The sequence below is a fragment of the Pseudidiomarina sp. CB1 genome, from assembly GCF_024752025.1.
GTDB lineage: Bacteria > Pseudomonadota > Gammaproteobacteria > Enterobacterales > Alteromonadaceae > Pseudidiomarina.
Genome location: NZ_JANTPU010000001.1, coordinates 575,118 through 632,788, shown reverse-complemented (window position 1 = coordinate 632,788; position 57,671 = coordinate 575,118). Strand labels below are relative to the sequence as shown.

The following is a 57,671-nucleotide window of genomic DNA, read 5'->3' as shown; positions in this document are numbered from 1 at the left end:
TGGTTAAAAAGCAGTGGCAGGAAGAGGTGACGGCGGAAACGGAGTTACTATTGATGTATGCCAGTCGAGCCCAATTGGTTCACAATGTTATTCGCCCAGCGCTGGCAGAGGGAAAATGGGTGATTGCCGATAGGCATGACTTATCGTCACGTGCCTATCAAGGTGGAGGGCGCCAGTTAGGCGATACCAAGCTGCAAACATTAAAGAAACTCGTGCTTGGCGACTTTGTCCCAGATTTAACCTTATTACTCGATTTAGATCCTGAAATTGGCCTTGAGCGAGCCCGAGCCCGTGGCGAACTTGATCGGATTGAACAAGAAGCAATGGCATTTTTCCAGCGCACGCGTGAACGCTATTTAGAAATCGCTCGGCAGGAACGCGGTATTAAGGTTATTGCCGCCGATCAACCGATGGCGGAAGTGCATCAGGCACTTATTAATGCACTCGAAGCAGAGCTATTCGCACACGGAAGGGGATAAGTCGTGAGTTTGCCTTGGTTACGGGAAAACTGGCAGCAAGTGTTGCGGGAACGACAGCAAGGTAAGCTTGCCCACGCTTATTGTGTGCCTTGGCAAGTTGATCTTGGCAGCGCTTTATTCGTTGCCGAATGGATCAAGTTATTGCTCTGCAGTCAGCCAGAAAAACGTGCGTGCGGTGAATGCAAGAGCTGTTTACTGCACAAAGCCGGAAATCATCCAGATTATTATTCAGTTGCGAGTCAGGATGGTCGTGCCATTAGTGTCGATCAAGTTCGTGAACTGCTTGGCAAGTTACACAACACGCCCAATCAGGCGGGAGCAAAAGTCGTGTGGTTACAGGATGCTGAAAAACTCACGGTGACTGCTGCCAATGCCTTGTTAAAGACGTTAGAAGAACCCACCCGCGATACCTATTTTATTGTTACGCCTGAGCGGACTGAAAGGTTATTACCCACATTGCGTAGTCGTATGCAACTGTTACGCATGAACACGCCATCCGTGGAAGCTATTCAACAGTGGTTGGCACAGCAACTAGGACGTATTCTAACGGAAGAGGAAATGGCAGCTTGTCAGCGTTACCGGCAACGGCCGTTGGCGCTCATCGAGTGGGTCAGAAGCGGTGATTATCCGCGCGATTATGTTGCTGAATTAAGCGCGGCTTTGCTTGCGAATGAGTCGTTACCAACATTAGCCAAAGCGGATTGGCAGGATTGGTTATTGGCAACGGAGCAATGGTTGCAAGAACTCATGCGCGTGCAGCAGGGCGCTGCACAAACACAATTACTTATGCCAAGCAAACAAACTGAGCTTCAACAATTTCTTCGTAACAGGAATTATAACGTGACAGATTTAAGTTCTTGGTTACAATTATGTTATGGTATACGACAGCAAACCAATGAACAGAGCGGCCTCAATGGGCCTCTATTATTACAAGAACTCTGGATGAGGTGGCTCTAGCCATGGCTGCGAAGCGAATTCACTTAAAATCAGAAGAACAGTTACGTCGCTTATACATGCCCTTCATCAAAGGTGGGGCATTATTCGTTGCAACCGATGACCCTTATGCGATTGGTGACGAGATGGCGTTGTTGGTACAATTACCTGGTGATTCAGAGGAGACTCTGGTGAAGGGGAAGGTTGTATGGCTAGCGCCATTGCGCCCTGGACGCGCCGATCAACGCGGTGTCGGGGTGCAGTTCACTGATGACAAGTCGCACTTACGCAATCGTATTGAGACCTTGCTAGGTCACCTTGGTGAGTCGAGCGCGCCAACAGCAACCATGTAAAGTAGCACAACACAACGTTAAGGGGTCGCTGTGTTTATCGATTCACACTGTCATCTCGACAAATTAAAACTCGATGAATTCGATGGTTCCATCGAACACGTTATTGCCAATGCTAAACAAGCTGGGGTTCAGCAGATGTTATGCATTGGCGTCACACTAGAAGATTTTCCAAGCATGCGGGATCTTGTTGCACCTTATCCAGAGGTGGCAATTTCCTGTGGCGTGCATCCGCTGTACATTGGCAAACATGCACTGGTCAAAGAACAACTTTCTCAGCATGTTCGTGATGAACGTGTGGTTGCCGTGGGTGAAACAGGTCTTGATTATTTTTACGATCCAGACAGTAAGCAAGTGCAACAAGAAAGTTTTGCTTACCACATCGAGCTTGCCAACGAGGTCGATAAACCGCTCATTATACATACACGAGATGCGCGCGAAGATACGCTCGGGTTATTACGCGATGGACATGCCGAGGTGTGCGGCGGAGTGTTGCATTGTTTCACTGAGTCGTATGAGATGGCACGCCAAGCCATTGATGATCTTGATTTTTATATCTCGATATCGGGGATCGCTAGTTTTCGCAATGCCAGCGAGCTACGGGACGTGGTAAAAAAATTGCCGCTCGATAGGTTATTGATTGAAACCGATAGTCCTTGGTTAGCGCCGGTTCCGCATCGTGGCAAGCAGAATCAACCCGCTTATGTCGCGGACGTAGCCAAATGTGTCGCCGATATAAAGGGCGTAACTTTGGCTGAAGTCGCCGAAACCACCACGCGTAATTTCTTCCAACTTTTTAAGCGTGTTGAGCCGTATCAGCGCTGATTTCAAAAAATTGTGCAAAGATCACAAAAAAATTTAGCAAATCTTTTTTTGTTGTCTACACTGAAACTTACCTTCAAATTTTATCGAGTTAGCGCACGGCTCAATCCCTTGAGCCATTCCCCTAGGCTCGGGACTCTTAATTGGTCCCGAGCGTTTTTTTATTTACCGCAGCTACTATGCATGTAACCGCAGGAGGAACGCTATGGGATCCACCTTTGATCAAAATGATCGTCCCGATTATGACGCCGAAATTCAAAGCCTTGCCGATTACGTTTTACAGGAAACCATTGATAGTGATGTAGCGTGGCAGACCGCGCGGTATTGCTTGATGGACACTATTGGCTGTGGCTTGCTGGCACTGCGCTACCCCGAGTGCACCAAACATTTAGGACCGCTAGTGCCTGGAACTCAGGTTCCGCATGGTGCTCGAGTCCCTGGAACATCATTTGTATTGGATCCGGTGAAAGCGGCCTGGGACATTGGTTGCTGTGTACGCTGGCTCGATTATAACGACACTTGGTTGGCCGCTGAATGGGGGCATCCTTCGGATAATCTGGGCGCAATACTGGCGCTCTGTGATTTTATTTCGCAGCAAAGAGTCGCAAGTGGACAGTCACCATTGACCATGAAAACGGTGCTTGAAGCAATGATCAAAGCCCATGAAATTCAAGGCATACTCGCACTTGAAAATAGCTTCAATCGCGTTGGGCTCGATCACGTGGTACTGGTTAAAGTTGCATCTACTGCGGTGGCGACGTGGTTACTTGGCGGTAACCGTGAACAGATGCTCGCAGCGATCTCACATGCGTGGGTTGATGGGCAGGCGTTACGAACCTATCGCCATGCGCCGAATGCAGGTTCAAGAAAATCTTGGGCAGCGGGGGATGCGACGAGCCGTGGTGTGCGTTTAGCTGATATAGCCATGCGTGGAGAAATGGGTATACCGGGTGCACTATCAGCTGAGCAATGGGGTTTCTACGCTGTTGCTTTTAATAAAACAAACAAAGATCAACAATTAAAACCTACTGATAAGTGGTGCTTTAGTGTGCCACAGCGCTATAGCAGCTATGTTATGGAGAACATTCTATTTAAGTTGTCTTTCCCTGCTGAATTTCATGCACAAACCGCCTGTGAAGCCGCAATAACACTGCATCCTCAGATTAAAGATCGATTTGATGAAATAGAAAAAATAGTCATCACCACACACGAATCGGCGATTCGTATTATTTCCAAGCAAGGTAAGTTAGCAAATCCTGCCGACCGTGATCATTGCTTGCAATATATGGTCGCTGTTCCACTACTCTTTGGTGAGCTTAACGCAGATCATTATGAAGACAGTTTCCATGCGGCGCACCCAGAAATAGATAAGTTGCGTGAAAAGATGGAAGTTGTAGAAAATAAGTCCTATAGCGAAGACTATCTGGATCGAAATAAACGGTCGATTGCGAATGCTTTACAGGTATTTTTTACCGATGGCAGCAGTACCGAGCAAATTGAAGTACATTATCCGATCGGCCACCGGCAACGTCGCGAAGAGGCGATACCCGTCCTAGAACAGAAGTTCGTGAATAATCTCGTCACGCGTTTCCCGTCTCACCGCGTAACAAAAATAGAGAAGTTATGCGCGGATCACGAGCGTTTTTGCCAAACGCCCGTGCACGACTTTATGCAATTGTTGGTGATTTAGGTTTAACCACGCCAAATCACTAATAAAATAAGAATAGGGCAGATGAACTTTACATACCATGGCCAGATCTTCCAGAACCAAGATTTCTGGATTTCTGGCGATCCTTCTTGCAATGCTTTTAGCAAGTAATTCTGGCGCAGCACCCAAGTGAGTAACAGCCCGAACGTTAAGCCTAAAAGTGGCTGCATGTAGACGGTGGTAAAGGTGATCACCAAGCCGAAAAGCACGTTAAAGTTATAAATGATCAGCGCCGACACAGCACCAATACTCAACCCGACAATCCATGCCATTTGTGAACGTGGTTGCCCAGTTTCTTCACGTAACGCATTCACTGGTGCCTCAAGCATTGAAATGGATGAGGTGATAGCAGCGATGACCATTAATGCAAAAAAGGCAAAGGCCACCCATAACCCGGCACTGCCCATTGAATCAAACATGGCTGGCAACACGGTGAAGACCAGCGTGTCCGATGACAATAAGGCGCCAGCGTCGTCGTAAATAACAACGCCGAGTTCCTGCGCGGCGAACATTGCTGGCAAAATCAATAAACCGGCTAAGAAAGCAACCGTGGTGTCTAACCCAGCAACCCAACCTGCGGTTTTTGGTAAGTTTTCTTGTTTAGATAAGTAGGCACCATAGGTCATCATACAGGCTGCACCAATGGACAATGAAAAGAACGCTTGACCCATTGCGCGAATGACCAGGTTCGGCTCGAAAACCCGTGAAAAATCGGGCGTAAGGTACATTTTTAAGCCATCGGTGGCGCCAGGTAACGTCATGATGTAGATGACCATGGCAATGAGCAACACAAATAATAGCGGCATCAACCGACTCGACCAGCGCTCAATACCGTCAGTCACTCCAGAGCGAACCACATGAATGGTCAGGAGTAAAAACAATCCCATCATAATGAGATTACGTTCCACACTAAATGCAGTTAACCATTCGGCAACTTGCGGAAAACCTGCTAGCTCAGCCAAAGGGGCGAACATGAACGCGAGCAGCCAACCAGAAACGATGGCGTAGAAGCTTAAAATCAATGACAATACCATTAATGCGACAATGCCGGTAAACGCGCCAAAGAAGCGCCAACCTTTGCGTTCACTAAGATTACGTAGGGCCTCGACTGGGTTTTGTTGGCGTAGACGACCTATGGTGAGTTCAGCCACCAACATAGGGTAGGCTAAAGCTAAGATCATAACTAAATAGACCAGCAAAAATGCGCCGCCACCATTGCTGGCAGCTTGCGTAGGAAACCCCCAAATGTTGCCAACACCAACAGCTGATCCAGCCGCCGCTAAAATAAAACCGATACGTGAAGAAAATGCAGGTGAGGTTGCAGCCATAATTGATTCTTATCGTTGTTGTTCTGAAATTAGTCGTAAAAGCATAACGAAATTACGCTGAAAGTTCACCGCGCAGATCAGTCTGTAAACAGCGCTCAAGTTCTGCCTGCGGGAGCTTTTGTGAAAGTAAGTAATGCAGCTTTGTTAATGCGGCCTCAATGGTCATATCATAACCGCTAATGACCCCGATTTCAGCTAATGCATTACCTGTAGCATAGCCCTCCATGTTCACCTTGCCTTTGAAACACTGTGTGCAATTTAGCACCGTGACGCCAGCCTGAACGCCGCGTTCGAGGCTTTCGAGTAGGGCGCGATTTTGCGGAGCATTACCAACTCCGTAACTTTGCATAATCAAAGCCTTCACGGGTTGTTGCAGTAAGTGATCGAATAAAACAGGAGAAATACCGGGGTAAAGCGTTAATACGCCAATTGCTTGTGGCGTTACTGGCGCAACCCGCAGAGGTGTTGTATCTAAGGGCTTAACGGTGCCAGCTTTGACACTGATTTGAATACCAGCCTCTAATAATGGACGAAAATTTGGTGATTCAAAGGCATTGAAGCCATTGGCATCAGCTTTGGTGGCACGGTTACCTCGGTATAAGCGGTTATTGAAGAATAAGCCAACTTCGTGGATCGGGTAATTCGCCGCAATGTAGAGCGCATTTAACAGGTTGGTTTGGCCGTCAGATCGTAGTTCCGCGAGCGGAATTTGTGAACCGGTAATGATGACGGGCTTGCCAAGATTCTCAAACATAAACGACAGTGCCGACGCAGTGTATGCCATGGTGTCGGTACCGTGCAGGATAACAAAGCCGTCATAAGCAGCGTAATTGTTCTGAATATCGTCAGCGATACGCTGCCAGTCTTCTGGCGACATATCTGATGAATCCATCAAGGGTTGATATTCATGAATGTCAAAGTGGGGCATCTCGGCACGGAAAAATTCCGGCATTTTATTGACGCATGCGGTTAAGAAACCTGGCGCAGGAACATAGCCCTGCGCCGATTTTTGCATACCGATAGTGCCGCCTGTGTAGGCCACATAAATACGCTTGCGTTGTTGTGTCATAACCAAATAAAACCCAATATCGAGGTGCTAGGGCATTGGGCAGAGTTCACACAACAAATAAACCCCTTCTGGGTCATTGAACTTGGATACCATCTGCACTTCGCGCCAAACACCTTGCAGCTGTTGTTTAATCGGGTCGATGGTACGTGTAGTCGGGGAAGCTGGCAAGAAAACTTCGGCCTGACCAAAGAAGTCGCGCAGGAAACGTTCGCGTGCACTCAGTTCCGGTTCAACGGTAACGACATCGTAGTTGCTAAGCCCTGCCAGCTCTGCAGCAGCGTTTAACGCAGCGTCCAAGTCGCCAAGATTATCCACCAATCCAAGTTCTTGGGCTTTGGCGCCGGTCCATACACGGCCCTGGGCGACCGCATGAACCTGGTCATAGGTCATGCCGCGGCTGTCGGCAACCATAGTGACAAAGTCGCGATAAAACTTCTCGATCGAGCTTTGCACGACTACTTTGGCTTCGTCTGGAAGTGGACGAGTTATATCCATCACTGGCATTTCAGTAGTGTGGTAGCCATCATTGTAGACGCCAATATGCGCGAGTGAATCTTCGATGGTGAAGAACATACCGAATACCCCGATCGAGCCGGTGATGGTTGTCGGAGTGGCCCAAATCTGATCCGCACTCGCTGCAATCCAGTAACCGCCCGAGGCAGCGACTGAAGACATTGAAGCAATCACCGGAATCCCAGCTTCTTGCAACTCCAAAACTTCTTGACGAATGACTTCTGAAGCAAAACCGCTCCCGCCGGGACTGTCGATTCGCAATACGACGGCTTTGGTATTGTCGTTCAATCGTGCCCGACGTAACAATTCAGCAGTGCTGTCGCCACCAACGCTGCCAGGTTTCTGGAAGCCGTCGACAATAACACCACGGGCGACGACAACAGCGATTTCATCGGTAGCCGAATCTTCGTCGCCGGCGAGTTCAAGTTGCATCGCTTTTGCGTCAAGATAATTATGGTGGTTGATGCGACGCCAGCTTTTCTCATCATCGTCAAGACCGGTAAGGTTGATCATTTGCGTACGGAACGCTTCACGTGTCATTAACTGATCAACAAGTCCCCCCTCGAGAGCTACTAGGGCCATATCTTGGTTATTTTCAGCCAACATCGCTTGGAAGTCATCAATCGTGCCGCTTAGCAGACGTGGATCAATGTCACGTTGCTGTTCAACACGGGTGACGAAGGTTTGCCATAGCGCATCATAAAGTTGCGCATTCGCTTCGCGTGCTTGCTCGGACATATCATTGCGAGTGTAGGGTTCGACCGCTGATTTATAGGCGCCAACCTTAAATACATGGGTACTGACTTTTAGCTTCTCGAGCAGGTCTTTGAAGTACAAGCGGTAGCCGCCCATCCCTTCGAACATCATTGCGCCAAGCGGATTTAAATAGATGCCGTCACCGTGTGCCGCCAAAAAATATTGTGACTGCGTGTAATAATCACCATAACTGTAAACTGGTTTGCCAGATTCACGGAAACGCAGCAACGCATCGGCAACTTGCTGCATTTTATTTAAACCGCCACCCGCAAAGTTACGCAAATCAAGGTAAATGCCGCTAATGCGTTTATCATTCGCCGCGCGCTCAATGCTGTCGACAACGTCTCTCAATAATGTTTCGGGTGGGGTGCTAGGCGAACCTAGTGCGTCATTGAAGAAACGATCCATAGGATCAACCCAAGTTTCTTCTTCAACTAGTACTCCTTCGAGCTGTACAACTAAGACACCGTTGTCAGGTACCATAACTGGCTCGTCATCAGCGATTAAAATCGCAACAGCCAAGAAGAGAAGAAGAAAAAAGATGACATTTAAAAGAACCTTTCGGATACCATTAATCAGACCGAAAAGTTTCTTAAAGACGTTAGCGATACCACTCATGTGTCAGCACCTTTGCGAGTTCGTAATTTAGTTAATGATGAAGAATACTGAACATTTATGAAATAAACTAGCCTGACAATGTAACAGAGCATGATCCTTTGCTAAGCTAGCGACATGCTTCACTTAAAGGATAGATAACACGACCATGCAGGCGCTTGAACTCTTAACAACCCGTTCGTCCATGCCACGTCTCATCGAGCCTGGCCCCAATCCAGAGCAATTTGAGATCATGCAAAAAGCTGCTGCGCGAGCACCTGATCACATGGCATTGATGCCTTATCAATTTGTGGTGTTTCAGGGCGAACGCCGCCAACATTTGGGAGGTATCTTTCAAGCAGCCGCACAAGCCAAAGGCCTAAGCGAAGAGGCTTGTGTGCAAGCGAGTCAATTACCGTTGCGGGCACCTATGGTTATCGCCTGCTTACTTGACTATCAGGTGCATGAAAAGGTACCACGGGATGAACAGTTCGCCAGTGCAGCGTGTGCGACATTACTTATGCAGCAGGCTGCTTTTGCGCAGGGACTTGGTGCCATTTGGAGAACCGGTTGGTTCGCCGAGGATGCTTCGGTAGCAACTGCGTTGGGAGCCAAGTCTGAGGATGCAATCGTGGGATTTCTTTATGTTGGTACGCCAGCCGTGCCAACGCCAATTAAACCGGAAAAAGCCATCGCTGATAAATTCAGCGATGGCTGACGCATTAAAACTCGAGGTTTTTCGGTGCGCGTGGGAATGGGATCACATCGCGAATATTGGTCATTCCGGTGACGTAAGTGACGAGGCGTTCGAAGCCCAGACCAAAACCGGCATGAGGAACGGTGCCGTAACGCCGTAGGTCACGGTACCAACCATAATGTTCAACGGGCAGTCCCATTTCTTCCATGCGTGTATCAAGTTTGTCTAAACGCTCTTCACGGGCGCTACCACCAATGATTTCGCCAATGCCAGGGGCTAAGATATCCATTGCAGCAACGGTCTTGCCATCGTCATTCTGACGCATGTAGAAGGCCTTGATGTCTTTTGGGTAGTTCTTCAAGACGATAGGCGCGCCGACATGTTCTTCGGCTAGGTAACGTTCGTGTTCCGATTGTAAATCGGTGCCCCATGCAACTGGGTATTCAAATTTCTTGCCACAGTTTTGCAAAATTTCGACCGCATCGGTGTAGTCCATATGCACAAACTTGTTACTTACAACATGGTTAAGGCGATCTAAGACGCCTTTATCAATTCGTTGTTGGAAAAATGCCATGTCATCGGCACGCTCATCGAGTACAGCATTAATACAGTATTTCAGCATGTCCTCGGCAAGGTAGGCAATATCGTTCAGATCAGCGAACGCCAATTCTGGCTCAACCATCCAAAACTCGGCAAGGTGACGACTGGTGTTCGAGTTTTCCGCACGAAATGTTGGACCAAAGGTGTACACTTTCGACAAAGCACAGGCATAAGTTTCAACGTTTAACTGACCTGAAACCGTCAAGAATGACTCTTTGCCGAAGAAATCTTTGCTGTAATCGATCGCACCTTGCTCGGTATGCGGAAGATTCATCATATCCAACGTGGACACGCGAAACATCTCGCCCGCACCTTCCGCGTCAGATGCGGTTAGGATAGGGGTCGCTACCCACATATAGCCGTGCTCATGAAAGAAACGGTGGATTGCTTGTGCTAAGCAGTTACGCACTCGCATCACGGCTCCGGTAACATTGGTGCGTGGGCGCAGATGCGCATATTCGCGCAAGTATTCCATGGAGTGCGGCTTCGGCGACATCGGGTAAGTGTCAGGGTCTTCAACAAAACCAAAGACTTCAACTTTGGTCGCCTGTAGCTCGTACGCTTGACCTTTGCCCGCCGATTCAGCAACGGTACCGGTAATCGCAACACTAGCACCGGTGGTGAGTTTTAAGACTTCACTGTCGTAATTGTCGAGTTCATTCGGCACGACTGCTTGAATTGGATCAAAGCATGAACCATCATGAATGTTGATGAACGAAATACCTGCTTTTGAGTCGCGGCGGGTGCGCACCCAACCGCGGACTGTGGTTTGTTCACCAACAGCGATTTTACCCGCTAATACATCGACAACTGTTGCGAAGGACATACGTCTTAAACTCCGTATAAACACCAATCAAAAAAATGAGCGTCTATGTTACCTTGCTTTGTCGAAGACTCAAGCGAAAATCACTGAAATCATGCCTTGTACGCCAGATCTGCAACCGCTTGTGTGAGTTTTTTGAGCTGTTCTGGGCGAATAATGTATGGCGGCATTAAATATACCAGTTTGCCAAACGGGCGAATCCACACTCCAGCTTTGACAAATGCTTGTTGAGCGACAGCTACATCGACCGGATTTTGCATCTCGACCACACCAATCGCACCGAAGCACCGCACGTCTGCAACGCTAGGCAAGCTCGCTAATGGACGTAGTTCTTGCTCAAGTTGCGCAGCAATCGCTGTTACTTGTGTTGTCCATTGATTTTGCTCAAGCAGGTCGAGACTGGCGTTAGCCACCGCACAGGCCAGCGGGTTTCCCATAAAGGTAGGTCCGTGCATAAAGGTTCCACCAGCCGGTCCGTTGCTTATCGTGGCACCTACATCAGCACTGGCGAGCACCGCCGCTTGGGTCATGTAGCCGCCGGTCAGAGCTTTGCCGAGACATAGGATATCCGGCGCTATGTCAGCGTGTTCACAGGCAAACCAACGGCCGGTGCGGCCAAAGCCAGTGGCGATCTCATCGGCGATAAGCAACACGTCGAAGGCTTCGCAGAGTTCTTTCGCACCACGCAAATACTCAGGGTGATAAAACCGCATACCACCTGCACCTTGCACCATAGGTTCTAAAATTAATGCGGCGAGTTCGTGGTGATGTTGCTCAATAAGCTCGCGCAGCGGTTGTAGTGCTTCGGGCTGCCAGGCTTGTTCAGGAGAAACGGTGGGAATGGGCGCGAAGAGTTGTTCACGCAAGCTGCCGCGGAACAGGGTATGCATTCCATTGATCGGATCACACACCGACATGGCAGCAAAGGTATCGCCGTGATAGCCCCCACGAATCGTTGCCATGCGATTCTTTTGTGGCTGTTCACGGGCGGCCCAGTACTGCACAGCCATTTTAATTGCTACCTCTACCGCAACGGAACCAGAGTCGGCAAGAAAGACGTGTTGCAACGAAGCAGGGGTATGCTTGAGCAAGCGGCGACAGAGATCAACTGCTGGCTGGTGGGTAAGCCCGCCAAACATCACATGACTCATCTGTTCAGTTTGGGCATGGATCGCAGCATTCAGATGGGGATGATTGTAGCCATGGATCGCTGCCCACCATGATGACATGCCGTCGACTAAACGGCGTCCATCAGCTAAGACAATTTCACAGCCACTCGCACTCGCTACAGGGTAAACGGGCAGAGGCTCCTTAAGTGATGTATAGGGATGCCAAATATGCGTGCGGTCAAAATCTAAATCAGTGATTTGCATAAAAAGTAATCAGTCGTTAATTTAAGTAGGTGCAATAAGTTGACAGTCTACCTGATCAAGGTATGCTTCTCGAGCATAAAAACTTCAACAACGATCGACGCAAAAATTTGGAATTGACCCATGACAACCCCTAGCTTACGCCATGATTGGCAACGTGAAGAAATTGAAGCGCTATTTGCGCTACCCATGAATGATTTATTGTTTCAAGCGCAACAAGTTCATCGGCGACATTTTGACAGTAATAAAGTGCAAGTGAGTACCTTGTTGTCGATCAAAACCGGGGCCTGTCCTGAGGACTGTAAGTACTGCCCACAAAGTGCGCATTACCATACTGGTGTTGACCGAGAGCGCTTGATGGCGGTTGAGAAAGTATTACACGAAGCCGAGGCAGCGAAAGCGCAAGGCGCCAGTCGATTTTGTATGGGGGCGGCATGGCGTAACCCCAAAGATCGCGATATGCCTTATGTTATCGAAATGATCAAAGGCGTGAAAAAGCTTGGCCTTGAGACGTGTATGACTTTGGGAATGCTGTCAGCGGAGCAAGCTCAAGCGCTGCAGCAAGCGGGCCTTGATTACTACAATCACAATCTTGATACATCGCCGGAGTTTTATGGCGAGATCATCAGTACACGCACCTATCACGATCGCTTACAAACACTAAGTAATGTCCGTGATGCGGGTATGAAAGTTTGTGCCGGTGGAATCGTCGGAATGGGCGAGAGCCGCGCGGATCGTGCCGGTTTATTACAACAATTAGCGAACCTGCCGAAGCATCCAGAAAGCGTCCCGGTGAATATGTTGGTCAAGGTGAAGGGCACACCATTCGCAGAACTTGATGACATGGACCCATTCGAGTTTGTACGCACGATTGCGGTCGCGCGTATTATTATGCCGACGTCCTTTGTCCGTTTGAGCGCAGGTCGCGAAACCATGAGTGATGAGCTGCAAGCGATGTGCTTTTTTGCTGGCGCGAACTCGATTTTTTATGGTGAACGTTTGTTAACCACGCCGAACCCTGAAGCCGACAAAGATCAGCTGCTGTTCACGCGTTTAGGTATCGAACCGCTGCAACACGATGGTTACAGTGATGATGTCCACGAGGCTGTGATCGAAGATGCCTTGCAAGAGCAGGCTCAGCCTGTGCGTTATTACGAAGTTAGTTAATCGAGCCGTTACGTATGCTGCAAAAGTCAGTGATGGCGGCGATGGCAAAACAGCTAGAGCAACGCGCCGAGCAAGATCGAACTCGGATATTACAGTCGGTTACACCATTATCATCCACGCAAATAGCTGTTGCTGGAACCAAGTATTTGCAGTTCTCCAGTAATGACTATTTGGGCTTAAGCCGCCACCCCAAGGTACTTAGTGCTTATGCGCAAGCCATCGCGGCAGGAGCAGGCGCTTCGGCGCTGGTGACTGGCTATACCGAGCACCATGCCGACTTATGCGCGCTACTCAGCGAGGTTTTGCAGCGCCCCCGAGTGCTGTTGTTTAACTCTGCATTTGCGGCAAACGTTGGTGTGTTGACGACGCTCGGGCCATTGTATAGCCACCTTTATCTAGATCGGTTGGCACATGCTTCTTTGCTCCAAGGAGCAAAGCACAGTGGCCAACGCTGGCGCCGCTTTCAACACAATGATTTGGCAACAGCTGAGCGCTGGTTGAGAAAGCAGCCTGAAAGCGCGCTACTGATAAGCGAATCGATTTTTAGTATGGATGGTGATGCGCTGGCCAACGATGCCTTGGTCAGCCTACTTGCTAGGTCTGGTCATTGTGATGTCATGCTTGATGATGCGCATGGTTTCGGGGTCTGTGGTGACGCTGGGCGCAGCGTAGCGGCAGACTTCTCCGTCGCACAAGTTGGCCTCATCAGTTTAGCCTTTGGCAAGGCGTGTGGCGTCGCAGGTGGTGCCGTTGCGACCGATGATGCTAGCGCTAATTATTTAGTGAACTACTGTCCGGAACTTATTTATTCGACCGCGATGCCGCCTGCACAAGCGTCAGCGATTAAAGCTGCTATTGAAATTATTATCAGTACTGAGGGAAGCGACTTACGCAGTAAGCTCGCCGCCAATGTTGCGTACTTTCAGCAACTCGCTCAAGTTGCAGGTCTACCGCTGTGTTCATCGCGCCATGCCATCCAAACGTTACGTATCGGTAGTGATGGGGCAGCATTGCAGATGAGTCAACGACTGCGCGACGCTGGTATCTGGTGTAGTGCCATTCGGCCTCCGACGGTGCCCGAGGGAACTGCCCGTTTACGTCTAACGCTAACAGCGGCACATCATGAAAATGACATACGTCAGCTGGTGCAGGTATTGCAGCGCAGTTACGCGGAGTTTGCGACGTGAAAGCTATTAGTCTTTACGATAAACAACGGGTTGCTCGTTATTTTGCCCGCGCGGCGCGCACCTATACCCATTACGATCGACTGCAGCGAGGTATCGCCGACGCCTTAGTACAACGTTTAAGGCCTTTAGTTGCAGCCGAATCAATGGTGCTTGACCTTGGTTGTGGCCCAGCACATCACCAGGAGAGACTTTCTCAATTGGGCGGTCATTACCTCGGTATGGATATTACTCCCGCAATGTTGACCGAAGCGCAACGCCATAATCCAAGTATGAACCTCGTTGCTGCGGACATGGAGCAGTTACCTCTGCGTAGGCAGAGTGTCGGCTTACTGTTTAGTAACTTAGCGATGCAGTGGAGCAATGATTTACCCGCTTTACTTGCAGAGTGGTATCGCGTGTTGGCACCCGGCGCACAAATTGCAGCGTCGACGGTACTTGCTGGTTCACTGCAACCTTTGGGTGATTGTTTTACTGCTGTTGATGGTCAGCGGCACACGAATCAATGGCTGGACTTTTCTGCATTCATGACCGAGGTGCAACGTTTACCCTGGCAGGTCGACTGCGAGCTGTTGAACATTGTGCAAGAGTTTCCCACAGTGGAGGCGATGCTGCATGAACTTAAAGGCGTTGGGGCAAACTATACCGCACGTAGCGCAACCGGTTTATACGGACGAGAGCGTTTTTTACGGCTAAAACAAGCGTTAGAGCAACACCGAAATGCCAATGGCATGCTTGAGCTGCATTGGCGTATCGGTCTGTTGTCAGGTGTAAAACCTATTGAGGAAAATTAAACATGGCTTGCGTATTTGTAACAGGAACAGATACCGATGTTGGCAAGACGCTAGTCAGTGCTGCGCTGCTAGAGCGGTTAGCTGAAGGTCATTTTCGAACCTTAGCGATGAAGCCTGTTGCTGCTGGCGCCGACGCAACTGGGGCTGGCCTGCGTAACAGTGACGCACTGCAATTGGAACAGGCGATGACCTGCGGGCCTGTTGCCTATGGGAATATTAACCCGATTTGTTTGTCCGCTCCCGTAGCCCCACACCTTGCCGCTCAACAGCAAGGCATCGATTTAACGGTCGCAGACTTGCAAACGGCCTATGACGAACTTATCGAAGTCGAACATGACCTGCTGCTTATTGAAGGTGCAGGCGGTTGGTTAGTGCCATTGAATGCGACGGAGTCACTTGCGGATTTCGCTACGGCAGTGCACGGCAACATTGTACTCGTGGTCGGTATGCGGTTGGGTTGTTTAAACCATGCACTGTTAACTGCTGCAGAAATTCAGCGACGCGGTTTAAATTTAGTGGGTTGGGTGGCGAATCAAGCACAGCCTGAAGCCATGGCGTTGGCAGATGAAAACGAATCATGGTTGGCGGATTATCTTGAAACGCAGTATCAAGCCCCCTTACTGGCGAGTATACCGTTTCAAAAAACCGCCAACCCAAAAGCTGTTGCCGGTTATTTTCCTGCCAGCCAGGAGCTGATGTCACTATTACGGGGCAGTACAGCTTTGTGACCAGAACTGAAAACACAGCCATCTGTTTCGCCCAGTAAGACCATTCGGTTACCGTCAACTTTTAACGAAGTGCCTTCTCGGATCGCCAGTACTGGGGTTTGCGGTGCTACGATCATGAATTCCGCTAAGCGCTGATCACGAGTTTCACCGTGAAAGCCCGGCGGCTGATAGTCGCTATAGTGAGGGTTAAGTTGAAAAGGCACTAACGCCAAAGCATCGAAGGAAGGCGGTTGTACAATCGGCATATCATTAGTGGTGCGAATGCTTAAACCAGCAATATTTGAGCCGGCACTCCAGCCTATGTAAGGCACTCCAGCTGCTACAGCGGCACGAATCGATGGGATTAAGTTTTGGTGTTGTAACTGGGCGAGTAGATGAAAAGTGTTACCGCCGCCCACTAAAATCGCTTCGGCATTGCGACACGCCGCTTGCGCATCAACTTCGGTATGCAAACCGGTTACCTTATAACCATGTGGATTTAGAGCGGTAGCAACTCTTGCGGTGTAGTCATCGTAGCTCATGCCAACACCGGCGTAGGGTACGAAAAGGATGTTGCTCGGTGCTGCCAAGCGTTCTTTTAAATGCGGAATGACGGGCTCTAGATAGGCACTATCGCCAGCTTTTGAACTTGAGCATAAGAGCAATTGTGTGGACATGTAAAATACCTTATTTACAGCAATTAAAGTGCGGTCAGATTAGCAAAATTTAAGCTGTGGTGCGATTGAATTGGGGTACAATAAACACCATATAAAGCACATCACAACTGTTGTTGAAAATGTAGAGGTAGAGTACATGAAACGCGTTGTTCTTTTTTTAGCTACAAACCTAGCGATTTTGCTAGTGTTAAGTGTGGTAATGAGCTTAGTGCTGCCGGTTTTTGGTGTTGACCCGTCAAGTTACGCTGGCTTATTGGTTTTTGCTGCAGTGTTTGGTTTTGGTGGCGCGTTTATTTCGTTGGCGATGTCGAAATGGTTGGCTAAACGTAGTGTCGGTGCGCAAACCATTGAGCGGCCCCGCAACACAACCGAGCAATGGCTGATACAAACGGTTGCGCGGCAAGCGCAGCAGGCAGGAATACCGATGCCTGAGGTGGCGATTTATAACTCACCAGAGCCTAATGCTTTTGCTACTGGAGCGAGTAAGAAAAACTCGCTTGTTGCAGTGAGCACAGGGCTTATGCGAAGCATGAACCAAGATGAGGTCGAGGCTGTGCTTGCTCATGAGATTAGTCATATTGCTAACGGCGACATGGTCACTTTAACGCTGATTCAAGGCGTCGTGAATACCTTCGTTATTTTCTTTGCCCGTGTGATCGCTGGTGCAATTGATAATGTCACTCGCAGTAACTCCTCAGACGGCCGAGGCCTGGGTGGTTTGGCTTATTTTGGAATAGTCATGGTTTTAGAGGTTGTGTTTGGTATTCTCGCAAGTATTATCGTTATGTGGTTCTCGCGTCAACGCGAGTACCGAGCGGACTATGGTTCAGCACAATTGGTTGGTAAACACAAAATGATTGGCGCATTACGGCGTCTGCAAAATGCTCACGAGTCACAACTTGACGGCAGCATGGTTGCTTTTGGAATCCAGAGCAAGCGCAGTATGAGTGAGCTTTTGATGAGTCATCCACCTTTAGCGAAACGTATTGCCGCTCTTGAACAGTTGTAGCAACGTTAATCATCAAATGAAAATGAAGTAGTAAGGATCATCATGACAAACTGGAGTGCGCGTAGTTGGCGCGAGAGACCGATCCAACAACAGCCGAATTACCCAGACAAAGCACAGCTTAACAACGTTGAACAACAACTAAAGATGTTCCCACCGTTGGTGTTTGCCGAAGAAATTCGAGCGCTTAGACGGCAACTTGGACAAGTAAGCCAAGGGCAGGGCTTTTTATTGCAAGGTGGCGACTGCGCTGAGTCTTTTGCTGACTTTAATGCGCCAAAGATACGTGACACCTTTAAAGTCATTCTGCAAATGGCGATTGTTTTAACTTTCGCCGGTTCGTGCCCAGTGACAAAAGTGGCGCGTATGGCTGGGCAATATGCGAAGCCACGTTCGAGTGATTTAGAGACCATTGATGGTATAGCGTTACCAAGTTATCGCGGCGATATTATTAATGGGCCAGAATTTACCGAAGCGGCACGCGTTCCAGATGCGCAAAGAATGGTTCAGGCATACCATCATTCGGCAGCGACATTGAACTTGTTGCGCGCTTTTGCACAGGGTGGTCTCGCGGATTTGCATAAAGTGCATAAGTGGAACATGAGTTTTGTTGCAGCAAATCCTTTAAAAGATAAATATTTGCAGGTTGCCGAGCAGATTCAATCAGCACTGAAATTTATGGAAGTTGTAGGCATCACTGCAGATACTAATGCCACGATCCATGAAACACAGTTATTCACTTCGCATGAAGCGTTGCTATTGCCTTATGAAGAAGCACTAACGCGCACGGATACGTTGACAGGGTTACCTTATGACTGCTCTGCGCACATGGTATGGATTGGCGAGCGCACGCGGCAATTGGATCATGCCCATGTTGAGTTCATGCGTGGCATTCACAACCCGATTGGTGTTAAAATAGGTCCGACCACTAAACCAGACGATGTTATTGCGTTATTAGACGCCTTGAACCCAGCAAATGAACCAGGTCGCATGACGCTGATTACGCGCATGGGTGCCGAGAATTTAGCGGCTGCCTTGCCTGCTATCGTGCGCAAGGTTAAAAGTGAAGGGCGTCACGTGGTGTGGTCGAGCGATCCGATGCATGGCAACACGGTGAAAGCAGAGAATGGCTTGAAAACCCGTAACTTTGACGCCATACATCAGGAGTTACGCCAGTTCTTCGCAGTTCATCAAGCAGAAGGCACCTATCCAGGTGGCGTTCATCTAGAGATGACTGGCGAAGACGTGACTGAATGCACTGGTGGTGCTTATCAGATTAGTGAACAAGATTTGACGCAACGCTATCGCACGCAGTGCGATCCGCGTTTGAATGCCGACCAAGTTTTGGAACTTGCATTCTTGGTGGCAGATTCTCTCCGTGAGGCACGTCAAGGCCGCGGTTAACTGACATTTTCGAGGTTTTAGTAGTATATGTCACAACAGGTTGAGCAGTTTTTTGAGAACCTTTGGAACGATTACATCAAACTTACTCCGTCAGCAGCAAAAGTACATCAGGTTTTAGGGCAGGGGCGCGATATCATCAATGATCATGTCGCGTTTCGTACCTTTAACCAGGCACCTGTACGTCTTGCGACCTTAGCCAAGCATTTTGAAGCTATGGGTTACAAAGCTTGCGGAGATTATCATTTTGAAGCTAAGCGACTTGTAGCTAAGCACTTTGAACACGATGACCCAACATTACCGAAAATCTTTATTAGCGAATTGCTGGTAGAAGAATTTTCGCCGGAATTGCAAGGCATCGTTAAAGAGCTCGTTGCGCAAATTGATCCTGCTAAAGTAGAACAGTCTGAATTCTTGTATTCGGGGACGCATTGGCAGATTAGCAGCAATGACTACGAGCGTTTACTTGAAGAAAGTGAATATGCAGCGTGGATGGCTGCGTTTGGTTTCCGTGCCAATCACTTTACCGTGAACGTGAATCATTTACCGGACTATGAGTCGCTTGAACAAGTAAATGAAACCCTTAAAACCGCCGGTTTTCGTCTGAACTCGTCGGGTGGGGAAATCAAGGGTTCACCAGATGTTTATCTGGAGCAATCGTCGACCATGGCGGATCATGCGCCGGTGCGTTTTAGCGACATGGAAAAAGTTATTCCAAGTTGCTTCTACGAATTTGCTAAGCGTTATGAAATTGCACCGAACAAACTCTACACAGGCTTTGTAGCTGCCTCGGCAGACAAAATCTTTGAAAGCACTGACGCGCGTGCCAGTGCTGAAAAAGAGAGCTAATAAGCCTAGTAGTGATGCCGCTCAAGATTCGTCTCAGCGAGGATCTTAGCGGCAATTTCTTCCACTGAAAAACGTGTTGAATCGAGAAATGGAATGGCCTCACGCCGATACATTTTCTCGACCTCTTGTAATTCAAATCTACACTGCTGCATTGATGCATAGCGCGAACCTTCGCGGCGTTTGCTACGTATCTCATGGAGCCGCTGTGGCTCTAGCGTTAACCCGAAAATTTTATGGCGATGTAACTTTAAAGCTTTAGGCAACTGAAGATTTTCCATATCATCGTCTTCAGTGATGGGGTAATTTGCCGCTTTGATTCCGTAATGCAATGCTAAGTAAAGACTCGTTGGTGTTTTTCCCGTGCGGGAAACGCCTAATAAAATGATGTCGGCTTGGTCGTAGTCCGCAATGTTACTACCGTCATCATTCGCGAGAGAGTAGTTCACGGCCTCGATACGGCTATCGTAACTGTCTCTTATTCCACCATTTTCCTGAATGCCATGGGTACGGTTGGTTTTAGGTTGGGCATCGATACCGAGTTCACGACTTAAGGGTTCGACCAGATAGTCGAGAAAGTCGTAACAACTGCCGCTTGAGCCGGTAATAATGCGTTTAAGTTCTAAACTCACAAAAGTATGAAAGATAATTGGGCGCTCACCAGTCGCTTGGTGTGCCGCATTGATTTTGCTAACGGCTTGTTCTGCTTTCGCTTCGGAGTCAATAAAAGCCAGTGTTTTGTGCTCAATCTTTAACGGAAACATCGACAGCATAGCCCGACCAAAGGCCTCAGCGGTAAGGGCGGTGCCGTCTGATATATAGAAAATAGTTCGCATGAATGGATTCTCAGGCTAGAAATGCTTGATGAATCTTAACCTTTTCCGCGCATATGTGTAAAATGGTCAGCCATGCTTAAGACCCCAACCACGAGGAACTTGACGTGCAACAAACCGTAACCGACTACGTACTTTGGTATGATCACTTAGGGATGAACGATGTAGGGCGCGTGGGAGGTAAAAACGCGTCGCTTGGTGAAATGATTAGTAACCTTGCAGGCGCTGGGGTTGAAGTTCCCAACGGTTTTGCGACGACTGCTGAAGCCTTTAACGAATTCCTCGAACAATCAGGCGTAAATGAGCGTATTCATAGCTTGCTTGATGACCTCGATACCAATGATGTAAAAGCCTTAGCCGAAGCTGGGCAACAAATCCGTCAGTGGGTGATCGAGACGCCTTTCCAGCCAGCCTTAGATCAAGCGATTCGCGAAGCCTATGAAGCGCTCAGTGGTGGTAATAGCGAAGTCAGCTTTGCCGTGCGAAGTTCGGCAACAGCAGAAGATATGCCGGATGCATCGTTTGCAGGTCAACAAGAAACCTTTCTTAATGTACGTGGTATCGATGCCATCATGGAAGCCATCAAACACGTCTTTGCTTCTTTGTTTAATGACCGCGCAATTTCCTATCGCGTACATCAAGGCTATGATCATCGCGGCGTCGCGCTTTCAGCGGGGATTCAGCGCATGGTGCGTAGTGACATTGCCGCGTCCGGCGTAATGTTCACTATCGATACCGAGTCTGGTTTTAATGATGTCGTATTTATTACCTCAAGTTTCGGCTTGGGTGAAATGGTGGTGCAGGGTGCTGTGAACCCCGATGAATTCTATGTTCATAAGCCCACTTTGAAGGCTAACAAACCCGCAGTTTTGCGCCGTAACTTGGGTAGTAAGAAAATCCAAATGGTCTATTCAGACAGTCCAGAACACGGCAAACAAACATCTATCGTAGATATTCCTGCCGCGCAGGGGGCTTCATTCTCCGTTAGCGATGAAGAAGTTGAAGCGTTGGCTCGCCAGGCGGTAATTATTGAACAGCACTATGGTCGCCCAATGGACATCGAATGGGCAAAAGATGGTATCGACGGTAAGCTGTATATTGTGCAAGCGCGCCCCGAAACCGTTCAGTCAAATAAGAATAGTCAATCCGTCGAACGTTTCAGCCTCGCGCAAAAGAGTGATGTCATCGCCACCGGCCGTGCCATTGGTCAGCGTATTGGCGCCGGTGTAGCTCGTGTTTTGAATGACATTTCCGAAATGGATCAGGTGCAACCGGGCGACGTGTTAGTGACGGATATGACGGATCCTGATTGGGAACCGATCATGAAGCGTGCGGCGGCCATCGTCACCAATCGCGGTGGGCGTACCTGCCATGCGGCAATTATAGCTCGTGAATTAGGGATTCCAGCGGTTGTCGGTTGTGGCGATGCGACTGCCTTAATTAAAGCTGGTCAAGCAGTTACTGTATCCTGTGCAGAAGGGGATACCGGCTACATCTACCAAGGCGAATTGCAGTTCGACGTGAGTCGTTCGGACATTGGTGATATGCCTAACTTGCCGTTGAAGATTATGATGAATGTTGGTAACCCGGACCGCGCTTTCGATTTTGCCGGTTTACCGCATGCCGGCGTTGGGCTTGCTCGGTTAGAATTTATCATTAATCGAATGATTGGCGTGCACCCGAAAGCATTGCTGAACTTTGACCAGCAAAGTGATGAATTAAAACAGCAAATTAGTACTTTTATCGCTGGTTATGAGTCGCCACGCGAGTACTACGTAACCAAGCTCACCGAAGGTATTGCGACATTGGGTGCGGCGTTCTCACCGGAGCGTGTCATTGTGCGCATGTCGGACTTCAAGTCGAACGAATATGCGAATCTGCTTGGCGGTCGTCAGTATGAACCGCACGAAGAGAATCCTATGCTAGGTTTCCGCGGAGCATCACGCTATATCTCAGAAGAGTTTCGTGACTGCTTTGCGATGGAGTGCGAGGCGATTAAGCGTGTGCGCAATGACATGGGCTTAACCAACGTTGAGATCATGATTCCTTTTGTACGAACCCTTGAAGAAGGTCGCAAGGTCATCGAACTTTTAGCTGAGGAAGGCTTGGTGCAAGGTGAGAATGGCTTGCGGGTCATCATGATGTGTGAATTACCTTCAAATGCGCTATTGGCGGAACAGTTCCTCGATATCTTTGATGGTTTCTCCATCGGTTCAAACGACTTGACGCAGCTAACTTTAGGTCTTGATCGTGATTCAGGTGTGATCGCGCATCTGTTTGATGAGCGTAATGAAGCAGTGAAAGCGATGCTGGCCATGGCGATTCAGGCAGCGAAGAAAAAAGGCAAATATGTCGGTATTTGCGGGCAAGGACCATCGGATCATGCCGATTTCGCCCAATGGCTCGTAGAACAAGGCATCGATTCTGTGTCACTAAATCCAGACACCGTCGTCGACACCTGGCTCTACTTAGCCAAAAACAGCTAGTTAACGCTCAAACAGCGAACAACGAACAACGAAAAGAGGTGATTCACTTGGCAGATCCTGTAGTACGCGAGTTGACGGCACTTGATGATTATCCGGCTACTGAGCCCGTGTACCGTCGCTATGTGTTTGCCTTAACGCAAGCAGGATTTGCTGGTGACATCGACGATAGTTATGCAGGTCGACTGATTGCCGCCACCGATAACAGCGTTTACCAGCAATTACCGCAAGCAGTGATTTACCCACGGCATCGTGAGGACCTGCAAAAAGCATTGCAACTAGGGCAAGAGCCTGACTACCAAAGTCTGAACTTTAGCCCGCGCGGCGGCGGCACTGGGACCAACGGCCAGAGCTTGAGTAACGGGATTATTGTTGATCTCAGCCGTTACTTTGACGGCATTACTGAGACTGACACCGAAGCTGGTTGGGTACGCTGCCAAACCGGTGTCGTGAAAGATGCGCTAAATGATGCAGTACGCGCTGGCGGCTGGTTCTTTTCGCCTGATCTATCGACCAGCAATCGCGCCACTATCGGTGGCATGATTAACACCGACGCTTCAGGACAAGGTTCACTAGTCTACGGTAAAACCAGCGACCATATTCTCGAGTTAGAAGCCGTATTGATTAATGGCGAAGTGATCAACACAACGGCCATTCCGCTTAAAGAAGCTGAGCGCCTTGCGGCGGGTGATAGCCTGGAAGCCGCTCTGTATCGCCAAGCATTGGCAAGTTGCGTGGAAAAACGCCAAGCAATTGAAGCGAAATTTCCACCATTGAACCGCTTCCTAACCGGTTATGACCTCAAACATTGCTATGATCCTGAGCAACAAACCCTTGACCTTTCGCGTTTACTCGCTGGCTCAGAGGGGACACTCGCGTTCATCACCGAAGCCAAACTGAATTTAACTCGAATTCCACGTCACAAAGTCCTGGTCAACATTTCTTATCGGGATTTTGATGCTGCGCTACGGCACGCTCCGGTATTAGTAAAAGCGCAGGCAACCTCAGTGGAAACTATTGATAGTACGGTGTTGGATCTTGCCCGCAACGATATCATCTGGCATCAAGTACGCGATTTTGTTGCGGAAGGCGACACTGGCGAGCCGATGGCTGGTATCAACATGGTTGAATACACAGCAGTTGAAGCCGCAGAGTTGGAAGAGAAGTTAGCGACGTTGTTAGCAACGCTCGATAGTGAGCTTAGCGGCGGACCGGCAACGCATGGTGTGGTCGGTTACAAGGTCTGCCGTGACAGTGTCAGTATTCAAACCGTTTATGCCATGCGCAAGAAGTCGGTAGGTTTATTAGGTGCGGTCAAGGGTGAGCGTAAACCGATTGCTTTTGCCGAAGATACTGCAGTGCCGCCAGACGCCTTGGCCGATTTTATTACTGAATTCCGGCAATTACTTGACGCTCATGACTTGCACTACGGTATGTTTGGTCACGTTGATGCGGGGGTTTTGCACGTACGCCCAGCGCTGGATATGAAAGTCCCTAAAGATGAAGCCTTATTGCGCAAGATTAGTGACCAAGTCGCTGCATTAACGGCAAAGTATGGTGGGCTAATGTGGGGGGAGCACGGTAAAGGTTACCGCTCCGAGTATGCGCCGACATTTTTTGGTGCGGAACTGTATCCCGAATTGCAAAAAATCAAAGCCGCATTTGATCCGGACAACCGGCTTAACCCGGGTAAATTGGCGACACCGTTTGGTCATGCGACCGCACAATTGGTATCGGTCGATGCGCGTAAACGTGGTTACTATGATCGACAGATCCCGGCGACCGTGCGCGAAGATTATCAGGCAGCCATGAATTGCAATGGTAATGGCTTATGCTTTAACTATGCTGCAGACTCGCCAATGTGTCCTTCATTTAAAGCCACTGGTGATCGCCGCATGTCACCAAAAGGGCGGGCAAGCTTGATCCGTGAATGGTTACGGTTGAATAGTGAGCAAGGGCTTGATGTGAGTCAGTCACCTAAGCCCCGTGCAGAGCTGTTGAAAGAAAGGAAACCACGTTTCTCACGAGATTTTAATCACCAAGTTAAAGCGTCGATGGATGCTTGTTTAGCCTGTAAAGCTTGTGCCAGCCAATGCCCAGTAAAAGTAGACGTACCGTCGTTTCGTGCGAAATTTTTAGCTTGGTATTATCAACTTTACCGTCGGCCGCAACGGGATTATTTGGTGGCTAGTATTGAGCGCACCGCGCCACTCATGGCGCGTTTGCCGCGTTTGTTTAACACCTTTACCCATAATCCCCTGAGTCAATGGCTGATGCAGAAAACCCTTGGCTACGTCGATACTCCTAAGTTATCGGTGCCCAGCCTTCATAAGCGTTGGCGTCAGCAGCAGTGGTCAGCGGGAAGTTGTGAAGACCTGTTGAAGTTAAGCCGTGAGAGAAGGCAACAAACAGTCGTGATCGTACAAGATCCTTTTACCAGCTTTTACCAAGCGGAAGTTGTTGAAGCATTTGGTCGAGTGATCACAAAACTTGGCTATCAGCCTTATCTGTTGGACTTTATTGGTAACGGAAAGGCGCAGCACGTGAAAGGGTTCTTGTTGGAGTTCACCAAGACTGCGACGCGCGTTACTCGTCAGCTCAACCAACTAACGCAGGCTGAGTTCAGTCTCGTAGGTGTAGATGCGTCGACAGTGTTGTGTCTGCGTGACGAATACCTTGATTACGCCGAAGAGCGAGTTGAATTCGAAGTACAGTTGCCACAGGAATGGCTAGCCAAAGTCATGTCCAACTCAGAGCAAGAAACAACAAAGATCAAAGCAAGTGAAGCTGCTGAACTCTTTTTACATTGTACGGAGCAAACAGCACTACCAACGAGTGCGAAGCTGTGGCAACAAGTGCTGCGCAGTGTCGGCGTTGAAGCACAAGCCGTGGCGACAGGTTGTTGTGGTATGGCAGGTACTTACGGCCATGAGGCTGAGCAACAAACGTCGAGTCAAAAGCTATTTGAATTGAGTTGGCGTGAACCGCTAGCTGCAAGCCAACAACCATTGGTTACGGGCTTTTCCTGTCGCTGCCAAGCGGGGCGGTTTGCCGATAACGCACAGTCAAAAAACAAAAAGCTGCAGCAGGTGCAACACCCACTACAGCTTTTGGCAGAGCGCTTGAATTAATTTTAAGCGCTTTGTTTCGCCGCTTTTGCCTTGGCAATCACTTCTCGCGCAAGTTCGTCAGCGATTTGCCCCGTTGGGCGTTGTTCTGCTGCAGAACGGGTGAAAATGGTGTCGAGAGTGTCGTAAATATCACGTACACGTTTATCCGTTTCTTCACGACTCATTTGCGCAGCTTCGCTGCATACGTGGATCACGCCACCAGCATTAATCACGTAATCTGGTGCATACAGAATGCCCATATCCATGACCTTTTGGTCGTGTGCGGGGGTTGCTAACTGGTTGTTCGCACTACCAGCAATAATTTTTGCTTTGATTTGTTGCAAGGTTTGATCATTGACGGTTGCACCTAGGGCACATGGCGCATAGACGTCAACATCAAGACCGTAAATTTCATCAAGACCGACGATAGTAGCGCCAAGCTCTTGCTGCGCGCGCTGGCATGCTTCGTCATTAATATCTGTCACCCATAACTGAGCGCCTTCTTTGGCACAGTATTCAGCGAAGTCATAACCGACGGCACCGAGACCTTGAACAGCAATTTTTATGCCTTTTAAGTCGTCAGAACCAAACTTGTGTTTAGCCGCAGCTTTTAAGCCTAAGTAGGTACCTAGTGCAGTGTGTGGCGATGGGTCGCCTGCTTTACCTTCGGTTCCAGCAACATGGGAAGTTTCTTCAGCAACAATTGCGATATCACTGGTGCGAATGTTTACATCTTCAGCGGTGATGTAACGACCACTTAGCGACTCGACGAAACGGCCATAAGCACGGAAAAGTTCAGGCGACTTAATGGTCTTAGCGTCACCAATGATAACGGCTTTACCGCCACCCAATGGTAAGCCGGCGAGGGCGCTTTTATAAGTCATACCACGTGATAAACGTAAGACATCAGTTAAAGCTTCGCTTGAATTCGCGTAGTTCCATAAACGTGTACCGCCAAGCGAAGGGCCTAGAGTGGTGTCGTGAATAGCGATAATAGCTTTAAGTCCAGTTTCTTTATCGTGACAAAACACGACTTGCTCGTGTTGGTCGAACTCTTGATGCTCAAATAGAGACATGAGTGATGTTTCCTCGTTCATCCCAAAATTGCGCGCACATTAGCATTTTCAAATTGTCTGCGCTAGTGAATAAGAGAAAATAATACGTTTACGTCAACGTAAACTATTGCAAGCAAAGTTTACAGTAATTCGGACTTTGCCGTTTGGCGCTTTCGAGTTAGTATTGTGACACTGTTTTTAAGAAGGGAAGTAGTACAACGATGGCGGATCAACAGCAGCCTGAATTAACTGAAGAAGAAGCGTCAGCTTGGGTTCGTGAGCAATTTCAAGCGGCGAACAAATATCTAGCCGAAAATGGCATCATTACTGATCGCGTACTCACCAAAGAATCACGTTATCTGGTGCCTTATGTCGCAGTGTGGAAATTTACCACGCAAGATCGTAAGGAACTTTGGCTGGTGAACGGTGATGTGCCTACGGATGTTGTCGGTGCGAAAGCTGCGAAAGATGCACGCGAAGCATTGCGTCACATTGCGTTGCAGTGGCAGTTAAAAGCCCAAGCTATTATTGATGACCCTAAAGCGCAACAAGATGACGAACAAATTAAGTATGCGCAATACTTAGTGAGCCGTGCAGAGGGGATTCACGACGCGGTGCAAACAGAGAAGTTGTGGCAGTAGGCGCGAGTAATTAAGCCCGCGGCTCACCGATGAATGAAGATAACGACAGTTAACGGTATTCATAAGAGTTAGCTGTCGTCCTCCTCTGCGACCTCTTGAACTAAATACAAAACTCCCTGCTGAACCAGTTCTACCAAGCATTCACACGCCTGACGATCCCCAAGTATGTGATCCAAGTGGGCCAATGGTTGTTCCGAACGTAACTCTAACAATGCGGTGGTGGCGCGTTCGTTTAGCTGCGGAAGTATTTCGCCATTGCTATAAAGCCCCCCAGTGGGACTGCGCAAGATTCGCGCTCCTGGTGTACGCCCAATAAGCATGTCGGTGCTGGCATAACTTAATAATTCATTGGCGCTGAGTGTATTCTCTGCCGCCGCTAATGGCCGTTTTGACTGGGACATTACACGCGTAATTGCATCGGCGCCGATCGTTGTTTGCAATTGCGTGATGAGTAACTCACGTACTTGCATAATTTCTTGCGTCTGAACTTGGTAGGAGGACGACGCAGTAGTTAACTCTGGATCTTGATAGCGTGGGAAGCTTAGTTCAGAGGCCAATAGCTGGTCGGCAATTTGGGCTAACCACTCAGCACTGTTTGGCGCACGAAAGCCCACCGAATAGTTGATACTTGGTTCGAGCGCAATACCATTGTGGGGACAGCCTGCTGGAATGTACAACACGTCACCAGGTTCCAGAATAGCGTCGATGACGGCATCAAACTGACCGTTCTCAAGTTGTTTTAAATCCGGGTGTGGGCAAACTTCAACAAGATTTGAAGTCCTTTCACCAACTCGCCAATGCCGGCGACCACCGCCTTGAATGATAAACACATCGTATTGATCGAGGTGTGGTCCGACGCCACCATTTTCCGTAGCGAAACTCACCATAACATCGTCTACCCGCCAGTCGGGTAAAAAGCGAAAGGCCGATAAAAGCTCTTGGACTTCGGGGAACCATTCATTAACGGCCTGTACCAATAGCGTCCAATCCGCATCGCCAAACCGTTCATAATCTTCGAACGGACCATGCTCAACATCCCAGCCGTTGTTAACTTGGCGAATGATACGAGCATCAACGGCTTCTTCCATCGCCAGTCCAGCGAGCAGTTCCGGCTCTATCAAATCGGCAAAATTGGCAAAGCCGTTACGTAGAAGTAACGGCTTCTTTTGCCAGTGATTGGCAAGGAAATCAGCGCTATTAAGGTTAAGTTTCATCATCTCAAGCTAAATCGTCAACAAACTGAACGGCACGACCGATATAAGACGCTGGGGTGAGCAGTTTCAATTCGGCTTTGACAGTTTCAGGTAAATCTAGCGAATCGATAAAGTCAGCCATTGCAGCTTGATTGACACGTTTGCCGCGGGTCAACTCTTTTAGTTTTTCATAGGGCTTTTCGATACCATAACGGCGCATCACTGTTTGAATCGGCTCGGCTAAGAGCTCCCAATTTTGATCAAGTTCACGCATAAGGTTATCGGCGTTGACTTCGAGCTTGCTAATACCCTTTAGTGTTGCTTGGTAGGCAATCAGTGCGTAAGCAAAACCAACACCTAAGTTGCGTAACACAGTCGAGTCCGTAAGGTCACGCTGCCAACGGCTAATCGGCAGTTTGCTCGCTAAATGTTGCATGATAGCGTTCGCAATACCGAGATTCCCTTCGGAGTTCTCAAAATCGATTGGATTCACTTTGTGTGGCATGGTCGATGAGCCAACTTCACCTTCAATGGTGCGTTGCTTAAAGTGATTTAACGCAATATAGCCCCATACGTCACGGTTGAAGTCGATAACGATCGTGTTAAAACGTGCTACCGCGTCATACAGTTCGGCGATATAGTCGTGGGGCTCGATCTGCGTTGTATAGGCGTTCCAGGTTAAGCCTAATGAGGTTACAAACTGTTCAGCGACGTGGTGCCAATCAACATTCGGGTAGGCTGCTAAATGCGCATTATAGTTGCCTACCGCGCCATTGATTTTACCCAGCAATGGCACGTTGGTGATTTGTGCTAATTGCCGCTCCAGACGTACATAGACATTCGCCATTTCTTTACCTAATGTCGTCGGCGTCGCTGGTTGGCCATGCGTTCGTGCCATCATTGGCACCGCTTTGTTGGCTACAGCCAGCTTTTTAATTGCAGCACTTAAGTCTTGCATGATCGGCAGCATAACGTCCTGCAAGGCTTCGCGTAACATTAGGGCATGTGAGAGGTTATTAATATCCTCTGAAGTACAGGCAAAATGAATAAACTCGGTCACTGCGTGCAGCTCAGGAACTTCGGCAACGCGTTCTTTGAGGAAGTACTCAACAGCTTTGACGTCATGGTTGGTCGTGGCTTCAATTGCTTTGACACGTTCAGCATCAGTTTCGTTAAAGTTGGCGATCAAATCTTCCAAAAATGCATTTGCTTGCTCAGAAAATGCCGGGACTTCACTAATTTCGTTAACTTTTGCAAGCTGTTGTAACCAACGGACTTCGACGATCACACGTTGGCGGATCAGGCCATACTCACTAAACATCGGGCGTAGAGCTGCAGCTTTAGAGCCATAGCGTCCGTCAACGGGAGAAAGTGCGGTCAAAGCGGATAATTGGGTCATGTCGAAGACTCCGAGTTAGGTCGATTTGGGTTACTAATACGAATAAGGTCAAGGGCGGTCGAGACCATACGGCGCCGCGATAGCACAAAATGACGGCGCTTACCGCCGACTTGACGCCAAAGAATAGCGCTACGAATCGCAGCTAACAGTAATGCGCGTATTTGATTTTGTACGTTCTTTTGCTGTAACAAATCCGGCTTACCATGAATCTGGAGCGGGCGGCCGAGAGGTGAGATAAAGTCACTGTAAGCACCTGCCATACCCGTGAGAATGGTGTCGTGTTCGAATTGAAAATCGTGTTGTTGACGCTGTAGTTGATTAATTCTCTGGCCCAGCGCCGTGACCGCTTTCTCGTTACGCTCAAAACGTCGGGCGAGAGCAAGTACACCCACCATATAGCGGGTGATTTCCACGTCTTTATTACGCGTCGCACCAATTTGTGCCAGTAGAACTTTCAGGCCGAAGTTCAGGTTGGTGACGTCGCCGTAGATTGCACTAAAACTTTCAGGGTCTTGTTCAAGAACGCTTTGCAAGAGGGCATCGCGTTCGAACTCTTCGCTAAGCTGGCCATGTCGTGCAAGCTGTTTTACGGCGGCACAAGCTTGTGCGATGGCTGCCAGTGCGAGGGTTCGTTGTTGCCACTCGTTCACAGCAGAACCTCATGGTCGGCAATGCGCGATTCGATGATACCGCCGCCAAGACAGACGTCGTCAAGGTAAAACACTGCCGATTGCCCTGGGGTAACGGCGGCTACGGGCTCGGCAAATTCGACCTGTACTTTGTTGTCGCCAATTACTTTTAACTGGCAAGCTATATCGTGTTGGCGGTAGCGCGTTTTCACCACACACGAAAGAGTATCTTGAGGGCCAATCCGATCGACCCAGTGCAGTTGACCGGCGATGAGGCCCTTGGAAAACAGTCGCGGGTGATTTTTACCTTGCGCGACAATAAGCACATTACGCGCAACGTCTTTATCCACGACATACCACGGTTCGTCGCCGGCATTCGCCAGGCCGCCAATATGAAGACCTTTGCGTTGGCCTAGGGTGTGGTACATCAATCCCTCGTGTTCGCCGAGAACTTCACCATCGACATTTTCAATTGGGCCAGGGCGAGCGGGCAAGTAGGTTTGCAGAAAGTCTTTAAATTTGCGTTCGCCAATAAAGCAAATCCCAGTCGAATCTTTTTTATCAGCAGTAACTAAGTCCTGTTCTTCCGCAATTCTGCGAACTTCAGGCTTTTCTAACTCGCCAACAGGGAAGAGTGTTTGCGCGACATGTTCGTGCGACAAAGTGTATAAGAAGTAACTTTGATCTTTGTTGTTATCAAGGCCGCGTAACAGTTGAAATTTACCGTTATGTTCACGCCGTCGGACATAATGGCCGGTCGCAATATAATCCGCGTCTAATGCCTCAGCGGCAAACTCAAGGAACGCTTTAAACTTAATTTCTTTATTACACATGATGTCTGGATTGGGCGTTCGTCCGGCACGGTATTCCTCAAGGAAGTACTCGAACACGTTATCCCAATACTCTGCGGCGAAGTTGACGGTGTGGAGCTCGATGCCCAGCTTGTCGCACACAGCTTGAGCATCGGCGAGATCTTCCGCCGCAGCGCAGTATTCGTCGTTGTCGTCTTCTTCCCAGTTCTTCATGAACAAGCCTTCAACTTGATAGCCTTGTTGTAACAACAGGTAAGCGGACACCGATGAATCGACGCCACCTGACATACCGACAATGACTTTTTTATCTGCGTTCGCCATAACAACCTTTACTCCAAAAATTTCGCGCGAATTCTACCACACTGGCGGTACTTCGCGCCACTGACCAGGCTGTAAACCTGCGAGGCGCCAAGGGCCTATCGCTGCGCGAATCAACCGTAAGGTAGGGTGGCCAATTGCAGCTGTCATACGGCGAACTTGTCGATTTCGTCCTTCACGAATGGTGAGGCATAGCCACTGATCAGGGACTGACTTGCGTTCTCGAATGGGTGGGTTGCGTGGCCAAAGGTTATCGGGCTCATCCATACGTATGACGTCGGCTGGCAAGGTCATACCATCATTGAGCTCAACACCATCAGCGAGCTGCTGTAACGCTTCATCACTGGGAATACCTTCAACTTGTACCCAGTAGGTTTTCGGTAATTTGTGCTTGGGATGGCTAATTTTGTGCTGCAGCGAACCGTCATTGGTTAACAAGAGCAGGCCTTCACTGTCTTTATCTAAACGTCCAGCAGGGTATACATCGTTAAATGGAATATAAGGCTTCAAGGTTGCGTCATCAGCATCCCCCGAGAATTGCGTGAGAACGCCGTAGGGCTTGTTAAACAGAACGAGTTTAGGGTTCGCTGGGCGATGGTGCTCGGACGCTTGTGGGGTTTTGCTGCGTCGGCTCTTGCGGCGAAAGGGACGAGCCCCTGGAGTGCTTTTCTTTGGCATAGACTTATCAGTGTCGCTTAGAATAATGTTAGAATATGAGCTAGGTCGCAAAACATAAGTATAAAGGAAAAAGTGCGCATGCAGGACTCAAAACCGAATGATCCGCAAAAACAAGCTACTCAAATCGATAACTTTGCTGCAGCTCTTCGTGGCGAAGTTCCTTTAGCGGTAGGTGATGTTATCCAACGTAGTTGGGATATCACGCTGCGTGCGTTACCCATGATGCTACTTGGTGTGGCGGTGTTGATCATTATGAATGGTGTGGTATCGGGTATTGCTGAGTCAGTTTTTCCGATGGAGCAAGACCAACCCGATCCACGTAATTCGATCTTCCAATCGTTGCTGAGTATTATTTTTGTCGCGCCGTTTACCGCTGTCGTGACCTTGATGGGATTGAAAAATGCGCGGGACGCGAAACCTGGCCTCGAATGTTTTGCTGAGGCCCTACGTTGTTTGCCACAAGTTCTAGCCATTACCTTCATCATGAGCGTTGTGGTGATGATCCTCGCCGCTTTATTTTTCTTCATTTTTGGTATCGGCGCTACAGCTGTGTCGTTAGTTCTCGTGACCGCTATTTACTTCCAATTCGCGTTTTTATTAGCGATACCTCTGGTGTTGGAACGGGGGCTTACCATCAGTCGAGCAATCATTGCTTCGTTCTTAGTGATGAATAAAAAGATGTTCACTGTGCTCGGCATCTACGTCGTGCTGTTTATTATTATATTTATTAGTGCATTACCACTTTTCTTAGGGCTAATATTCACGTTCCCGATGAGCTTTAACGTTGTGGGTGTCATCTATAACCGGCTTATTGGCGTACCCAATTCTAATGCTGAACTTGAACAGCAACCGAATGAGGCTCAACTTTAGGAGACTGCATGTTACGTATTGTATTAATTATGCTTGCTATTTTAGCGGTCGCTGCTGCTGTGGTGGCGCCGACGGCACTCCATTTAGCGAACCCTTATCGGCTTTATGACAATGTGGTGCCGGCAAAGGATATAGCAATACAGGCCCCGCGCGTAACCTCGTTGCCAGACTTTAGTCAATACCAACAAGTTGCGGACAAGAAAAAGGCGTTCTTTGACTTTCTTGCACCGTTGGTTGCTGCCGAGAATGCACGTATTGCTGAGCACCGTCAAGGATTAGACGCGCTACACACTAAATGGCTATTTAACCCGAACTCGCTTACGCGAGAGCAACGCAGTTGGCTTGCTTATTTGGCTAAACAATACCGCGTCGACTTTAGTCTTGAGAGTATTGAGGCGGCAGAGGAAACCTTTGAACTATTGATTCGGCGCGTTGATGTCGTTCCGGAAACCTTGGTTTTGGTGCAAGCGGCGAATGAATCTGCGTGGGGTACTTCACGATTTGCACTTGAAGCACTCAATCTTTTTGGTCAATGGTGCTTCACCGAAGGTTGTGGTTTGGTCCCACAGGCGCGCGGCGATGAGGCGGTGCACGAAGTGCGCAAGTTCTCGTCTGTTAACGACTCAATTGCAAGTTATATGCGTAATTTGAATACCCATCCGGCTTATTTCGAACTGCGCTCCTTACGTGTTGAGCAACGCTTGTTGGGACGCGATATTCGTGCGTTAGACCTAACGCCAGGCTTGTTAAGTTATTCTGAACGTGGTGAAGCCTACGTCGAGGAGCTTAACGCAATGATTCGCGTGAACCGCCCGTTGATTCTTGCTGCTCTCGCTGATCCAGCTAATGAAGATGGGCCCGTTGCCGAGCCCGGCTTTTCCGGCCTAGATGACGAACAAGCTACACGCTCAAATTCCGCACCTGAATAACCCCAAGGCGGTCATTGCTGGCCGCTTCATCTTCATCTTCCTCACTGCGATAGTTGAGAAAATCATTCGGCACACTGTGGTCGAACGCAGTGTCGCCCTGTTCGTTGACTAATCCATCGGCAGTAATGTTCTTAAAGTCAAACAGTTGGTTATCGGCAAGATGCGATGGCACTACGTTTTGCATGGCTGTGAACATACTTTCGATGCGCCCCGGATATTGACGATCCCACTGGCGCAACATGTCTTTGATGACCTTGCGTTGCAGGTTTTCCTGCGAACCACACAAATTACAGGGAATAATAGGAAATTGCTGATAGTCTGCGTAACGTTCGATATCTTTTTCGCGAACATAAGCGAGCGGTCGAATCACAACATGCTCACCATTATCGCTGACCAATTTGGCTGGCATTGATTTCATTTTACCGCCATAGAACATGTTCAACATCAGCGTTTCGACCATGTCATCGCGGTGGTGACCCAAGGCAATTTTGGTTGCCCCAAGCTCCTTTGCGACACGGTAGAGAATGCCACGCCGTAAGCGAGAGCATAATGAGCAAGTAGTTTTTCCGGCTGGAATTTTTTCTTTTACAATGCTGTATGTGTCTTCTTCGATAATACGGTAGTCGACACCTTCATTTTCAAGATAATTCGGCAATACATGCTCAGGGAAGCCTGGTTGCTTTTGGTCTAAGTTCACTGCGACAAGCGAAAACTGAATCGGTGCAATTCTTTGCAAGAAACGTAGTATAGCAAGGAGGGTATAGCTGTCTTTGCCGCCTGACAGGCATACCATAATTTTGTCGCCATCTTCGATCATGTTGAAGTCTTCGATGGCACGTCCAACGTGGCGGCGCAGACGTTTCTCCAACTTGTTGAAGTTGTAACGTTGTTTCTTATCGCTGTCGCTAAGGCTTGCTGAACTCATAAAACATTTCCACCCAAACTAACTATCAAAGCGCCTCACGCGCAAAAAAGTGGGCGGATTATACCTTAACTGGCGATTCAAATCCCGCCGGTTTTACAGCTAATAAATCGCAGTTAATTTGTTCAATAACATGTTCCGCGGTGTTACCTAACAATGCTGCACTAAAACCTGTGCGACCTATTGTGCCGAGCACAACTAATTCGGCATCAAGCTCTTCCGCAAGCTCTGGAATAACTTGCTCGGGTAAGCCTTCGCGGACATGTTGCTGGGCGAGGGTAATGTTAAATTGTTCGGCGTGCGCAGCAAGTGCTTTTTGATGGTTTTCGGCAATAACTTCGCGATAATTAGCGGTGTCAAACTCAGGTATTTCGGCCGCAATAGTCACTGGAGCACCAGGATAGGCGTTAACGAGGTGTACTTCGCTATGTAGGCACTTGGCGAAGCGTTGCGCCGATTCGGTAATTCGTGTGTTTAAGCTATCGTGATGCTCACTTTCACCGGTGGTATGAATCGCCGCAAGAATTTTACCGTTTTCCGGCCATTCATGTTCTTTAACCAATAACACTAAGCACGGAGCTTTGCGTAATAGGTGCCAGTCTGTCGGTGTGAAAATAAGGTGAGCTAAACCTTCGTGAGGGTGCGTCGCTTTCACAATGATGTCGTGTTGGCCGTTAATTGCCGTTTCAATAATGGCTTCATAGGGGCGGTTGTGCCACAACACCTTGATGTCGATTTGCAGGTCGCGAGTGTTGTAATCTTCCAATAAATCGGTAATCCATACGCGGCGATCATTAATCAGGCTGTCACGCATGGTATTACGTTCTTCAGCAGCCAGCATGGTGGTCATTTCATAAGAAAAGTCATAGATCGAAAGCATTAGGGTTACTTTCGCTTGGCTAATCCGCGCTAAGTGCAAGGCGCGATTGAGCGCTTTTTGCTGTTGTTTGTCTGGATCGAGAACAACCAAAATAGAGTTGACGCACGACATCTGACACCTCACGTTGAAGCACATTGGTAAATGTCAGTTTAGTCAGAAAAAGCGCTGTAAGCCAACTAGTTGAATGCTAAGGCTTGACGTAAAGCAATAATCGCAACCCAAAGACCATAAACGATCATCAGTGCCCCCATCGCTTGTCGAAAGCCTTGCCCCTTAAGAATGCTTTGCAAAGCACCGCTAAACCAACCAAATGCCAGCATTGCCGGCAGGGTGCCAAGGCCAAAAGCCAGCATGTAAAGCGCGCCATTAAATGGGGATGCGCTAAGAGCGGACCAACTGAGTGCACTATACACCAAGCCACAAGGAAGCCAGCCCCAAACCATACCGGCAGCATAACGACTCATGAGACTGTTGCTTTGGCGCAACTTCGCGGCGTAGGGTGCGAGTCGTTGCCATAACGGCCGGCCGAGATGCTCGAGCTTGCTTAAACCAAGCCACCAGCCTCCCAAATAACACCCTAATGCGATCAGGAAAAAGGCCGCGAGAAAACGGAGGGTGAGAAGTGCTGGGCTAAAACCGCTGATTGCGGCTTGGCTTACTAAGCCGACGAGAGCTCCAGCAATCATGTAGGAGCTTAAACGGCCTGCGTTGTAGAATAGCAGGGCACTTAAGCTAGCGCCCTTACCTTGTCGATGATGAATTGCACCAGCTAAGCCACCGCACATCATCAAGCAATGACCGGCACCGGCGAGCCCCATCAGGAGGGCGGCAAAAAGGTCAAGCGTCATGATCGTTGTCTTGTTGACGCGGTTTGGTCGTTGTTTTCGGATCGTCGTCATCAAGGAGGACATTCATTCCTTGACGCTCTAAATCCTCAAATTGGTCACTGCGTACGGCCCAGAAGAATATCACCACGGCAATGATGACAAAGAGGATGGCTATGGGAATTAAGATATATAAGCTGTCCAAAACTACCTCGTGTCTTTTGGGGTTCGATACAATCGTAGCGAGTTTGCTAATACGAGTAGCGAACTGATCGACATGCCGATAGCGGCAATATAAGGCGTTACCCAACCAACAACCGCTATTGGGATGATACCGAGATTATACACCAATGCCCAAGTGACATTTTGGCGTAAAATCCGCCGACTTTGTGCCGTCGAAGAAAATAACTGCAGCACAGCAGAAAAATCATTGCGCATGGCCACCACGTCAGCAGCTTGTCTCGCTAAATCAGCGGCTTGGCCAAAGGTCATCGAAACATCGGCTTGTGCCAGTACTGGCCCATCATTAATACCATCGCCGATCATCATAACAGCACCGTGTTTTTGTTGCTGTTCAACGTACGCAAGTTTATCCGCAGGTAAGCATTCAGCTAAAAATGATGTAATGTTTAATTGGCCGGCCACTCGCTGGGCATTCGCTTGCCGATCGCCGGTGAGCATCACCACCTCGAGTCCTTGTTGTCTCAGCGCATCGAGGGTGTTGGGTGCATCATCACGGAGTTCATCCTCTACCTGATAATAAGCGAGCACCTGGCGTTCGGTAGCTAGGACGACGTTGGCGCTGCTGTGGGAAAGCACGCTGGGGTGCCAAGCTGCTATAAACTGTGGTGCACCTATGCGAATCGCCATGCTCGGAGCGTTGTCGATGGGGTGCCAAGTTGCACTAACTCCTGCCCCGAGTTTAACTTCAATGTCACTAAGCTGCGTCACTGCAAGTTCAACGTCGAGCATTTTAAAAGGTGCAGCTAATGGGTGTTCGGAGTGCAATTCTAAGCTCTTTGCGAGACAGTCGGCGAGTTCCTTTTGGCCATTGGGATAGGAGGACTCAGAAAGCTCAAATTGCCCAGTCGTTAAGGTCCCAGTTTTATCAACGATCACGGTTTGGACATCGCGCAGGGTTTCAATCACTTCAGTGTTGCGCAAAATGATGCCATAGCGATTGAGTCGGTGAATAACCCCGGTTACCGCGGTCGGTGCGGCGAGCGCAAGTGCACAAGGGCAGGTGGCCACAAGCACGGCGAGTGTTACCCAAAACGCTTCGGCTGGCTCAATGAAACTCCAGACTAAAAACGTTGCGGCGGCAAGGATTAAAAGTTGCTTCACAAACTGATTGGCTAAGCGCTCTGCGCGTTCGGCGAGACGCGGTTTATTTGCTAACGCTTGATCTTGCAAGGCGGCAATTTTAGCCATCACGGTACTTTGTTGGGTGGCTTGAACCCGCACGCGGATAGGCTGGGTTTGGTTCAGTGTGCCAGCCAAAACGTGACTGCCTTGTTGGTGAAGCACAGGAACGCTCTCACCCGTGAGCATGCTTTCATTAATTTCTGTCTGTTGGCTTAGCAATTCGCCATCGGCTGGTAGTGTTTGCCCAGCAAGTACCTGCACAACATCACCAACTTGGAGTTGATTCACGGCAACAGATTCGTAACGACCAGGTTCAATTTCGCGCTGTGCGGAAGCCGGCAATAATTTTACTAGATTTGCTGCGGTGGCAATAGCTTTCTGCTTGGCCAACAGCTCGAGATAACGGCCAACCAGTAGCAGAAAAGTAAACATGCTGACGGACTCAAAATACACCTCGCCAGTATTGCTTATCGTGGCATAGGCGCTTGCACCATAGGCACTGAGCAAGGCCAAACTGACGGGAACGTCCATATTGAGCTGTTTAGCTTGAATACTGCGTAACGCTGACAAATAAAACGGCTGCGCGCTATACAGCAAGACCGGGGTGGCAAAGAGTAAACTGATCCACCAGAAAAACTGGCGGAGATTATCATCAAGCTCGTTGACCATACCGAAGTACAGTGCCACGGCAATCATCATCACTTGCATGGTCGCTAAGCCCGCGATACCAATGCGACGCACAAAGTAGCGACGTCGGCGTTTAAAGTCCTGTTCTTGTGTTGCTGCCTGAAACGGCAAAGCACGATAACCCAAACCGGCAATTTGCTGCAGGATTTCACTAAGTTTGACTTGGGTTTCATCCCAACTGACGAAAACACGCTCTGTAGTGGCATTCACGCGGGCTACGGCGACGCCCTTAAAACGTTGCAGTTGTTGTTCGATAAGCCAGGCACACGCAGCGCAGGTCATCCCTTCGACGGAGAGTGTTGTCGTGCGCCGCCCAGTTTCATCAACTTGGGTGAACTGCTCTTGCAGTTCGCGTTGATCGTAGGCCTCAAGTTGCTGTAGTTCGTCCGGTAATAACGGAATTTGCAGGGGGTTACTTGTGTCGCGGTACTGATAAAAGTGCACTAAGCCTTGTTGTTCAATGGTTTGAGCAACTGCTTGGCAACCAAAACAACACACATTCTGGCTTTGTTCTGCCACGGTAACATGGTAACCACCGTCTTTCGGAAGTGGTTGCAGACAGTGAAAGCAGCATCCGGCCGGTGGTTGCGGCAATGTTTTCGCCATAGTTAAACGCCGTAGGTTAGCGGCTCTAAAACGAGTTCGCGATAGCTCGGCAACTGAAGTTGTTGGCTTAAACGCCAACTGTCATCAAATGGCGTGATGGTTACTGTCCATTTGCCATCTTGTTCGGCGACTTCGGCAGGTAACTCACCGCGAAATAGGCCTTCTGCATCGGCGGTAAGTACCAATGAGAAATCTTTGTCAGCCAAAGTGGTGTGATAGAACCTTACGTTTAATGCTGTTAATTCTTTCGGCGCACCGGTTTCATAGGCGAGGATTAAGGTTTGCCCCTGTTGCTTAAAACGAAAAGAAATACCGCGACGCTGCGCTTCTTGTACTTTTTCGACTTCGGCGTTGATGCCGCGACCTTTCTTATAGTAGTTATCAACCACCATAGGGTTGTCACCGTAATTTGAGGCCACCGAAAGGGTGATGATCATGGCGATGACCACCGAGAATGGAATACACATTAAAAACCAAGGCCAAAACTGCTTATACCAGGGTTTTTCCATTGTTAATCACCTCAAAAAAACATAGATGTTAGAAAAAACCCCGCGTTCGCGGGGTTTTCAGTTTAATCGTTTGAAAGCCCGTAAACGTAGGCACTAATGACGTGTATTTTGTCCTCACCCAGAATATCTTTCCAGGCGGGCATTACGCCGTTACGGCCATTTTGCAGGGTTTCTTCAATTGCTGCTTGCGAGCCACCATATAACCAAATGTTATCAGTTAAGTTTGGTGCGCCAAGTTGCTGGTTACCTTTACCGTCCATACCATGACAGGCCGAGCAAACTGCGAAGTTTTTCTTGCCTGCTGCAGCGAGCTCAGGGTCAACTTTGCGGCCGCTCATACTCAGTACGTAGGTCGCCAACTCGGTGATTTGCTGCTCGTTGAACTGGCCACTGAATGACGGCATTTGTCCTTGACGACCTTGCAACAAGGTTGTCTTAATCGCATCAGGCGAACCGCCATAAAGCCAATCATCATCAGTCAAGTTAGGAAAGCCTTTACCGCCCATCGCATTTGAGCCGTGACACTGGGCACAGTTCTGTAAGAATAAACGTTGGCCAATCTCTACTGCGTCTTCATCGTTAGCAAGCTCGGGAATAGGGCGCTCAGATAACACTGCGAAAATGGGTCCAAACTCTTCTTCTGCAGCTTGCACTTCGCGGTCATACTGAACAATCAAACCGGCTTCACGATGTGCTTCAGTAGCGGCGCGCGACTCCTCGAGCGAGCGAACCTCTTGGTTTGAACTGCTCCAGCCGAGCAACCCCTGGAAATTACCCAAACCTGGGAACAGGGCAAGGTAAATAAAGCCCCAAACAATGGTGACCCAAAATAAGATCATCCACCAACGAGGTAGGGGGTTGTTAATTTCAACGATACCGTCGAACTCATGATCCATGAGCTCGCCTTCTTTGATACCGGTATAGTTGTTCATATTCCAGCGCAACAGCCAAATAATAAAGACTAAAAACGCTAGGGTCAGGACGATAATCCATGCACTCCAGAAGCTACTCATTGTTCTTCGACTCCTGTTTAGTATCGTTTTGTTGGCGGCGATCTAACTCATCTTCTTCAAAGATTGAGTTGGCGGCTTCATCGAAGCTCTTCTTTCGAGCTTTACTGAACGCCCACACACCGATGCCAATAAACAATACGAAAACGATAACTGTATAAATACTACGCCAGGTGATGTAATCCATCTTAGTTGGCCTGTTTTTGTAAAGCCGTGCCTAGGGACTGAAGGTAGGCAATCAAAGCCTCCATCTCAGTTTTGCCTGCTACCGCAGCTTTTGCACCAGCGATGTCTTCGTCGGTGTAAGGCACACCAAATTGACGGAATACTTCCATTTTCTTGGCTGTGTATTCGCCATCGAGGGTGTTTTCTGCTAACCATGGAAAACCAGGCATATTGGACTCAGGAACCACATCACGAGGGTCCATCAAATGTACGTAGTGCCACTCGTCGCTATAGCGCCCACCGACCCGAGCCAAGTCAGGGCCTGTGCGCTTCGAGCCCCACAAGAATGGGCGCTCCCATACGTGCTCACCGGCCAATGAGTAATGACCATAGCGTTCGGTTTCTGCTCGGAAAGGGCGAATCATTTGACTGTGGCAACCACTACAGCCTTCACGGATGTAGATGTCACGACCTTCGAGTTCAAGCGCGGTATAGGGCTCTAGACCGACCACAGGTTCATTCGTTTGTTTTTGAAAAATCAACGGAGTGATTTGCACCAAGCCACCGATCGAAATCACGATGGTGGCGAAAATAGCCAACCAGCCTACGCGTTTTTCAACGAATTCATGCTTAACGTTTTTCATAGTGACGACTCCTTAAGCTGAATGCGTGGCTGCTTCACGCGGCGCAACGTTAATGGTTTCGACAGTCGGTTTGCCTGCACGAATAGTGCGATAACAGTTCACTGCCATCAAAATCATCCCGGTAACAATGAATAAGCCGCCGACAAAACGGATGAACCAGAATGGGTACGATGCCTCTACGCTCTCAACGAAGCTATAGGTAAGGGTACCGTCTTCGGCATTTACCGCACGCCACATCAGACCTTGCATGACACCAGAAATCCACAGTGCAACGATGTAGAGCACAACGCCAATGGTGTGTAACCAGAAGTGGATGTTGATCCAACGAACGCTATGCATCTGCGTCTGGCCCCATAGGCGAGGGATCAGGTAGTAAAGTGAACCAATGGTAATCATCGCGACCCAACCAAGGGCACCTGAATGCACGTGACCAATAGTCCAGTCGGTATAGTGTGAGAGGGCATTTACGGACTTGATAGCCATCATTGGCCCCTCGAACGTCGACATGCCGTAAAACGACAACGAAACAATCAGGAAGCGCAAAATCGGATCGGTTTTGAGTTTATGCCATGCCCCAGACAGCGTCATGATACCGTTGATCATACCGCCCCATGAAGGCACAAATAGAATGACTGACATCACCATACCAAGCGACTGAGCCCAATCAGGCAGTGCTGTGTAGTGCAGGTGATGTGGACCGGCCCAAATATACAAACCGATCAAAGCCCAAAAGTGAACGACCGACAAGCGGTATGAGTACACTGGGCGCTCTGCTTGCTTCGGCACGAAATAGTACATCATGCCCAGGAAGCCGGCAGTCAACAAGAAGCCTACTGCGTTGTGCCCGTACCACCATTGCACCATCGCATCGACGGCACCGGCGTAGACACTATATGACTTAGTCAACGAGACCGGAAGCACCATACTATTAACAATGTGGAGCACGGCGATGGTGATAATAAAGCCACCATAAAACCAGTTCGCAACGTAAATGTGTGACGTGCGACGCTTAACTAGGGTACCGAAAAATACCATTACATAAGCAATCCACGACAAGGCGATCAAGATGTCGATAGGCCACTCTAACTCAGCATACTCTTTGGAGCTGGTTAAACCCAATGGCAAGGTAATCACGGCAAGCACAATGACGGTTTGCCATGACCAAAATACAAACGCAGCCAACTTGTCAGAAAAAAGGCGAGTTCGACAGGTTTTTTGCACAATATAAAAAGAGGTTCCCATCAACGCCGACGTACCAAAAGCGAAAATAACCGCATTGGTGTGTAAGGGGCGTAAACGAGAGTAGGTTAGCCATGGGGTATCGAAGTTGAGCTCCGGCCAAATTAGCTGGGCCGCAATCCAAACACCTAAAGCCATACCGATGATACCCCAAATTACGGTCATGATAGCGAACTGACGCACGACCTTGAGGTTGTATTCGATCTGTTGTGGACTTGTTTGACTCATTTTTATTTTCCGCGTTGATTCTCTGACTTCAGAACAGAGTAACGTGACAATGATGATCGCTTGTCGGATACTTTGACAAACACCTCCCTATTTTATGACGGATAGCCATAAAAATACAGGAAGAATCCATTAAAAATCCAAGCGTGACGCCAACTTGAGGAAATTTTGGGCAAGCCATGAAATTAACTAATCGGTCTTTACCTTATTTTTCTTATTCCCGCATTAAAAGTAGGGTCTTTGTGCTACTTTTGTTGGCGCTGCATAGTATCTCTTGTAGTTTTGATACAACGCAACAGTTACCCGAAGCAAAAATTGATCTGTATCAAGAAACGATTATTTTATCGATGCCGCAGCAACCTGTCCCAGTAGAGCAAGCGTTGCCATTGCACCTTATCCTTCCCGCTGGAGTAACACCTAAATTAACCATCGTCGAAGGTGAGTCAATGGAGATGGGGCGCATTCCTCTACAATGGCGTCCTGCGGAAGGAAATGAGTGGCAAGCGACACTTTTTCTTGGCGCTTGCACTGAGTCGGAGATGGAATGGCGTATGACCTTACCATTAGCGCACTCTGACAATAATCTGCCAACTAGTGTGACATTCACGTTTTCGAGTAAACGTTAGGCGCTGCGCGTAGTAACTTGAAACAAATTCGGCGTCACTTTGATAAATCCTCGTGCTATAGTCGACGAAACATATTTTTAACGCCGATCGTAGTGTTTGGTTGAAATACTTAAGGAGTTGCCATGTCCGTTGCTTTAATTTGGATCATTATTGGCATTGTATTGATCGTGTCGGAATTACTCTTAACCAGTGTCATAGCAGTCTTTTTGGGGATTGGAGCGATTGTGACTGGGCTCTTATTGCACTGGGAGATAATTGAGCAAAGCGCAACCCAGTTTGCTGTTTTCGGTGTGGTGAGCTTGGTTTTGTTGGTTGTTGCACGAGGCCATTTCAAACGCTGGTTTATGGGGTACACCGCTGATGAAGATGAGGCAAAGCCTAACTTTCAGCGCGATATAGGCGCTCGCGTTAAGGTCATCCGTGACTTCAATCATGGGGCTGGGCGCGTACTCCTTAATGGTGTGCAGTGGGATGCCTTTTCTGAAGATGAATTAAAGTCGGGTGATACCGCTTGGGTTATCGCCAACGAAGGAATTCAGTTGACGGTAGCGAAGCAAAAGCCGAATGCTGCGGCAAAGAGTATTTAACACGAATAAATAATAACAAGGAGTAGATACGATGGTTCCTTTAGACGTGGGTACGGTGTTAGCGATTGGCTTTGCCGTTGCTGTCATTATTGTCATTCTAAAAACCGCGCGCATTGTTCCACAACGGACCAACTTTGTGGTTGAACGATTAGGCCGCTATAACCGTACGTTGGATTCAGGCTTTCACTTACTGATTCCGTTCATCGATAAAGTGGCTTATCAACACACACTAAAAGAAGAAGTGATCGATGTTGAACGCCAAGCGTGCGTAACTCGCGATAACATTCAAGTTGGTATTAATGGTGTGCTTTATATTCAAGTCGTTGACGCGCACAAAGCGAGTTACGGCATTAATGATTATCGTTATGCCGCATCACAGTTAGCGCAGACGACGATGCGTTCGGTCATTGGGCAAACCGATCTTGATAAAACCTTCGAAGAACGCGCTCGTATCAATGAAATCGTCGTACAAGCACTCGATGAGGCAGCTGCGCCATGGGGTATCAAAGTCTTACGTTACGAGATTTCTGATATTGAGTTGCCGATGAGCATAAAGGACGCGTTGGAACAGCAGATGCGAGCTGAGCGCGAACGTCGCGCCGCAATTGCGAAGTCCGAAGGCGAACGGCAGTCAATGATCAACGTTTCTGAAGGTCACAAACAAGAGGTCATTAATCTTTCTGAAGCCGAAAAACAAAAGCAGATTAATGAAGCAGAAGGGCGCGCGCGCGAAATTGAACTCATTGCGGAAGCGACAGCCGAGGGCCTTCGTAAAATCGCCGCAGCAATTCAGCAGCCGGGCGGCCAAGACGCTGTCAGCTTGAGGGTTGCCGAGCAGTACGTAAAAGAATTCGGTAATCTAGCAAAAGAGACCAATACGCTTATTTTACCTGCACAACTTGCGGACATAGGCGGAGCGGTCGCGGGCCTCACCGAAGTGCTTAAAGCTAAACCACAACAGTAAGTTTTAAACTGGCGTATCTAAAGGGCCGTTCATCGAGGATGAGCGGTCTTTTTTGATCATATTTGCTCAAATAAGACTATACACAAGCTGTACAAACGTATTTTACAAGGATTTGATTGAATGAAGTTGTCTCAAGGCACGAGTGGACTCGCTGTTATCTGCGCAGTTTGCTGCACAATTTTTGCCAGCCAGTTAATGATCGGCAAAGCCACTGCGCAGCAATGGGGAAATCGCGAACAAGCAGCGCTAGTAGTTACTCAACCGTTAGGTTTTGAGCGAAAGCTGGAACAAGTCGAGGCGGTCGCTTATGCGGAAGCCCTGCGCTCGGTTGATATTTATCCGGCGGTGGGCGATGAAGTCACTGCGGTTAATTTCGAGCCGGGAGAGCAGGTCGACAGCGGTGCCTTACTGGTGCAACTCGATGATCGACGCCAACAAATTGCCTTGCAACGTGCGAAGTTACAATTGGCCGATGCCGAGCGAACGGTTGAGCGTTTGCGTAAAAGCCGCGCGAGTGGTGCGATACCGCAGAGTCAGCTGGACGAAGCAATTATTGCTCGCGATCTCTTAGAAGTAGCCGTCGCAGAAGCGCAGACCGAAGTCGATGACCGACGTATTACTGCTCCCTTCGCTGGGGTGGTCGGTATTACCGATATAGAAGTCGGTGATCGTATTACCCCGCAAACCTTGATTACCACTTTGGACCAACGTGACCAGTTGTATTTGGATTTCCAAGCTCCTGAGCAAGCGGCCGAAATGCTCAATAATGGCGCTGAACTTGAAGTCTATTCTTGGTTACGTGCAGAAAATCGACTCCAAGCCACCGTGGCTGAAGTTGGTTCACGAATTGATGCAACCAATCGTACATTGCGGATTCGTGCATTACTCAATAATGAGAATGATCGTTATCGTCCCGGTATGAGTTTTCGTGTTGCCCTAACTTTGCAAGGGGATAGTTACCCTTCGGTACCTGAAGCTGGCTTGATGTGGGGACCTGAAGGTGCCTACGTTTGGGTGGTTAAGGATGGTAAAGCAACACGCGTTGACGTCAGTATTGCGCAACGCTTGCCAGGCCGAGTCCTCGTTGATGGAAATTTACAGCTCGGCGATGAACTGATAATTGAAGGTGTGCAAACCCTACGGCGTGGTCAAGCGGTTGAACGTCTTGCCGATAATGGAGGCGTGAATTAATGAAGTGGGCGCCGCAGTTAAATGATTTGCCATCGATGTCGATTCGTCGACCGGTTCTTATTGTTGTCCTCAATCTACTGATTATTATTGCTGGTATAGCGGCAATACAGGGCGTTGAAGTTCGCGAGTTACCAGACGTGGATCGCCCGGTAATATCGGTCACGGCGAGTTATCCAGGCGCGGCACCAGAAACAGTTGATACCGAGGTGACCAGCCGACTTGAAGGCGCTGCCGCGCGGGTCAGTGGTGTAAAATCCATTCGTGCTTCAAGCGAGGAAGGCAGCTCACGTATCGTCATTGAATTTCGGCCTGGTATCGACCTTGATAATGCCGCAAATGAAACGCGCGAATCAGTAAGTCGTGTCCAGCGCGGCTTGCCCGAGCAGGTTGAGAACGTTTCGATCATCAAAGCTGATAATGATGCTGAATCTGTCGTCGCACTTGCAATATCAAGCGACACGTTGGATCTGTCGGCGCTAACCGAACGTGTTGAGACCGACCTCGCCCCCAACTTTTTGAATATACCGGGTGTTGCCGACGTGCGTTTGACCGGCGATCGTCGCCGCGTGATGCGTGTGGTTATAGAACCGCTGCGACTATCAAGTTACAACCTTACAGTAACTCAGGTCGCCTCTGCATTGCGTCAGGCGCCTTTTGATGTTCCTGCTGGCAGTTTGAAATCAACGGATCAGCAACTTATTGTTCGGGCTGATGCAAGCTCAGTTTCACCCGAAGATGTTGAAAACATCGTGATAGCTGGGACGACTCGAGTAGGGGACGTCGCGACCGTTTATTTTGGCCCCGCAGACGCAAGTAGCATCACGCGCCTTGATGGTAAACAAGTTCTGGGGTTAGGCATTATTCGCCAAGCGCGCTCGAACACCATTGAGATTTCCGACGAAGTGCTGCGCTTGGTTGAGAATTTACGGAAACAATATCCTGAGCTAACGATTCAAGTCACCGATGATGATGCCGAGTTTATTCGCAGTTCGGTGGAAGAAGTGGTGACTTCACTAGCGCTGACTATTCTTTTAGTGGTTGCGACGTTATGGCTGTTTATTGGTTCAGGACGAGCGACGATTATCCCTGCGGCGTCGATCCCCGTGGCACTTATTGGTGCGATAGCTGTTATTTGGGTATTAGGGTTTTCCATTAATATTTTGACACTGTTGGCTTTGGTCTTAGCCACTGGCCTGATTGTTGATGACGCGATTGTGGTGTCGGAAAATATTCAACGCCGGCGCTCGATGGGCTTAGGCGCACGTGCCGCAGCTGTTATCGGCACGCGCGAAGTCTTTTTCGCCGTTGTTGCTACAACCGCAGTGCTGGTCGCTGTTTTTGTGCCTATTGCATTTTTACCATCAACCGCCGGTAGGCTGTTCCGTGAATTCGGTGGCGTACTTGCGGCGGCAGTCATTATTTCCTCCTTTGTGGCGCTTTCATTAGTACCGGCCTTAACCGCTCGTTTGCCTTTAAAAGAGCATCAAGAGACTGTGCTGACGCGCTTAGGAAGTCGTTTCTCAAAGGTTTACCGCCGAACACTTCATTGGGTTCTTGATCACGCATTGCTGGTTTTTGTCGGCTGTACAGTGGTTGCGGCAAGTGCTGTTTGGTTCTATCTCAATGTCGATAACGAACTTATGCCGCAAGAAGATCGCGGTCAGATCCGCATCTTTGCTCGCGGTCCAGATGGTGTTGGTCTGAACTTTATGGATCGCCAAGCACAACGTATGGAAGAGATACTTTTGCCTTACGTAAACGGCGGGGCGGTTGCGAGCATCAATACTCGAGTAGGGCAATGGGATCCAAACTTGGTTTTCATAACGGTACGCTTGACCGATTGGGAAGAACGGGATCGTTCACAACAAGAGATTATTGATGAAATCAGTGAACCCTTAAGCCGCATTCCAGGTGCTCCGGCACGTGCTTTTGGTTCCAATAGTTTGAACCTACGCGGTCAAGGTGGTGGGCTAGAAGTCGCCCTAACTGGTGATGAGTACATCGACATTTATAATGCTGCACTAAAGTTTGGCGAAGCTGTTCAGCAAGCAATGCCGGAGGTGGGCTTTCCACGAGTGGGTTACCAACCTACACAACCACAGTTACGGGTGAATATTGACCGGCGTCGTGCCGCTGACCTTGGTGTTTCGCTCAGCGATATCTCTTCAACGCTACGGGTGGCGATCAACGGCGATGACCTTGTTGACTTAAACATTGGTGATCAAGCGGTACCAATAATGCTTCAAGCAGATCGAAGCTTAATAAAATCGCCAACCGACTTGGCAAATCTATATGTTGGCACCGCCGACGGCCAAGTTGTCCCGCTCTCGGCAGTCGCAAGCATAAGCGAAGAGGGCGTAGCGGCAGAGCTTGAACGGCGTGCACAGCGCCGAGCCATTGAGGTTGATATGCAAATGCCAACCTCGATCCCGATTGAACAAGTCGTTGAAAGCTTGCGTAGTATCGCCAATGAAACGTTACCAGACAATATCGGTATGGTACTTCTGGGAGAGGCCGAGGCGTACGAAGAAACAGAGCGCGAAGTAATGATGACCTACCTATTGGCATTCATTATCGTTTTGCTCGTGTTAGCCGCGCAATTTGAAAGTGTGAACAGTGCAGTGGTGGTCATGGCAACTGTGCCGTTTGGTATTGCTGCAGCGTTCTTTGCGTTGTTCATAAGCGGTACATCGATCAACGTTTTCTCGCAGATTGGTCTGGTCATGCTTATTGGCTTAATTGCGAAAAACTCAATCTTACTTGTCGAATTTGCAGACCAGCTTCGTGACAAAGGCCAGTCTGTAAGGGATGCCGTTGAACACGCTGCAAGTATTCGTCTGCGTCCTATCATGATGACCTTGGTGTCCACGCTGTTGGGCGCATTGCCTCTTATCCTTTCTGTAGGTGCCGGTGCAGAGGCGCGTAACTCGATTGGTTGGGTTGTCTTTGGCGGGCTTGCTTTTGCAGTACTCTTTACGCTTTACTTAACGCCTGTGATTTATTTAGCGCTCGCACGCTTCACCAAGCCGCGTGCCGATGAAACCCAGCGCCTAGAACGAGAAATGGAGCAGGCGGAGGAAGCATGAACGCGAAACTAACGAAGCTGTCTGATGGACTGGGCGTTAGCGAATAGTTCTGATCTGCAGACGGCAACTTTAACGGTACGTTACCGTGTTGGTGGTTATACTGGCAACGATTTGTCACGTTGGGCACCAGCTGTCGAAAATGTACTACAGCAACAAATGATGTCATTCCAGAGCTACATGAAGCGATAACGCATCAGACTGCGAGCGAATTTATTCAATTGGTCTTTTCCATACCAATCCTTTTGCATGGCGTGCGATTTTTACGATCGTGCGCTACGTGCGTGCTTTTTAAAAAGCAGGGGGATAACCGGTAAAATTTCACGTAGCGACGTCAATATGTGAATACCTACTTATTGTAACTAAGCTTAATAATATCGTATTTAACATAATATACATTATGCGAAATTGATAATTAGTGTATTTGGAGCGGTCGCCAACGTTTATAGCCTTCGCCCTCTGTTGATGGTTTGTGACATTTTGGTAGTGGCAATTTTACGCGTCTGTCGCTACGCTCTTGATGAACTCGTTAATCAATTAAAGGACAACAAAAGATGTTGGGTAAACTTTCAGGTTTGGCATTCGCTACTTCAATGGCATTAGGTTTGTCTGTTAGTTCAGCAAACGCGGCACTGCTCTACAAAATCACTGGTAAAGATATGGCGCAACCGTCTTATCTGTACGGTACGATTCACTTAATCTGTCAGGCAGATTTTAGTATTGCTGATGAAACCAAAGCTGCGTTCGATGACGCAGATAAACTCATCATGGAATTAGATATGGATGACCCCGCTATGCTGCAAAGTATGCAGGCTAAGGTAATGCATCCTGACGGCAAGACAATCTCCAGCGGACTTACTGAAGCTCAAGCCGAAAAACTAGACGCCTTCCTAAAAGCCAATATGGGTGTTGGTCTGCCTATGTTTGACGGCATGCGCCCGTTTGTGGTCAGCGGTATGTTAATGTCGGCTCAGCTTGGCTGCGGACAACCAGCTTCCTTTGAAGGTTACTTTACGCAACAAGCCATGGCGCAAGAAAAGCCAGTTGAGGGTTTAGAAACCGTTGAATTTCAATTTGGCGTGTTTGAGCAAATCCCCCACGCAGAGCAAGTTCAATGGCTAGCGGATGCAATTGAAGATGAAGCTGGAGCCAAGGCTGAATTACAACGCATGATTGATCTGTACAAGGCTGAAGATATTGACGGTATGTACGGTATGTTCACCGAGATGGAAGAATACGCTGAATATAAAGAAGTACTCTTGGATCAGCGTAACTTTACTTGGCAGGACACATTAGATGAGGAACTACAGGCTGAAGGCAGTGAATTTATTGCTGTGGGTGCAGGTCACTTAGGCGGAAAAGCTGGTATGATCAACCTTTTACGGGAGCGCGGCTACACCGTCGAGCCGGTTTCAAACTAAGGTTAAAAAAGGTAAGCGCATGCGCGTTGCAGCAGAACAATTACAGCCACCTATCTATACTTGGGCGCAACAGCGCCCTGCTTCTCCATCCGCGAATCCATTAGTGGGTCAGAATCGTGCACTTGCGGCGATTGAACAGACCATGCGGATCGGTGGTAGGTATGCCCATGGTTTTATGGTCACCACACCGGGCCTACGGGTAATGGATGTATTGAAAGAGCTACAACAACGTTATCAATGGATGCACTTTGAACGGCACGATTGGTTGTATCTTGCGAATCCCGATTCAGCCAATGAGCCGTTGTGCGTTAACGTTCCAGCTGGTTCAGCGCGCGATGTTTTGACGGGCTTAATGTCACTTTTTGAGCAACCGGCAACGGATCGCGCTAAGTTATTAGCAGAATTAAGGGAAAACTTCCCTAGTGCCCGTTTTGATGCTTATTTGACCCGAGTTGCCGATAAAACCTTTGATGATTTACCCGGCAATGAATTGGCAACCATTATTGTTGAATCCGATCAGCAAACGGATGATTTTGTACTTTGTGATCGGGTAACGGATACTAGCCTGTTTGGTGGAATCCGTCTGCAATCTGTTGCCGGCACGATTAGCTCGGAGCTCCATTTGATCCAACCGGGGGCGCTATTAAAAGCCAACGGAGGTGTTTTAGCTATCGACGCCGAGGAACTGTTGACGCAGCCGGGTCTATGGCGAAAGCTAAAGTATATTCTGCGCACCAGCTTGTTTCATTGGCCACAGCCTGGCGAAGCAAATATTGCTGCTTATTATCAACCTGAACCTGTTCCGATCCACCTTAAGGTGTTGCTTTTGGGTGATCGTTCAATCTATGGGCAACTACGTGACCTGGATCGGGATTTTGATAACCTTTTCCCTTATCTGGCTGATTTTTCAGCACATTATTCGTTGAGCCAAGATGCCCTAGTGCCCTACTTTGACTACTTGGCGTATGTTGAGCGTGAGGCAGCGACACTACCAGTGACCGAAGAAGCTCTGCCTTTAGTCCTCAAAGAAGCTTCACGGTTAAGCGATTATCAAACCGAGCTATCACTAGATACCATTGCATTAATGCAACTGCTGCGCGAAGCCGGAGCGGTTGCACAGACTAAGGCACAAGACGTTATCGATCATGAGGCCGTCTTGCAGGTGCTTAAGCAGCGACAGCAACGCGAAGGTTACATTGCGGAACTTAGTCGCCGGCAAATTCTTGAAGGTCAAGTTTTCATTGCGACCGAGGGTGAAGTTGTTGGACAAGTGAATGGTCTTACTGTGGTTACCATCGGCGGTAGTGAATTTGGCGAGCCTTCAAGGATAACCGCAACGGTGCACTACGGCGATGGCGATATTATCGACATCGATCGAAAGTCTGAATTAAGCGGCAGTATTCATACCAAAGGCGTCATGATCTTGTCAGCCTATATTGCGAATGTTTTTGCCAAAAGTGAAGAAATGCGTCTATCTGCAACTATCGTTTTTGAGCAATCGTATTATGAGGTCGACGGCGACAGCGCGTCTTTAGCGGAACTTTGTTGTTTGTTATCAGCTCTAGCCGAGGCCCCTATCGCCCAAGGTATCGCAATTACCGGTGCGGTAGATCAATTTGGCGCGGTGCAAGCGATTGGGGCGGTAAATGAAAAAATCACTGGCCACTTTGCGCTTTGCGAAGCTCGCGGTTTCGATGGTAAACAAGGCGTGATTATACCAAAGGCTAATATGAGCCAACTCAATCTAGAACCTGACATTATTGCGGCTGTTGAAGCCAATAATTACCACATCTACGCTATCGATGACGTTGCTGATGCGCTAGCGTTATTGACCGGTGAGAATCAGAAACAGCTGTACGCTCGTATCGAGAAGCGTTTAGAGGAACTGCAACACTGTGAACCTGAGCAGCCGTGGTACAAGAGGATCTGGTAAAGGGAACTAATCGGACTTGTTAAGCGTACAAGTGTTCGCTAAGCTAGCGGCACTTGAACTAAAGGCAAGGTAGTTATGACCCAATCTAGTTTTACTCGCGAAGACCTTTTGGCGTGTGCCGAAGGCGAAATGTTTGGCCCTGGTAATAGCCAGCTCCCTGCTCCTAACATGTTGATGATGGACCGTATTGTGACCATCAATGACGAAGGTGGGGAATACGGCAAAGGCTATATTCATGCCGAACTCGATATTCATCCAGACTTGTGGTTTTTTGGTTGTCACTTTAAAGGCGATCCAGTCATGCCTGGCTGTTTAGGTCTTGATGCGATGTGGCAGTTGACGGGCTTCTTTTTGGCTTGGGCTGGCGGTCCGGGTCGTGGTCGCGCACTGGGTGTAGGTGAAGTTAAATTCACTGGCCAAATTTTACCGACCGCGAAAAAGGTCAGCTACCACATTGACATGAAGCGTGTGATTAAGCGTAAGCTTTTCATGGGCATGGCTGATGGCCGCGTTGAAGTCGATGGTAAAACCATTTATACGGCGAAAGATCTGAAAGTAGGCTTGTTCACGGACACCTCTAACTTCTAAATCTTTGCCGAGTGCTAGATAGAAAAAAGCCCGCTAACAGATCGCTGTTGGCGGGCTTACTTACATTCAAGAGAAGATTTTTTCAATAAGTTAAATAAAATTTAGTGCGCTGGACAGATTAATTTAACGATATAACCCTACACTCCGCGCTTCTTGCGCGTCGCGCCAACCGCCTAACCACTGGGAACGAATTTCCTGATTCTGATACGGACATAGTTCTTTTGAACGACCCGCTACACCAGCTTTGAAACCTTGTGAGTGTGCCCGTTCTAAGCGATCGCGTTTCTGTCTTTTCATCATTCACTTCCTCGTCCAGTTGTTCTTTTACAATTTTTTGCAAGAGCGAAAATTATTTCACTCTTGTAATAATAGATAGCAACTGTAGGCGGTAGTTCAATAGCAAAAAAAAACGCCTTTTCAGTTTACGCTATAAGCTACTGAAAAGGCGTTAGATCTGTAATCAAGTTTTTTTAGAACAAGTTTTCTAGTTAACGGCTAAACTTGCGGCGTAGTGTAATAAGACCACCAATCAACAACATAGAAAGGAAGCCAAAAACACCGGTGCTCGCACCTTGTCGTTCGATCTTACCTTCTTCTTGCGTGCAATTGTTCAGCTCACCCGAACTAGGATCTAAAATCAGAGTTTTGGCGAACTGCTCGGTGGTCGTTTCGCCGTTTTCGGTGCTAACTTCCTCTGGGCGAATACCGGTGGCAACAATTTCAGCGTTGTTGTTGATGCCATCGGCACTAACGATGAAGTAACCAGAATCACAAGCGACGGCATCGTTTAAATTGACGAATTTCGCACCGTCTACTGTGCTTTCATAACTAAAACCAACGCGTCGTCTCTGCGCGGACAAGTCTGCATCAATCTCTGCGGTGCCAACAATTAAGCCATCATTATTTATAGCTGTCGGAATTGCACTTGAGCCATTAAAAAATGAAGGTAGTTCGTTCAATGTTTCGCTTTCAATATCGTAGATGAAGCCGATATAGCGATTAATCCCTTGAACACGACGAATCAAAAAACCGACGACTTGATTTTGGTCATTAATGTCAGTTGCCGCACCCCATAAATAGGCTGGGTCTACGGTTACCGGTTTAACTTCGCCATCCATAAAAATGGCAGGCATTTTAATTCGACGGCTTTCCTCTTGCACGCCTTCGTAATAAGTCCAACTCTGACCTACGGCAATACCATTATTGTTAACCGCCATCGCATAGCTAGAAAAATCGCTGTCATCCTCTTCGCCACGTTCCATTAACGTGCCGTATTGCTGTGACGAGATCACCTCACCATTTGCGTCAAGCTGCCATACCATGGCACGCATATCGTAAATGGATTGATTTGAGTTAATCGTCGAGCGGCTATAGATGCTTTGCAGGTTTGCTGCTGTTGCGTTACTTAAATTTAGCCAGCGTTGCCATAAACAGGTGTAAAGCGACCTTGTCGCTGTCCCCTCATCTAAACGTGCCTGACAGTCGTCCGCAAAAGCTTGCGATGCCGGTGAAACTGCCACACTCGCATAGCCGACGGCAACGTTTTGGTCATTGATGTCCATCATGACCGACTCACCACCTAGATAGGCCTGCTCCGGTGCTGGATAGGTTTTTGTTGTCTCACCATTTGACCAGATTGCTTGGCGGGTAAATGCACGTGAGGTATAGGTGGTGTTGACTTGTTGTTCATCATCACCTTCGCCCGTTGTGTAGCTAAACGTATTGAACTTGTATGGTGCACTTCCCCAACCGACCCGAATATTGTTGTTATTAATGCCATTATAAATGTGGTCGGTTGAGTACTCCATTTCTGGAGTTTCAGGATCGGTATCTTCAAAAAACTCATTAAAGCTAACGGATTGCCCATCGAAGTAACCAGCGTCGTAAAACGAGGTGCGCGGATTACTAACCACCGTGTTTACACTGTCTCTTAACCCTCTTACGAGGGCTTCGTATTGCTCGCGCGAGAGCTGGTAAGTGGCCAAGTCGTCAACTTCAGGATCGATACCGATACTACGTAAAGTTCCTTCAGATACGAGAGTGAGATCGATTTCAATGTCCTTGGGAAGCTGTCCAAGTACAATACTATGACGGTGGTCGTTGATAGCAATAGGAAAAAGATCTGTCACTTTCTCTGGTGTTTCAATTTGCTGAATGTTGTATGAGTCAGCCTGCGCACTAGATAAAAAAGATGCTGCAATGGCGACACTAAGGGCCCCTAAAGTAAACTTTTTCATAGGTAATCTAACTACTCTCTTTTTGTAAGTTTTCAAGCTCATCCCAGCGTTCGAGTGCCAGTAGAAGCTCTTCTTCAAGTGCTGCAAGGCGTTCTAAAACGGGTCCGGTTTCGGCATGCGGACGCGTATAAAAGTCTGGATGATTTGCTTGTGCTTGCAGTTCTTGTTGTTCGCTTTCGATAGCTTCAATGCGTTCAGGTAGCATATCAAGTTCACGTTGAAGCTTATAGGATAACTTTTTCTTAGGTTGTGCTGAACCTTTAACTTTCGGATTCTCTGACTGCTTTTCCGCTTCTTTAGTTCCATTCGTCAACGTCGAATGTTGTACGGACCTTGTTTGTTGTTGTAAATAGTGTTCAACATCTTGGAAATCGCCCACGATTTCGGTGACCTTGCCCGCTCCTTCAAATAGCAAAATACTGGTTGCAGTATTATTAACAAATTCACGATCGTGGCTCACCAAAATGACCGTGCCTTGGTAATCAGCAATGATTTGCTCAAGTAACTCGAGGGTGTCAATATCAAGATCATTGGTTGGTTCGTCAAGTACCAGTAGGTTACTCGGTTGTAAGAAGAGTTTTGCGAGTAGCGCTCGATTGCGCTCACCACCGGATAATGCGTGGACCGGCGTGCGTGCTTGTTGTGGCGCAAACAAAAAGTCCTGCAAATAACTAAGAATGTGACGCGTACGCCCATTAAAGGTGATGTCTTGTTTGCCATCACCAACATTTTCGGCAACGGATTTCTCTGGATCAAGCTTGGCCCGATGTTGATCGAAGTACGCCACCTCAAGATTCGTACCGACTTTAACCGTGCCGCTGTCAACTTTTTGCTGACCAAGGATCAAACGGATTAATGTACTTTTGCCACAACCGTTGGGGCCAACAAGAGCAATTTTGTCCCCGCGTTGTAGCGTTAGGTTAAAGTCTCTGAGAATTGGCTTGTCAGCAAATGCCAACTCGAGATGCTCGCCTTCGAATACGAGTTTTCCAGAGCGCTGTGACTCTTGCACCGCTAATCTTGCCGAGCCTTGTTGTTCACGACGTTGTTGTCGTTCTTTGCGTAGCGCTTGTAGCGCTCGCACACGGCCTTCGTTGCGGGTGCGTCGCGCTTTGATGCCCTGCCTAATCCACACTTCTTCCTGCGCCAATTTTTTATCAAATTCAGCGTTTTGATTGGCCTCAACTTCGA

The 57,671-nt window shown here is 48.6% G+C and carries 53 protein-coding genes (2 of these 53 cut by a window edge); 27 read left to right on the top strand and 26 right to left on the bottom strand.

The annotated features are described in order from the left end of the window. From tmk to NV375_RS02950, 5 genes are all read left to right on the top strand, one after another. Nucleotides 1-479: the 3' portion of a dTMP kinase gene (gene tmk, locus NV375_RS02970; RefSeq protein WP_258806901.1), read on the top strand. The gene continues 154 nt to the left of window position 1, outside the view; 479 of the gene's 633 nt are visible here — the last part of the coding sequence; the start codon falls outside the window, past its left edge; it ends in the stop codon at nucleotides 477-479. A gap of 3 nt (nucleotides 480-482) precedes the next feature. After that, a complete protein-coding gene (locus NV375_RS02965) occupies nucleotides 483-1,436 on the top strand; it encodes a DNA polymerase III subunit delta' (protein ID WP_258806900.1) in 954 nt (317 codons plus the stop codon). Between the two features lie 2 nt (nucleotides 1,437-1,438). Further along, nucleotides 1,439-1,765 carry a PilZ domain-containing protein gene (locus tag NV375_RS02960; protein ID WP_126770419.1) on the top strand — a complete coding sequence of 109 codons (327 nt, stop codon included), beginning with the start codon at nucleotides 1,439-1,441 and terminating at the stop codon, nucleotides 1,763-1,765. Between the two features lie 30 nt (nucleotides 1,766-1,795). Next, nucleotides 1,796-2,587: a TatD family hydrolase gene (locus NV375_RS02955; RefSeq protein WP_258806899.1), complete on the top strand. Its 792-nt coding sequence runs from the start codon at nucleotides 1,796-1,798 to the stop codon at nucleotides 2,585-2,587. Between the two features lie 202 nt (nucleotides 2,588-2,789). Continuing rightward, nucleotides 2,790-4,274 (top strand): bifunctional 2-methylcitrate dehydratase/aconitate hydratase, encoded by a 1,485-nt coding sequence (locus tag NV375_RS02950; protein ID WP_258806898.1) that lies wholly within the window; start codon nucleotides 2,790-2,792, stop codon nucleotides 4,272-4,274. 2 nt (nucleotides 4,275-4,276) lie between these two features. Here NV375_RS02950 and NV375_RS02945 read toward each other — a convergent pair whose 3' ends face one another. From NV375_RS02945 to sppA, 3 genes are read right to left on the bottom strand one after another with little or no spacing between them, the layout of a single operon-like run. Next, nucleotides 4,277-5,620, bottom strand: coding sequence for a sodium-dependent transporter (locus tag NV375_RS02945; protein ID WP_258806897.1), 1,344 nt, complete (start codon nucleotides 5,618-5,620; stop codon nucleotides 4,277-4,279). A 52-nt stretch (nucleotides 5,621-5,672) separates the two neighbouring features. Then, complete coding sequence (ansA, locus tag NV375_RS02940) at nucleotides 5,673-6,689, bottom strand: asparaginase (RefSeq protein ID WP_258806896.1); 1,017 nt, start codon at nucleotides 6,687-6,689, stop codon at nucleotides 5,673-5,675. Nucleotides 6,690-6,716: 27 nt separating this feature from the next. After that, nucleotides 6,717-8,576 carry a signal peptide peptidase SppA gene (gene sppA / locus NV375_RS02935; protein WP_258806895.1) on the bottom strand — a complete coding sequence of 620 codons (1,860 nt, stop codon included), beginning with the start codon at nucleotides 8,574-8,576 and terminating at the stop codon, nucleotides 6,717-6,719. Nucleotides 8,577-8,721: 145 nt separating this feature from the next. Between sppA and NV375_RS02930 the strand changes: the two genes are divergently transcribed. Further along, a complete protein-coding gene (locus NV375_RS02930) occupies nucleotides 8,722-9,270 on the top strand; it encodes a nitroreductase family protein (protein WP_258806894.1) in 549 nt (182 codons plus the stop codon). A gap of 4 nt (nucleotides 9,271-9,274) precedes the next feature. On the opposite strand, the gene asnS is transcribed toward NV375_RS02930, so the two are convergent. Next, on the bottom strand, nucleotides 9,275-10,675 hold the full coding sequence (gene asnS, locus NV375_RS02925) for an asparagine--tRNA ligase (RefSeq protein ID WP_258806893.1): 1,401 nt from the start codon (nucleotides 10,673-10,675) through the stop codon (nucleotides 9,275-9,277). Between the two features lie 89 nt (nucleotides 10,676-10,764). Beyond that, nucleotides 10,765-12,045: an adenosylmethionine--8-amino-7-oxononanoate transaminase gene (gene bioA, locus NV375_RS02920; RefSeq protein WP_258806892.1), complete on the bottom strand. Its 1,281-nt coding sequence runs from the start codon at nucleotides 12,043-12,045 to the stop codon at nucleotides 10,765-10,767. Between the two features lie 120 nt (nucleotides 12,046-12,165). Between bioA and bioB the strand changes: the two genes are divergently transcribed. The 4 genes from bioB to bioD are packed head-to-tail and all read left to right on the top strand — an operon-like array spanning nucleotide 12,166 to nucleotide 15,915. Continuing rightward, complete coding sequence (gene bioB / locus NV375_RS02915; RefSeq protein WP_258806891.1) at nucleotides 12,166-13,209, top strand: biotin synthase BioB; 1,044 nt, start codon at nucleotides 12,166-12,168, stop codon at nucleotides 13,207-13,209. A 14-nt stretch (nucleotides 13,210-13,223) separates the two neighbouring features. Continuing rightward, a complete protein-coding gene (locus NV375_RS02910; RefSeq protein ID WP_258806890.1) occupies nucleotides 13,224-14,396 on the top strand; it encodes an aminotransferase class I/II-fold pyridoxal phosphate-dependent enzyme in 1,173 nt (390 codons plus the stop codon). Then, entirely contained in the window at nucleotides 14,393-15,187 is a 795-nt protein-coding gene (locus NV375_RS02905) for a methyltransferase domain-containing protein (protein ID WP_258806889.1), read from the top strand. Before NV375_RS02910 ends, NV375_RS02905 begins: the two co-directional genes overlap by 4 nt. Nucleotides 15,188-15,189: 2 nt before the next feature. Then, on the top strand, nucleotides 15,190-15,915 hold the full coding sequence (bioD, locus tag NV375_RS02900; protein ID WP_258806888.1) for a dethiobiotin synthase: 726 nt from the start codon (nucleotides 15,190-15,192) through the stop codon (nucleotides 15,913-15,915). On the opposite strand, the gene pepE is transcribed toward bioD, so the two are convergent. Continuing rightward, a complete protein-coding gene (gene pepE, locus NV375_RS02895; RefSeq protein WP_258806887.1) occupies nucleotides 15,858-16,571 on the bottom strand; it encodes a dipeptidase PepE in 714 nt (237 codons plus the stop codon). The two genes, bioD and pepE, sit on opposite strands and share 58 nt — an antisense overlap. A 136-nt stretch (nucleotides 16,572-16,707) precedes the next feature. Between pepE and htpX the strand changes: the two genes are divergently transcribed. From htpX to NV375_RS02880, 3 genes are read left to right on the top strand one after another with little or no spacing between them, the layout of a single operon-like run. Beyond that, nucleotides 16,708-17,580: a protease HtpX gene (gene htpX, locus NV375_RS02890; RefSeq protein ID WP_258806886.1), complete on the top strand. Its 873-nt coding sequence runs from the start codon at nucleotides 16,708-16,710 to the stop codon at nucleotides 17,578-17,580. Between the two features lie 42 nt (nucleotides 17,581-17,622). Further along, complete coding sequence (locus tag NV375_RS02885) at nucleotides 17,623-18,981, top strand: class II 3-deoxy-7-phosphoheptulonate synthase (protein WP_258806885.1); 1,359 nt, start codon at nucleotides 17,623-17,625, stop codon at nucleotides 18,979-18,981. Nucleotides 18,982-19,008: 27 nt separating this feature from the next. Continuing rightward, nucleotides 19,009-19,827, top strand: a complete 819-nt coding sequence (locus NV375_RS02880) for a DUF1338 domain-containing protein (protein WP_258806884.1) — start codon at nucleotides 19,009-19,011, stop codon at nucleotides 19,825-19,827. A gap of 5 nt (nucleotides 19,828-19,832) precedes the next feature. Here the strand turns inward: NV375_RS02880 and NV375_RS02875 are convergent, their stop codons facing one another. After that, nucleotides 19,833-20,660: a pyruvate, water dikinase regulatory protein gene (locus tag NV375_RS02875; protein WP_126770391.1), complete on the bottom strand. Its 828-nt coding sequence runs from the start codon at nucleotides 20,658-20,660 to the stop codon at nucleotides 19,833-19,835. A gap of 104 nt (nucleotides 20,661-20,764) precedes the next feature. Between NV375_RS02875 and ppsA the strand changes: the two genes are divergently transcribed. Together ppsA and NV375_RS02865 are read left to right on the top strand one after the other, a co-directional pair. Beyond that, nucleotides 20,765-23,143 (top strand): phosphoenolpyruvate synthase, encoded by a 2,379-nt coding sequence (ppsA, locus tag NV375_RS02870; RefSeq protein WP_258806883.1) that lies wholly within the window; start codon nucleotides 20,765-20,767, stop codon nucleotides 23,141-23,143. A 47-nt stretch (nucleotides 23,144-23,190) separates the two neighbouring features. After that, nucleotides 23,191-26,271, top strand: a complete 3,081-nt coding sequence (locus NV375_RS02865; RefSeq protein ID WP_258806882.1) for an FAD-binding and (Fe-S)-binding domain-containing protein — start codon at nucleotides 23,191-23,193, stop codon at nucleotides 26,269-26,271. A gap of 2 nt (nucleotides 26,272-26,273) precedes the next feature. On the opposite strand, the gene NV375_RS02860 is transcribed toward NV375_RS02865, so the two are convergent. Beyond that, the gene (locus tag NV375_RS02860; protein ID WP_258806881.1) at nucleotides 26,274-27,326 is read right to left on the bottom strand and encodes a Glu/Leu/Phe/Val dehydrogenase dimerization domain-containing protein; all 1,053 of its coding nucleotides are present in this window, start codon (nucleotides 27,324-27,326) and stop codon (nucleotides 26,274-26,276) included. A 200-nt stretch (nucleotides 27,327-27,526) separates the two neighbouring features. Here NV375_RS02860 and NV375_RS02855 point away from each other — a divergent pair, with 200 nt between their 5' ends. After that, on the top strand, nucleotides 27,527-27,946 hold the full coding sequence (locus tag NV375_RS02855; RefSeq protein ID WP_258806880.1) for a DUF4826 family protein: 420 nt from the start codon (nucleotides 27,527-27,529) through the stop codon (nucleotides 27,944-27,946). Between the two features lie 68 nt (nucleotides 27,947-28,014). On the opposite strand, the gene NV375_RS02850 is transcribed toward NV375_RS02855, so the two are convergent. Genes NV375_RS02850 through NV375_RS02830 form a run of 5 tightly spaced genes read right to left on the bottom strand, consistent with a single transcriptional unit; the run spans nucleotide 28,015 to nucleotide 32,975 of the window. Beyond that, a complete protein-coding gene (locus NV375_RS02850; RefSeq protein ID WP_258806879.1) occupies nucleotides 28,015-29,163 on the bottom strand; it encodes a cupin domain-containing protein in 1,149 nt (382 codons plus the stop codon). A gap of 1 nt (nucleotide 29,164) precedes the next feature. Next, the gene (gene purB / locus NV375_RS02845; protein WP_258806878.1) at nucleotides 29,165-30,538 is read right to left on the bottom strand and encodes an adenylosuccinate lyase; all 1,374 of its coding nucleotides are present in this window, start codon (nucleotides 30,536-30,538) and stop codon (nucleotides 29,165-29,167) included. Then, nucleotides 30,535-31,188 (bottom strand): high frequency lysogenization protein HflD, encoded by a 654-nt coding sequence (gene hflD / locus NV375_RS02840; protein WP_258806877.1) that lies wholly within the window; start codon nucleotides 31,186-31,188, stop codon nucleotides 30,535-30,537. The genes purB and hflD overlap by 4 nt, the downstream gene beginning before the upstream one ends. Continuing rightward, on the bottom strand, nucleotides 31,185-32,300 hold the full coding sequence (gene mnmA / locus NV375_RS02835; RefSeq protein ID WP_258806876.1) for a tRNA 2-thiouridine(34) synthase MnmA: 1,116 nt from the start codon (nucleotides 32,298-32,300) through the stop codon (nucleotides 31,185-31,187). Before mnmA ends, hflD begins: the two co-directional genes overlap by 4 nt. A gap of 33 nt (nucleotides 32,301-32,333) precedes the next feature. Next, entirely contained in the window at nucleotides 32,334-32,975 is a 642-nt protein-coding gene (locus NV375_RS02830; protein ID WP_258806875.1) for a pseudouridine synthase, read from the bottom strand. A gap of 78 nt (nucleotides 32,976-33,053) precedes the next feature. Here NV375_RS02830 and NV375_RS02825 point away from each other — a divergent pair, with 78 nt between their 5' ends. Together NV375_RS02825 and NV375_RS02820 are read left to right on the top strand one after the other, a co-directional pair. Beyond that, nucleotides 33,054-33,845, top strand: a complete 792-nt coding sequence (locus NV375_RS02825) for a hypothetical protein (protein WP_258806874.1) — start codon at nucleotides 33,054-33,056, stop codon at nucleotides 33,843-33,845. Nucleotides 33,846-33,853: 8 nt separating this feature from the next. Then, nucleotides 33,854-34,774 carry a glucosaminidase domain-containing protein gene (locus NV375_RS02820; protein ID WP_258806873.1) on the top strand — a complete coding sequence of 307 codons (921 nt, stop codon included), beginning with the start codon at nucleotides 33,854-33,856 and terminating at the stop codon, nucleotides 34,772-34,774. Here NV375_RS02820 and ttcA read toward each other — a convergent pair. The 10 genes from ttcA to ccoN all read right to left on the bottom strand — a co-directional run bounded on the left by ttcA (nucleotide 34,746) and on the right by ccoN (nucleotide 43,853). Next, a complete protein-coding gene (ttcA, locus tag NV375_RS02815; protein ID WP_258806872.1) occupies nucleotides 34,746-35,699 on the bottom strand; it encodes a tRNA 2-thiocytidine(32) synthetase TtcA in 954 nt (317 codons plus the stop codon). The genes NV375_RS02820 and ttcA overlap by 29 nt on opposite strands. A gap of 58 nt (nucleotides 35,700-35,757) precedes the next feature. Continuing rightward, entirely contained in the window at nucleotides 35,758-36,687 is a 930-nt protein-coding gene (uspE, locus tag NV375_RS02810; protein ID WP_258806871.1) for a universal stress protein UspE, read from the bottom strand. Nucleotides 36,688-36,752: 65 nt separating this feature from the next. Next, a complete protein-coding gene (locus NV375_RS02805) occupies nucleotides 36,753-37,424 on the bottom strand; it encodes a sulfite exporter TauE/SafE family protein (RefSeq protein WP_258806870.1) in 672 nt (223 codons plus the stop codon). Continuing rightward, nucleotides 37,414-37,605, bottom strand: a complete 192-nt coding sequence (gene ccoS / locus NV375_RS02800) for a cbb3-type cytochrome oxidase assembly protein CcoS (protein ID WP_126770370.1) — start codon at nucleotides 37,603-37,605, stop codon at nucleotides 37,414-37,416. Before ccoS ends, NV375_RS02805 begins: the two co-directional genes overlap by 11 nt. Before the next feature lie 2 nt (nucleotides 37,606-37,607). After that, nucleotides 37,608-40,058 (bottom strand): heavy metal translocating P-type ATPase, encoded by a 2,451-nt coding sequence (locus NV375_RS02795; protein ID WP_258806869.1) that lies wholly within the window; start codon nucleotides 40,056-40,058, stop codon nucleotides 37,608-37,610. 2 nt (nucleotides 40,059-40,060) lie between these two features. Then, the gene (locus tag NV375_RS02790) at nucleotides 40,061-40,567 is read right to left on the bottom strand and encodes a FixH family protein (RefSeq protein WP_126770366.1); all 507 of its coding nucleotides are present in this window, start codon (nucleotides 40,565-40,567) and stop codon (nucleotides 40,061-40,063) included. A gap of 62 nt (nucleotides 40,568-40,629) precedes the next feature. Beyond that, complete coding sequence (gene ccoP, locus NV375_RS02785) at nucleotides 40,630-41,580, bottom strand: cytochrome-c oxidase, cbb3-type subunit III (RefSeq protein ID WP_258806868.1); 951 nt, start codon at nucleotides 41,578-41,580, stop codon at nucleotides 40,630-40,632. Further along, nucleotides 41,573-41,764 carry a cbb3-type cytochrome c oxidase subunit 3 gene (locus NV375_RS02780; protein ID WP_258806867.1) on the bottom strand — a complete coding sequence of 64 codons (192 nt, stop codon included), beginning with the start codon at nucleotides 41,762-41,764 and terminating at the stop codon, nucleotides 41,573-41,575. The genes ccoP and NV375_RS02780 overlap by 8 nt, the downstream gene beginning before the upstream one ends. 1 nt (nucleotide 41,765) lies before the next feature. Further along, a complete protein-coding gene (gene ccoO, locus NV375_RS02775; RefSeq protein WP_126770360.1) occupies nucleotides 41,766-42,386 on the bottom strand; it encodes a cytochrome-c oxidase, cbb3-type subunit II in 621 nt (206 codons plus the stop codon). Nucleotides 42,387-42,398: 12 nt separating this feature from the next. Next, nucleotides 42,399-43,853 (bottom strand): cytochrome-c oxidase, cbb3-type subunit I, encoded by a 1,455-nt coding sequence (ccoN, locus tag NV375_RS02770; RefSeq protein WP_126770358.1) that lies wholly within the window; start codon nucleotides 43,851-43,853, stop codon nucleotides 42,399-42,401. Nucleotides 43,854-44,092: 239 nt separating this feature from the next. On the opposite strand from ccoN, the gene NV375_RS02765 reads away from it, so the two are divergent. The 9 genes from NV375_RS02765 to fabA all read left to right on the top strand — a co-directional run bounded on the left by NV375_RS02765 (nucleotide 44,093) and on the right by fabA (nucleotide 54,243). Beyond that, nucleotides 44,093-44,476: a hypothetical protein gene (locus tag NV375_RS02765; protein WP_258806866.1), complete on the top strand. Its 384-nt coding sequence runs from the start codon at nucleotides 44,093-44,095 to the stop codon at nucleotides 44,474-44,476. A 122-nt stretch (nucleotides 44,477-44,598) separates the two neighbouring features. Next, a complete protein-coding gene (locus tag NV375_RS02760; protein WP_258806865.1) occupies nucleotides 44,599-45,063 on the top strand; it encodes an NfeD family protein in 465 nt (154 codons plus the stop codon). 31 nt (nucleotides 45,064-45,094) lie between these two features. Continuing rightward, nucleotides 45,095-46,027 carry an SPFH domain-containing protein gene (locus NV375_RS02755; RefSeq protein WP_126770352.1) on the top strand — a complete coding sequence of 311 codons (933 nt, stop codon included), beginning with the start codon at nucleotides 45,095-45,097 and terminating at the stop codon, nucleotides 46,025-46,027. Nucleotides 46,028-46,147: 120 nt separating this feature from the next. Continuing rightward, entirely contained in the window at nucleotides 46,148-47,218 is a 1,071-nt protein-coding gene (locus NV375_RS02750) for an efflux RND transporter periplasmic adaptor subunit (protein ID WP_258806864.1), read from the top strand. Beyond that, entirely contained in the window at nucleotides 47,218-50,304 is a 3,087-nt protein-coding gene (locus tag NV375_RS02745) for an efflux RND transporter permease subunit (protein ID WP_258806863.1), read from the top strand. The genes NV375_RS02750 and NV375_RS02745 overlap by 1 nt, the downstream gene beginning before the upstream one ends. A 24-nt stretch (nucleotides 50,305-50,328) precedes the next feature. Further along, nucleotides 50,329-50,493: a hypothetical protein gene (locus NV375_RS02740; RefSeq protein ID WP_258806862.1), complete on the top strand. Its 165-nt coding sequence runs from the start codon at nucleotides 50,329-50,331 to the stop codon at nucleotides 50,491-50,493. A 362-nt stretch (nucleotides 50,494-50,855) separates the two neighbouring features. Next, on the top strand, nucleotides 50,856-51,722 hold the full coding sequence (locus NV375_RS02735) for a TraB/GumN family protein (RefSeq protein ID WP_258806861.1): 867 nt from the start codon (nucleotides 50,856-50,858) through the stop codon (nucleotides 51,720-51,722). Nucleotides 51,723-51,741: 19 nt separating this feature from the next. Then, nucleotides 51,742-53,655: a Lon protease family protein gene (locus NV375_RS02730; protein WP_258806860.1), complete on the top strand. Its 1,914-nt coding sequence runs from the start codon at nucleotides 51,742-51,744 to the stop codon at nucleotides 53,653-53,655. 75 nt (nucleotides 53,656-53,730) lie between these two features. Beyond that, nucleotides 53,731-54,243, top strand: a complete 513-nt coding sequence (gene fabA, locus NV375_RS02725) for a 3-hydroxyacyl-[acyl-carrier-protein] dehydratase FabA (protein ID WP_126770340.1) — start codon at nucleotides 53,731-53,733, stop codon at nucleotides 54,241-54,243. A 123-nt stretch (nucleotides 54,244-54,366) separates the two neighbouring features. Here fabA and rmf read toward each other — a convergent pair whose 3' ends face one another. The 3 genes from rmf to NV375_RS02710 all read right to left on the bottom strand — a co-directional run. Beyond that, nucleotides 54,367-54,540 carry a ribosome modulation factor gene (gene rmf, locus NV375_RS02720; RefSeq protein ID WP_126772652.1) on the bottom strand — a complete coding sequence of 58 codons (174 nt, stop codon included), beginning with the start codon at nucleotides 54,538-54,540 and terminating at the stop codon, nucleotides 54,367-54,369. A gap of 191 nt (nucleotides 54,541-54,731) precedes the next feature. Further along, nucleotides 54,732-56,480, bottom strand: a complete 1,749-nt coding sequence (locus NV375_RS02715) for a DUF3466 family protein (RefSeq protein ID WP_258806859.1) — start codon at nucleotides 56,478-56,480, stop codon at nucleotides 54,732-54,734. A 7-nt stretch (nucleotides 56,481-56,487) separates the two neighbouring features. Further along, on the bottom strand, nucleotides 56,488-57,671 hold the 3' portion of the coding sequence (locus NV375_RS02710) for an ABC transporter ATP-binding protein (RefSeq protein WP_258806858.1). It continues 748 nt past the right edge of the window; the window shows 1,184 of its 1,932 coding nt (coding positions 749-1,932); the start codon falls outside the window, past its right edge; the stop codon is at nucleotides 56,488-56,490.

Bases quoted from the DNA above. Each gene is read 5' to 3' on its own strand.
- NV375_RS02750 (WP_258806864.1), top strand. From the start codon at position 46,148: ATGAAGTTGTCTCAAGGCACGAGTGGACTCGCTGTTATCTGCGCAGTT.
- NV375_RS02780 (WP_258806867.1), bottom strand. From the start codon at position 41,764: ATGGATTACATCACCTGGCGTAGTATTTATACAGTTATCGTTTTCGTA.
- ccoO (WP_126770360.1), bottom strand. From the start codon at position 42,386: ATGAAAAACGTTAAGCATGAATTCGTTGAAAAACGCGTAGGCTGGTTG.
- rmf (WP_126772652.1), bottom strand. From the start codon at position 54,540: ATGAAAAGACAGAAACGCGATCGCTTAGAACGGGCACACTCACAAGGT.
- NV375_RS02745 (WP_258806863.1), top strand. From the start codon at position 47,218: ATGAAGTGGGCGCCGCAGTTAAATGATTTGCCATCGATGTCGATTCGT.
- NV375_RS02855 (WP_258806880.1), top strand. From the start codon at position 27,527: ATGGCGGATCAACAGCAGCCTGAATTAACTGAAGAAGAAGCGTCAGCT.
- NV375_RS02945 (WP_258806897.1), bottom strand. From the start codon at position 5,620: ATGGCTGCAACCTCACCTGCATTTTCTTCACGTATCGGTTTTATTTTA.
- pepE (WP_258806887.1), bottom strand. From the start codon at position 16,571: ATGTCCACACAATTGCTCTTATGCTCAAGTTCAAAAGCTGGCGATAGT.
- htpX (WP_258806886.1), top strand. From the start codon at position 16,708: ATGAAACGCGTTGTTCTTTTTTTAGCTACAAACCTAGCGATTTTGCTA.
- NV375_RS02795 (WP_258806869.1), bottom strand. From the start codon at position 40,058: ATGGCGAAAACATTGCCGCAACCACCGGCCGGATGCTGCTTTCACTGT.
- NV375_RS02740 (WP_258806862.1), top strand. From the start codon at position 50,329: ATGGACTGGGCGTTAGCGAATAGTTCTGATCTGCAGACGGCAACTTTA.
- NV375_RS02830 (WP_258806875.1), bottom strand. From the start codon at position 32,975: ATGCCAAAGAAAAGCACTCCAGGGGCTCGTCCCTTTCGCCGCAAGAGC.
- NV375_RS02950 (WP_258806898.1), top strand. From the start codon at position 2,790: ATGGGATCCACCTTTGATCAAAATGATCGTCCCGATTATGACGCCGAA.
- bioD (WP_258806888.1), top strand. From the start codon at position 15,190: ATGGCTTGCGTATTTGTAACAGGAACAGATACCGATGTTGGCAAGACG.
- NV375_RS02805 (WP_258806870.1), bottom strand. From the start codon at position 37,424: ATGACGCTTGACCTTTTTGCCGCCCTCCTGATGGGGCTCGCCGGTGCC.
- NV375_RS02715 (WP_258806859.1), bottom strand. From the start codon at position 56,480: ATGAAAAAGTTTACTTTAGGGGCCCTTAGTGTCGCCATTGCAGCATCT.
- NV375_RS02820 (WP_258806873.1), top strand. From the start codon at position 33,854: ATGTTACGTATTGTATTAATTATGCTTGCTATTTTAGCGGTCGCTGCT.
- NV375_RS02875 (WP_126770391.1), bottom strand. From the start codon at position 20,660: ATGCGAACTATTTTCTATATATCAGACGGCACCGCCCTTACCGCTGAG.
- sppA (WP_258806895.1), bottom strand. From the start codon at position 8,576: ATGAGTGGTATCGCTAACGTCTTTAAGAAACTTTTCGGTCTGATTAAT.
- NV375_RS02930 (WP_258806894.1), top strand. From the start codon at position 8,722: ATGCAGGCGCTTGAACTCTTAACAACCCGTTCGTCCATGCCACGTCTC.
- bioA (WP_258806892.1), bottom strand. From the start codon at position 12,045: ATGCAAATCACTGATTTAGATTTTGACCGCACGCATATTTGGCATCCC.
- uspE (WP_258806871.1), bottom strand. From the start codon at position 36,687: ATGTCGTGCGTCAACTCTATTTTGGTTGTTCTCGATCCAGACAAACAA.
- NV375_RS02960 (WP_126770419.1), top strand. From the start codon at position 1,439: ATGGCTGCGAAGCGAATTCACTTAAAATCAGAAGAACAGTTACGTCGC.
- NV375_RS02730 (WP_258806860.1), top strand. From the start codon at position 51,742: ATGCGCGTTGCAGCAGAACAATTACAGCCACCTATCTATACTTGGGCG.
- bioB (WP_258806891.1), top strand. From the start codon at position 12,166: ATGACAACCCCTAGCTTACGCCATGATTGGCAACGTGAAGAAATTGAA.
- ccoP (WP_258806868.1), bottom strand. From the start codon at position 41,580: ATGAGTAGCTTCTGGAGTGCATGGATTATCGTCCTGACCCTAGCGTTT.
- NV375_RS02825 (WP_258806874.1), top strand. From the start codon at position 33,054: ATGCAGGACTCAAAACCGAATGATCCGCAAAAACAAGCTACTCAAATC.
- NV375_RS02755 (WP_126770352.1), top strand. From the start codon at position 45,095: ATGGTTCCTTTAGACGTGGGTACGGTGTTAGCGATTGGCTTTGCCGTT.
- NV375_RS02850 (WP_258806879.1), bottom strand. From the start codon at position 29,163: ATGATGAAACTTAACCTTAATAGCGCTGATTTCCTTGCCAATCACTGG.
- NV375_RS02790 (WP_126770366.1), bottom strand. From the start codon at position 40,567: ATGGAAAAACCCTGGTATAAGCAGTTTTGGCCTTGGTTTTTAATGTGT.
- NV375_RS02885 (WP_258806885.1), top strand. From the start codon at position 17,623: ATGACAAACTGGAGTGCGCGTAGTTGGCGCGAGAGACCGATCCAACAA.
- ccoN (WP_126770358.1), bottom strand. From the start codon at position 43,853: ATGAGTCAAACAAGTCCACAACAGATCGAATACAACCTCAAGGTCGTG.
- asnS (WP_258806893.1), bottom strand. From the start codon at position 10,675: ATGTCCTTCGCAACAGTTGTCGATGTATTAGCGGGTAAAATCGCTGTT.
- mnmA (WP_258806876.1), bottom strand. From the start codon at position 32,300: ATGGCGAACGCAGATAAAAAAGTCATTGTCGGTATGTCAGGTGGCGTC.
- NV375_RS02880 (WP_258806884.1), top strand. From the start codon at position 19,009: ATGTCACAACAGGTTGAGCAGTTTTTTGAGAACCTTTGGAACGATTAC.
- NV375_RS02910 (WP_258806890.1), top strand. From the start codon at position 13,224: ATGCTGCAAAAGTCAGTGATGGCGGCGATGGCAAAACAGCTAGAGCAA.
- purB (WP_258806878.1), bottom strand. From the start codon at position 30,538: ATGACCCAATTATCCGCTTTGACCGCACTTTCTCCCGTTGACGGACGC.
- NV375_RS02860 (WP_258806881.1), bottom strand. From the start codon at position 27,326: ATGTCTCTATTTGAGCATCAAGAGTTCGACCAACACGAGCAAGTCGTG.
- ttcA (WP_258806872.1), bottom strand. From the start codon at position 35,699: ATGAGTTCAGCAAGCCTTAGCGACAGCGATAAGAAACAACGTTACAAC.
- NV375_RS02760 (WP_258806865.1), top strand. From the start codon at position 44,599: ATGTCCGTTGCTTTAATTTGGATCATTATTGGCATTGTATTGATCGTG.
- fabA (WP_126770340.1), top strand. From the start codon at position 53,731: ATGACCCAATCTAGTTTTACTCGCGAAGACCTTTTGGCGTGTGCCGAA.
- ansA (WP_258806896.1), bottom strand. From the start codon at position 6,689: ATGACACAACAACGCAAGCGTATTTATGTGGCCTACACAGGCGGCACT.
- NV375_RS02735 (WP_258806861.1), top strand. From the start codon at position 50,856: ATGTTGGGTAAACTTTCAGGTTTGGCATTCGCTACTTCAATGGCATTA.